Annotated in this window: 60 protein-coding genes and 2 tRNA genes (2 of these 62 running past the window's edge); 28 read left to right on the top strand and 34 right to left on the bottom strand. The window is 42.2% G+C overall.

Going from position 1 to position 56057, the window contains the following annotated elements; translation table 11 throughout:
* From A11Q_RS05975 to A11Q_RS05960, 4 genes are all read right to left on the bottom strand, one after another.
* A protein-coding gene (locus A11Q_RS05975) for an RsmB/NOP family class I SAM-dependent RNA methyltransferase (protein WP_015469894.1) crosses the window boundary here: on the bottom strand, positions 1-207 show its beginning. It extends 990 nt beyond the left edge of the window; only the first 207 of its 1197 coding nucleotides appear in the window; the start codon lies at positions 205-207; the stop codon falls past the left edge of the window.
* Positions 204-1742 (bottom strand): hypothetical protein, encoded by a 1539-nt coding sequence (locus A11Q_RS05970; protein ID WP_015469893.1) that lies wholly within the window; start codon positions 1740-1742, stop codon positions 204-206. Before A11Q_RS05970 ends, A11Q_RS05975 begins: the two co-directional genes overlap by 4 nt.
* A 375-nt stretch (positions 1743-2117) precedes the next feature.
* Complete coding sequence (locus A11Q_RS05965) at positions 2118-4076, bottom strand: methionine--tRNA ligase (RefSeq protein ID WP_015469892.1); 1959 nt, start codon at positions 4074-4076, stop codon at positions 2118-2120.
* A gap of 133 nt (positions 4077-4209) precedes the next feature.
* Positions 4210-6132 (bottom strand): hypothetical protein, encoded by a 1923-nt coding sequence (locus tag A11Q_RS05960; RefSeq protein WP_015469891.1) that lies wholly within the window; start codon positions 6130-6132, stop codon positions 4210-4212.
* A 361-nt stretch (positions 6133-6493) separates the two neighbouring features.
* On the opposite strand from A11Q_RS05960, the gene A11Q_RS13480 reads away from it, so the two are divergent.
* Positions 6494-7366: a BON domain-containing protein gene (locus tag A11Q_RS13480; RefSeq protein WP_015469890.1), complete on the top strand. Its 873-nt coding sequence runs from the start codon at positions 6494-6496 to the stop codon at positions 7364-7366.
* 78 nt (positions 7367-7444) lie between these two features.
* On the top strand, positions 7445-7693 hold the full coding sequence (locus A11Q_RS05950; protein ID WP_015469889.1) for a hypothetical protein: 249 nt from the start codon (positions 7445-7447) through the stop codon (positions 7691-7693).
* A 37-nt stretch (positions 7694-7730) separates the two neighbouring features.
* Here the strand turns inward: A11Q_RS05950 and A11Q_RS05945 are convergent, their stop codons facing one another.
* Positions 7731-8093: a hypothetical protein gene (locus A11Q_RS05945; RefSeq protein WP_015469888.1), complete on the bottom strand. Its 363-nt coding sequence runs from the start codon at positions 8091-8093 to the stop codon at positions 7731-7733.
* A 178-nt stretch (positions 8094-8271) separates the two neighbouring features.
* Between A11Q_RS05945 and A11Q_RS05940 the strand changes: the two genes are divergently transcribed.
* Both A11Q_RS05940 and A11Q_RS13475 read left to right on the top strand, forming a co-directional pair.
* A complete protein-coding gene (locus tag A11Q_RS05940) occupies positions 8272-8481 on the top strand; it encodes a hypothetical protein (protein WP_015469887.1) in 210 nt (69 codons plus the stop codon).
* A 147-nt stretch (positions 8482-8628) separates the two neighbouring features.
* Positions 8629-9915 (top strand): peptidoglycan DD-metalloendopeptidase family protein, encoded by a 1287-nt coding sequence (locus tag A11Q_RS13475; RefSeq protein WP_015469886.1) that lies wholly within the window; start codon positions 8629-8631, stop codon positions 9913-9915.
* Positions 9916-9958: 43 nt separating this feature from the next.
* On the opposite strand, the gene A11Q_RS05930 is transcribed toward A11Q_RS13475, so the two are convergent.
* Positions 9959-11155 carry an AGE family epimerase/isomerase gene (locus A11Q_RS05930; protein WP_015469885.1) on the bottom strand — a complete coding sequence of 399 codons (1197 nt, stop codon included), beginning with the start codon at positions 11153-11155 and terminating at the stop codon, positions 9959-9961.
* A 306-nt stretch (positions 11156-11461) separates the two neighbouring features.
* Here A11Q_RS05930 and A11Q_RS13470 point away from each other — a divergent pair, with 306 nt between their 5' ends.
* The 3 genes from A11Q_RS13470 (at position 11462) to A11Q_RS05915 (ending at position 14757) form a co-directional block, all read left to right on the top strand.
* Positions 11462-13336, top strand: a complete 1875-nt coding sequence (locus A11Q_RS13470) for an ATP-dependent nuclease (protein ID WP_015469884.1) — start codon at positions 11462-11464, stop codon at positions 13334-13336.
* A 20-nt stretch (positions 13337-13356) separates the two neighbouring features.
* Positions 13357-13647: a hypothetical protein gene (locus A11Q_RS05920; RefSeq protein WP_015469883.1), complete on the top strand. Its 291-nt coding sequence runs from the start codon at positions 13357-13359 to the stop codon at positions 13645-13647.
* Positions 13648-13725: 78 nt separating this feature from the next.
* The gene (locus tag A11Q_RS05915; RefSeq protein ID WP_015469882.1) at positions 13726-14757 is read left to right on the top strand and encodes a hypothetical protein; all 1032 of its coding nucleotides are present in this window, start codon (positions 13726-13728) and stop codon (positions 14755-14757) included.
* Positions 14758-14765: 8 nt separating this feature from the next.
* Here A11Q_RS05915 and A11Q_RS05910 read toward each other — a convergent pair whose 3' ends face one another.
* From A11Q_RS05910 to A11Q_RS05880, 7 genes are all read right to left on the bottom strand, one after another.
* Positions 14766-14993, bottom strand: coding sequence for a hypothetical protein (locus tag A11Q_RS05910; RefSeq protein ID WP_015469881.1), 228 nt, complete (start codon positions 14991-14993; stop codon positions 14766-14768).
* Positions 14994-15163: 170 nt separating this feature from the next.
* Positions 15164-15991, bottom strand: a complete 828-nt coding sequence (locus A11Q_RS05905) for an IS3 family transposase (protein WP_015469880.1) — start codon at positions 15989-15991, stop codon at positions 15164-15166.
* Positions 15985-16248 (bottom strand): transposase, encoded by a 264-nt coding sequence (locus A11Q_RS05900; RefSeq protein ID WP_015469879.1) that lies wholly within the window; start codon positions 16246-16248, stop codon positions 15985-15987. The genes A11Q_RS05905 and A11Q_RS05900 overlap by 7 nt, the downstream gene beginning before the upstream one ends.
* Positions 16249-16512: 264 nt before the next feature.
* Positions 16513-16935: a hypothetical protein gene (locus A11Q_RS05895; RefSeq protein WP_015469878.1), complete on the bottom strand. Its 423-nt coding sequence runs from the start codon at positions 16933-16935 to the stop codon at positions 16513-16515.
* Positions 16928-17893, bottom strand: a complete 966-nt coding sequence (locus A11Q_RS05890; RefSeq protein WP_015469877.1) for a hypothetical protein — start codon at positions 17891-17893, stop codon at positions 16928-16930. Before A11Q_RS05890 ends, A11Q_RS05895 begins: the two co-directional genes overlap by 8 nt.
* Positions 17890-18651 (bottom strand): hypothetical protein, encoded by a 762-nt coding sequence (locus tag A11Q_RS05885; protein ID WP_015469876.1) that lies wholly within the window; start codon positions 18649-18651, stop codon positions 17890-17892. Before A11Q_RS05885 ends, A11Q_RS05890 begins: the two co-directional genes overlap by 4 nt.
* A gap of 56 nt (positions 18652-18707) precedes the next feature.
* Positions 18708-19592 (bottom strand): tyrosine-type recombinase/integrase, encoded by an 885-nt coding sequence (locus tag A11Q_RS05880; protein WP_015469875.1) that lies wholly within the window; start codon positions 19590-19592, stop codon positions 18708-18710.
* Positions 19593-19671: 79 nt separating this feature from the next.
* Here A11Q_RS05880 and A11Q_RS05875 point away from each other — a divergent pair, with 79 nt between their 5' ends.
* The 3 genes from A11Q_RS05875 to A11Q_RS05860 all read left to right on the top strand — a co-directional run bounded on the left by A11Q_RS05875 (position 19672) and on the right by A11Q_RS05860 (position 22575).
* Positions 19672-20562 (top strand): AAA family ATPase, encoded by an 891-nt coding sequence (locus A11Q_RS05875; protein WP_015469874.1) that lies wholly within the window; start codon positions 19672-19674, stop codon positions 20560-20562.
* A gap of 78 nt (positions 20563-20640) precedes the next feature.
* A complete protein-coding gene (locus A11Q_RS05870; RefSeq protein WP_015469873.1) occupies positions 20641-21054 on the top strand; it encodes a hypothetical protein in 414 nt (137 codons plus the stop codon).
* Positions 21055-21594: 540 nt separating this feature from the next.
* Complete coding sequence (locus A11Q_RS05860; protein WP_148284947.1) at positions 21595-22575, top strand: ISL3 family transposase; 981 nt, start codon at positions 21595-21597, stop codon at positions 22573-22575.
* Positions 22576-22621: 46 nt separating this feature from the next.
* On the opposite strand, the gene A11Q_RS05855 is transcribed toward A11Q_RS05860, so the two are convergent.
* Positions 22622-22698: transfer RNA gene (locus A11Q_RS05855), tRNA-Met, on the bottom strand.
* A 272-nt stretch (positions 22699-22970) separates the two neighbouring features.
* Positions 22971-23312, bottom strand: coding sequence for a hypothetical protein (locus A11Q_RS05850; RefSeq protein WP_015469871.1), 342 nt, complete (start codon positions 23310-23312; stop codon positions 22971-22973).
* Between the two features lie 174 nt (positions 23313-23486).
* On the opposite strand from A11Q_RS05850, the gene A11Q_RS05845 reads away from it, so the two are divergent.
* On the top strand, positions 23487-24305 hold the full coding sequence (locus A11Q_RS05845; RefSeq protein WP_015469870.1) for a MipA/OmpV family protein: 819 nt from the start codon (positions 23487-23489) through the stop codon (positions 24303-24305).
* Positions 24306-24312: 7 nt separating this feature from the next.
* Here A11Q_RS05845 and A11Q_RS05840 read toward each other — a convergent pair whose 3' ends face one another.
* Positions 24313-25791: an acyl-CoA dehydrogenase family protein gene (locus A11Q_RS05840; RefSeq protein ID WP_015469869.1), complete on the bottom strand. Its 1479-nt coding sequence runs from the start codon at positions 25789-25791 to the stop codon at positions 24313-24315.
* A 101-nt stretch (positions 25792-25892) separates the two neighbouring features.
* Here A11Q_RS05840 and A11Q_RS05835 point away from each other — a divergent pair, with 101 nt between their 5' ends.
* Entirely contained in the window at positions 25893-26240 is a 348-nt protein-coding gene (locus A11Q_RS05835) for a Crp/Fnr family transcriptional regulator (RefSeq protein ID WP_015469868.1), read from the top strand.
* A 21-nt stretch (positions 26241-26261) separates the two neighbouring features.
* On the opposite strand, the gene A11Q_RS05830 is transcribed toward A11Q_RS05835, so the two are convergent.
* On the bottom strand, positions 26262-26654 hold the full coding sequence (locus tag A11Q_RS05830) for a response regulator (protein WP_015469867.1): 393 nt from the start codon (positions 26652-26654) through the stop codon (positions 26262-26264).
* 288 nt (positions 26655-26942) lie between these two features.
* Entirely contained in the window at positions 26943-29939 is a 2997-nt protein-coding gene (locus tag A11Q_RS05825; RefSeq protein ID WP_015469866.1) for a serine-rich family protein, read from the bottom strand.
* 141 nt (positions 29940-30080) lie between these two features.
* Here A11Q_RS05825 and A11Q_RS05820 point away from each other — a divergent pair, with 141 nt between their 5' ends.
* Positions 30081-30449, top strand: a complete 369-nt coding sequence (locus A11Q_RS05820; RefSeq protein WP_015469865.1) for a YkvA family protein — start codon at positions 30081-30083, stop codon at positions 30447-30449.
* 2 nt (positions 30450-30451) lie between these two features.
* Here A11Q_RS05820 and A11Q_RS13465 read toward each other — a convergent pair whose 3' ends face one another.
* Positions 30452-31450: an endonuclease/exonuclease/phosphatase family protein gene (locus A11Q_RS13465; protein WP_015469864.1), complete on the bottom strand. Its 999-nt coding sequence runs from the start codon at positions 31448-31450 to the stop codon at positions 30452-30454.
* A gap of 329 nt (positions 31451-31779) precedes the next feature.
* On the opposite strand from A11Q_RS13465, the gene A11Q_RS05810 reads away from it, so the two are divergent.
* The 6 genes from A11Q_RS05810 to A11Q_RS05785 all read left to right on the top strand — a co-directional run bounded on the left by A11Q_RS05810 (position 31780) and on the right by A11Q_RS05785 (position 37563).
* Complete coding sequence (locus A11Q_RS05810) at positions 31780-32880, top strand: hypothetical protein (protein WP_148284946.1); 1101 nt, start codon at positions 31780-31782, stop codon at positions 32878-32880.
* Positions 32861-33760 (top strand): hypothetical protein, encoded by a 900-nt coding sequence (locus tag A11Q_RS05805; RefSeq protein ID WP_015469862.1) that lies wholly within the window; start codon positions 32861-32863, stop codon positions 33758-33760. Before A11Q_RS05810 ends, A11Q_RS05805 begins: the two co-directional genes overlap by 20 nt.
* A 163-nt stretch (positions 33761-33923) precedes the next feature.
* Positions 33924-34166, top strand: a complete 243-nt coding sequence (locus A11Q_RS05800) for a hypothetical protein (RefSeq protein ID WP_015469861.1) — start codon at positions 33924-33926, stop codon at positions 34164-34166.
* 106 nt (positions 34167-34272) lie between these two features.
* A complete protein-coding gene (locus A11Q_RS05795; RefSeq protein WP_015469860.1) occupies positions 34273-35277 on the top strand; it encodes an extracellular solute-binding protein in 1005 nt (334 codons plus the stop codon).
* A complete protein-coding gene (locus A11Q_RS05790) occupies positions 35277-36863 on the top strand; it encodes an ABC transporter permease (RefSeq protein ID WP_015469859.1) in 1587 nt (528 codons plus the stop codon). The genes A11Q_RS05795 and A11Q_RS05790 overlap by 1 nt, the downstream gene beginning before the upstream one ends.
* Complete coding sequence (locus tag A11Q_RS05785) at positions 36850-37563, top strand: ABC transporter ATP-binding protein (protein ID WP_015469858.1); 714 nt, start codon at positions 36850-36852, stop codon at positions 37561-37563. The genes A11Q_RS05790 and A11Q_RS05785 overlap by 14 nt, the downstream gene beginning before the upstream one ends.
* Here the strand turns inward: A11Q_RS05785 and A11Q_RS05780 are convergent.
* On the bottom strand, positions 37560-39299 hold the full coding sequence (locus tag A11Q_RS05780; RefSeq protein ID WP_148284945.1) for a phospholipase D-like domain-containing protein: 1740 nt from the start codon (positions 39297-39299) through the stop codon (positions 37560-37562). The genes A11Q_RS05785 and A11Q_RS05780 overlap by 4 nt on opposite strands.
* 219 nt (positions 39300-39518) lie before the next feature.
* Between A11Q_RS05780 and A11Q_RS05775 the strand changes: the two genes are divergently transcribed.
* Complete coding sequence (locus A11Q_RS05775; RefSeq protein WP_015469856.1) at positions 39519-40691, top strand: putative porin; 1173 nt, start codon at positions 39519-39521, stop codon at positions 40689-40691.
* A 4-nt stretch (positions 40692-40695) separates the two neighbouring features.
* Positions 40696-41367 (top strand): M24 family metallopeptidase, encoded by a 672-nt coding sequence (locus A11Q_RS05770; protein ID WP_015469855.1) that lies wholly within the window; start codon positions 40696-40698, stop codon positions 41365-41367.
* Positions 41368-41389: 22 nt separating this feature from the next.
* Here A11Q_RS05770 and A11Q_RS05765 read toward each other — a convergent pair whose 3' ends face one another.
* The 3 genes from A11Q_RS05765 to A11Q_RS05755 are packed head-to-tail and all read right to left on the bottom strand — an operon-like array spanning position 41390 to position 43374.
* Positions 41390-41803 (bottom strand): GNAT family N-acetyltransferase, encoded by a 414-nt coding sequence (locus A11Q_RS05765; RefSeq protein WP_015469854.1) that lies wholly within the window; start codon positions 41801-41803, stop codon positions 41390-41392.
* A 40-nt stretch (positions 41804-41843) separates the two neighbouring features.
* Entirely contained in the window at positions 41844-42242 is a 399-nt protein-coding gene (locus A11Q_RS05760; protein ID WP_015469853.1) for an RrF2 family transcriptional regulator, read from the bottom strand.
* A gap of 10 nt (positions 42243-42252) precedes the next feature.
* Positions 42253-43374, bottom strand: a complete 1122-nt coding sequence (locus A11Q_RS05755; RefSeq protein ID WP_015469852.1) for an NnrS family protein — start codon at positions 43372-43374, stop codon at positions 42253-42255.
* A gap of 167 nt (positions 43375-43541) precedes the next feature.
* Here A11Q_RS05755 and A11Q_RS05750 point away from each other — a divergent pair, with 167 nt between their 5' ends.
* Positions 43542-43970: a group III truncated hemoglobin gene (locus A11Q_RS05750; RefSeq protein ID WP_015469851.1), complete on the top strand. Its 429-nt coding sequence runs from the start codon at positions 43542-43544 to the stop codon at positions 43968-43970.
* 15 nt (positions 43971-43985) lie between these two features.
* Here A11Q_RS05750 and infA read toward each other — a convergent pair whose 3' ends face one another.
* The 4 genes from infA to A11Q_RS05730 all read right to left on the bottom strand — a co-directional run bounded on the left by infA (position 43986) and on the right by A11Q_RS05730 (position 45627).
* On the bottom strand, positions 43986-44228 hold the full coding sequence (gene infA, locus A11Q_RS05745) for a translation initiation factor IF-1 (protein WP_015469850.1): 243 nt from the start codon (positions 44226-44228) through the stop codon (positions 43986-43988).
* Between the two features lie 14 nt (positions 44229-44242).
* The gene (locus A11Q_RS05740) at positions 44243-44545 is read right to left on the bottom strand and encodes an RNA recognition motif domain-containing protein (RefSeq protein ID WP_015469849.1); all 303 of its coding nucleotides are present in this window, start codon (positions 44543-44545) and stop codon (positions 44243-44245) included.
* Between the two features lie 259 nt (positions 44546-44804).
* On the bottom strand, positions 44805-45275 hold the full coding sequence (locus A11Q_RS05735; RefSeq protein WP_015469848.1) for an FKBP-type peptidyl-prolyl cis-trans isomerase: 471 nt from the start codon (positions 45273-45275) through the stop codon (positions 44805-44807).
* Between the two features lie 73 nt (positions 45276-45348).
* Entirely contained in the window at positions 45349-45627 is a 279-nt protein-coding gene (locus A11Q_RS05730; RefSeq protein WP_015469847.1) for an RNA recognition motif domain-containing protein, read from the bottom strand.
* Positions 45628-45910: 283 nt separating this feature from the next.
* Here A11Q_RS05730 and A11Q_RS05725 point away from each other — a divergent pair, with 283 nt between their 5' ends.
* Together A11Q_RS05725 and A11Q_RS05720 are read left to right on the top strand one after the other, a co-directional pair.
* Positions 45911-46138, top strand: coding sequence for a hypothetical protein (locus A11Q_RS05725; protein WP_015469846.1), 228 nt, complete (start codon positions 45911-45913; stop codon positions 46136-46138).
* Entirely contained in the window at positions 46131-47030 is a 900-nt protein-coding gene (locus tag A11Q_RS05720; RefSeq protein ID WP_015469845.1) for an SDR family NAD(P)-dependent oxidoreductase, read from the top strand. The genes A11Q_RS05725 and A11Q_RS05720 overlap by 8 nt, the downstream gene beginning before the upstream one ends.
* A gap of 17 nt (positions 47031-47047) precedes the next feature.
* Here A11Q_RS05720 and A11Q_RS05715 read toward each other — a convergent pair whose 3' ends face one another.
* The 6 genes from A11Q_RS05715 to A11Q_RS05690 form a co-directional block, all read right to left on the bottom strand.
* The gene (locus A11Q_RS05715) at positions 47048-47791 is read right to left on the bottom strand and encodes a haloacid dehalogenase type II (protein WP_015469844.1); all 744 of its coding nucleotides are present in this window, start codon (positions 47789-47791) and stop codon (positions 47048-47050) included.
* Positions 47792-47821: 30 nt separating this feature from the next.
* Complete coding sequence (locus A11Q_RS05710; protein ID WP_015469843.1) at positions 47822-48517, bottom strand: class I SAM-dependent methyltransferase; 696 nt, start codon at positions 48515-48517, stop codon at positions 47822-47824.
* A gap of 59 nt (positions 48518-48576) precedes the next feature.
* Positions 48577-49326, bottom strand: coding sequence for a type I methionyl aminopeptidase (gene map / locus A11Q_RS05705; protein ID WP_015469842.1), 750 nt, complete (start codon positions 49324-49326; stop codon positions 48577-48579).
* A 138-nt stretch (positions 49327-49464) separates the two neighbouring features.
* Positions 49465-49743, bottom strand: a complete 279-nt coding sequence (locus A11Q_RS05700) for a GNAT family N-acetyltransferase (protein ID WP_015469841.1) — start codon at positions 49741-49743, stop codon at positions 49465-49467.
* A gap of 71 nt (positions 49744-49814) precedes the next feature.
* Positions 49815-50534 (bottom strand): Rossmann-fold NAD(P)-binding domain-containing protein, encoded by a 720-nt coding sequence (locus A11Q_RS05695; protein WP_015469840.1) that lies wholly within the window; start codon positions 50532-50534, stop codon positions 49815-49817.
* Positions 50535-50589: 55 nt separating this feature from the next.
* Positions 50590-50681: transfer RNA gene (locus A11Q_RS05690), tRNA-Leu, on the bottom strand.
* A 196-nt stretch (positions 50682-50877) separates the two neighbouring features.
* Between A11Q_RS05690 and A11Q_RS05685 the strand changes: the two genes are divergently transcribed.
* The 4 genes from A11Q_RS05685 to A11Q_RS05670 all read left to right on the top strand — a co-directional run bounded on the left by A11Q_RS05685 (position 50878) and on the right by A11Q_RS05670 (position 55209).
* Positions 50878-51486: a hypothetical protein gene (locus A11Q_RS05685; protein ID WP_148284944.1), complete on the top strand. Its 609-nt coding sequence runs from the start codon at positions 50878-50880 to the stop codon at positions 51484-51486.
* Complete coding sequence (locus A11Q_RS05680) at positions 51479-52519, top strand: guanosine monophosphate reductase (RefSeq protein WP_041575110.1); 1041 nt, start codon at positions 51479-51481, stop codon at positions 52517-52519. Before A11Q_RS05685 ends, A11Q_RS05680 begins: the two co-directional genes overlap by 8 nt.
* A gap of 26 nt (positions 52520-52545) precedes the next feature.
* Positions 52546-53376 carry a glutamate racemase gene (gene murI, locus A11Q_RS05675; RefSeq protein WP_015469837.1) on the top strand — a complete coding sequence of 277 codons (831 nt, stop codon included), beginning with the start codon at positions 52546-52548 and terminating at the stop codon, positions 53374-53376.
* A 99-nt stretch (positions 53377-53475) separates the two neighbouring features.
* Complete coding sequence (locus A11Q_RS05670; protein ID WP_015469836.1) at positions 53476-55209, top strand: penicillin-insensitive murein endopeptidase; 1734 nt, start codon at positions 53476-53478, stop codon at positions 55207-55209.
* Between the two features lie 16 nt (positions 55210-55225).
* Here A11Q_RS05670 and lysA read toward each other — a convergent pair whose 3' ends face one another.
* A protein-coding gene (lysA, locus tag A11Q_RS05665) for a diaminopimelate decarboxylase (RefSeq protein ID WP_015469835.1) crosses the window boundary here: on the bottom strand, positions 55226-56057 show its 3' portion. It continues 368 nt past the right edge of the window; the window shows 832 of its 1200 coding nt (coding positions 369-1200); its start codon lies off the right edge, out of view; it ends in the stop codon at positions 55226-55228.

The raw sequence follows: 56057 nt of genomic DNA, 5'->3' as shown, positions 1-56057 counted from the left end.
TTCACTGCCAGCAAGGAATTCTAAAAGTCGCTTATGTCTTAAGATATAATAAATTGAATCCGCAAAGAGCTGTCTTTCCTCGCGCGACCACTTATTAGCACGCACATATTTATCAATCATGCGGTCCGCATGATAACCTTTTTGCAAAACTTCATCCAAAGTCTGCTTTAAGGTATTAATAAAATGAAATTGGATATTTTTTTTCAATCCTCACCATATTTCATAATGTAATTGAATTTACCTGAGTGATCGTTGTTGCGCACATAGCGGCTATAAATACCTACGGCACTGACGATAGAAGCATCACTTTCAGCTCTTTGTGGCTGTGGTGCTGATCGTGGGTCATGAAATTGTATTCCCACAGTGTTTTCGATGGACGTCACTGGAACTTTTAGTTCTACATGTCGAGCGTCTGCGGCTGTTGTCGCAATCATTTGATTTTGGCGTATGGTCTCAACAGGAGTTTTCAGTGAACTACTCGCATACATATTACCCATGTAGACGCCCTGATCCCGATCAATCGTCGTTTGGAAACCACTTTTCGACTCGAAAGCTGTACGGTGATAAGCCGTAGCTCCTTCAATCGCTAGGAAATCAGGATTACCTTCAATACCCGCTTTCAGCACATTAAACACAGCCTCGGTTCTGGCTTGACCGTCTGGATTCTTCGCATTGATTTCCGACTGCAAAGAATCAATTCGTGTCAGCGCCTCTACACGCCGAGCAGCAGCACTGCTTTCCGTCAAAGGAGCAAATAGTCTTGCTACCTGTGCAGGCGATAAACTCACATCTAGCTTTTGCACCATGTGATTACCACCAAGGATGGGGAATCGTTCATAGGAAATTTGATCGTCTAAAGCGGTCTTCACTTCCATTTTAAATGACTTTCCATGGGGAGCAAAAAAGCGTGCAGATGCACCATATAACTGTTGCACCTCTGATAGATTAAGCTCACGCACGACTTTTCCTGTGGCCTCAATTCCAGTCTCAACTCGATAACTTTGATTCGCTAGCTTCGTGATCACAACGGAAGAACCATTGGCCTCAAATCCCTGTACAGATTGCCCTTCTGGAATTTGTTCATAGGACACTTCACGTAAATAGGTCCGAACACGGATTTGATGTTTTCCTTCACCATGAGTGTTCACGATTGGTTTTGTATAATAGGTAAAAGTTGTGTCTTTTGCGCCCACCGGAGGCGGCATATCTCGCACTAATAAAGCGTCCGCTTCTTTGAGGCGTCCCGCTTCCTGTAGGCGATAAATTCGTTCATGCACTTGACGAACAAGTCCTTCACTGTGAACTTCTAATCCTGCTAAAACAACTTCGCGCGTTTCTGGAGTCAGGAACTCACGAGCCATGTCGACTACATATTGATTAGATTCCGAGACCTCAAGTTTCGTTTTCCATTCGCTACGCCAAACTGTGGCTAACTTTCCCGATAGCGTGTCACGTAGCTCTCGTGTGTGTCCATCAAAACGTCTTTCCGGCAGTTCCACTCGTTCAATGCGTGGGCGCGGAGCCTCTGTTTGAGCGCGCGGAGCAGGAGTAACTGGCCGCACACTCGGCTGAACTGGTCTGACCGCCACAGGTGCTTGCAACCGAGAAAATAAAGCTTCGCAGCGATTCGCAGCCAAAACAGATGACGACGATAGCCCTATGAATCCCACCACCACAGGTAGAATCACACGGCCGACAGCTCGCAAAGATATATTAAGAAAATTTAGACGCAATTGTCCCATACCCAAGGAATAGCAATTTCTGTGACAGAATTTTAAAGGTGTCTCAGTTTGAAACAACCATCTAACTACTGAATGAGACTCACTTTTTACAAAAAGCCTTACTGACCTCACCAATCAACACCGCATGAGTCCTGAACAGCTAACAAAGCTTGTCACCACTTTGGGCGGCTCGCTGTTCATGTGAAGAGTCGAATTTTAATCTTTTTTATCAAACTTTTTAAAAGAATCGAAAGCGAACCAGAACGCCGCGATGAACACGGCGAAGAAAAGAACAAATACTAGAAAGAAAATAACCATCCACGGCTCAATATCCATGATTTAACAAATTCACCTCTCTGGGTATTACATTGATTACGACTCTGCTTACGGCGCTGATTACGGCGCCGAAGATTCAGACACTTCTTCGGCTACCGCAGGGAAGTACGCTCGCTGAGGCGCAATGACATGACCTGCTGACAAACCTGTTCCCAACTCTTCCGCTCGCAACACTGTTTCTGGCAGATTAAGTGTCTGACGTAACTCATTTACCGTCTGAGGAGCAAATGGTGCCAACATGATCATCAGATTTTTTAGAACATAGAAACATGTGTACAGAGCATTTTTTCTATCTTCTTCAGGCGCACGATCATCATGGGGTTTAAACTGCGAAAACAAAGAGTTGATCTGTCTTGCATAGTTTTCTACTTGTCCTAATAAAGTTGAGTAGTCCCCTTTTTGCATTGAGCGTAAATACATCTGAACTAGCTTCACGGTTTCAGCTTCTGCTTTACCTATCAACTTTCCTTCAGGTACCCGTCCGCCGAATTTGGAATGACATGCCGATATTGGCTTTTCAAACGCCGCATTCAACGGACCAGCTAAAAACCTATTACGTTCTGCAAAGTGCACAAAATCAAAATTGGAAGCTTTCACTGGCAAACTCAACATCGCTAAGAAATAACGGACTTGGTCCGCAGAATAACCCATCTCTAGCAGTTGATCGCCCGTATAGAAATTGCCCGTGGATTTACTCATTTTTTCACCATTCACCATCAAGTGATAGCAACTCAGAACTTCTGTCATTTGCAATTCACCTTTAGGTGGATGTGTTTGGGTATTAGCTTGATGCCCCAGCCACATCGAGCCCTGCATGATCACATAGAAAAAGACATTGTCTTGCCCTAAAAACTGAACAACAGTGGCTTCAGGATCACACCAGAAGTCTTTGTATTGCTCGGCAGATCTTCCCGATTTTTCCAAAGCCACTTGCGTAAAAACAATCGGCGCAATCAAAGAGTCAGGCCAAACATACAATGTTTTACCTTTCATTTCAGGATCAATTTCCGGTGGCACCGGAATACCCCAAGAGACATCACGTGTAATCGGACGATAAGCCCACTTGTCGGTAACAACGGATGGAATCCCGGCCGCTTCTAAAATGGCCTGTGCCGTCGCTAAATCCACTTTCGTGTCAAAAAGACATTCTACTTTTTTTCCTGGGACGTAACGAGATTTGTGTTTCGGCAAGGTCTCTTTAATTTCTTTATATTTAGATTCGAATTGATTTTCAAAACGACAACCAATCAAGACTGTATTAATCACCTCTTGTACAATTGCAGAACGCCATGCTTTTTGTTTCGACTCAATCCATGCTTTCAATGGATCAGCCACGTTCCACATATTCAGCCACCAGTGGGCTGTGTCTTTAAGCTCTGGCTTAGCATCACTGAGCTGACTGCGAGGATCTTTTAATGTACTGGGATCAAATTGCGTTCCACAGGCATCACACTCATCTGAATAAGCCTCGTGGTTATCGCAACTAGGACAGGTCCCACGAACAAAGCGATCCTGTAAGAAGCGCTCCATCTTCGGATCATACCATTGTTTCGTGACCCGTTTTTCTAACATGTCATTTTTAAAAAGTAGACGTAGGAAATCCTGCGAATACTTTTCATGTAAAGGATAGGTTTCAGGGCGCGAAGTTCCTGTGAAAATATCGGTCTGAATCGAGTAGCGTTTTAATGTTTCTTTTTGCTGTTCATGAATCGTATCAATAAATTCACGGGTTGATTTTCCAGCTTTAACCGCGGCCACTTCACTTGTAGAACCATGATCATCATTGCCATTCACAAACAAAACATTCTCGGCACCAATTAACATGCGCATCCAACGTGCGTAGATATCTGCAGGAACATGGGCTCCCGCTAAATGCCCTAAATGCAACGGACCATTCGCATAGGGCATCCCCGCCGTGATCACTGCTTTTTTTGGCTTCTTGAAGTTCTGTAGGACCGACTTCACATCTGTTGGTGGAATAAATTTAGCTTTTGAATCTGTTGGTGAACCTTGTTGCATACAAACCTCTGAAAACCCTAATTTAGCTAAAATTCAGAGATGATGCACGAGTTTTGCCGCACGGAGCACCACATCGCTTAGATATTAAGCACAGCAGAATGAAATTAAGCTCAATTATAAGAGCGAATGCGATCTAGTGATTGTCATCGACCAAGTCAAAACTAAGATGACCAGCAACCGCACCCTGATAGTAAAACATCAGCTTTCGTTGACCATACGTCGAATTGCCATCTGTTTTTATATAGAGTTTATAAAATGGTGATCCCACTACCGGACTTGAAATATCTGTCCCTGCCGCCAGTGCCGTTGAGCCAACAGGATAAATCGGTGTACCAGAGCAACTGGAGTTACTATATAACGTATAACCATTAGTATTTGGCCCACTTGGATCGGAAACCTGAACTTTCATATTCGCCATAGTAGACGTCGCACTAGAACCCAGCACAAACGTATCTTTATTCTTTAAACCAAACGAAACAAAAAGTGGTCTGCAGTTAATTGTACCGACAGGCTGACTACCATAATTTGGAATTCTTGTTTGCCCATGTGTATTTAAAGATATCAGAGTATCACGATCCGTATTGGAAACCTCTGTGTTACCAACTGTATTAAATAGAGGTTCTACATTCACTGCAGTCATTGAAGTTAATGTCAGTGAATAATCAAATTTGCTATACTGTGGGCCCGCTTTCACCCAATAGGATAAGGAATTCAATCCATACGGAAAAGTCAGTTGTGGATTTATATTAATACCATCTTCACAATCCCCTAAAGACGAAAATATCTGAGCACTGGCGACAGTGGGAATCGTGTCATTGTCTAAATAGAAATCGTTAGGACTTGTAATGACATTACCATTAAAGTCTCGTAACCAACTGGTCACCATATAACATTTATCCAACTCTAATTGTGTCGGCAAAATAGTATCAAAGAAAACTGATGTAGTTCTATTTTCTTGCCCCAGCGTATCAGTAAAAATCGTGCTGCCATCTTCACGTTTTACCTCAAGAGCAAGAGTTGCGTTTGTGTATCTCTGCTGACGGAACCACACCCGCTGTGAAATTTGATTGCGGACAAACTTCAATTTACTATTGGCATCCACATTATTAACACAGTCCCGTTCGCTTTCGTAAGTCGTCAAATCGGCGTATGCCAACTTAATCTGGAAGTACGTATCCTGAGCAACAGTTCCACTGACAAGTCGCTGCGTATAGGGATCATTGGTTTTCAAATTGATCTCTAGCGCTTCACACATAAAATTTGTGTAGGGATTAGTCGAAAATGAGCGTATTTTTTTTCGATAGTCTGTTGTCGTGACCTCAGCTCGAGTATAGAGAGGATAAATTGTTTCGGGATCAGGGATCGTACAATCAGAAAAGTAATCTGAACTATTCACCTCTGAAAGAAGACGGATAGGAACTTCGATCACGCTGCCACCAACTAATTTTTGCGGTGTTGAAGCCCCAATGCGATAAGCCTTGCTGAGCTTCGACTTGTCACGCAGAGCCGAGTAGATTTCTGAACAGGACTCTTTGGCATGAAACCCTAACAACGTAAAGACACGACCCTCACCGGGTTTTAGCTCCATCTCGATAGTATTGTTGTAATTAAAAGCATCAACAAGACCGACATAAGGTCCGAACTCTAAACGCGGGCTGGAAATGTCATTTTTTGATGATACGGCAGGGTTTGTTTTCTTCACACAGTGGTTTTTTGAAAAATCAGGTTCTGTTTCCGGACCAGAAACCACAACCAGAATACAGTTCATGGGGTTCTGTGCATTAGTAGCCAGACTCGGCACCACAGAGTTAAAGATATTTTTTGAATTAATTGATTTTGAATCTAGCAAAGGAACTATACTTTGTGAGGCAAAGGGATCTAACATCGAGTTGAAAGACTCCCCCATCTGCGATGACATCACTTTTGCAGGAAGTTGAAGTTGAATTTTAACAAAGTCTGTATCCGCTTTTCTTTCGCAAGCCAATACAAAGAACAGACCTATTAAAAGCAAAGACTTAAAGGCCAAATTAGAATTCTTTTTTAGACTTTTCCCCATACAAACTCATCGGAACAAAAGTCTAGATACGAAAGCGCTTAAGTGTCTCATTATTAGATTTCTTTAAAAGATTGCTATGATTTCGATTAGATTATTCTTGCACAAGAACCAAGTTGATCCGTTCTTGCGTCAGATCTACACCCTCTCCAACATAAAGCGTTAGGGGAAATATTCTGGGACGATGGTTTTTTATGACCCAATTTTTTGTGCTTACTATTTAAATACAAATTTCTATCCCCTCGAAAATACATACATTTTTATTTTGGGAAAATACTTTCATTAAAGGCCTCATATTTGCTCTGTCTTCATTACTATTCGGGGACAAATCCCATTTTAAAAACCATGCATGAAAGGAATCATTATGCAAAATAGAAATAGACACAATAGACATCAATCCCACCAACCCACTCGCCGTGAGGAATTTTCTCAAGGTTATCGCAGCCGTTTGAATAACGACTATGCTAACAACGAAGGTTATCGCAGCTTTCAAGATATGTCGGATTCTGGTTTAAGAAGTGACTTCAATTCCGATCGTTCAGACGATGGAGGATACTTCTACGGCCCTGAGCGTTCACCATCACAAATGGACTGGCAACGTGGCCAACGGAATTTGCCGAGCAGCCACCGAGGTTACAATGACTACAGTAATATCGAGCACGATCGTAGCTATGGCGCTGGATATCCACGCGCTGGCGAGTTCGAACAAGGTCGCAACGCCACCTCTTCACAATACCATGGCACTCGTCATGACATGAACCATGCAGATCAAGGAAGATTTTCTTCTGAAGTTTACGGACGCGGTTCACAATGGGGCCAAGCTTCAGAGCATGGTCAAACTTCACAAAGAGGTCAATTCTCAGGTAAAGGTCCGAAAGGGTTCCGTCGTTCAGATGACAGAATTAAAGAAGAAGTGTGTGAAGCCCTTGAATATGATTCTGATGTTGATGCATCTGAAATAGATGTATCCGTAAAAGAAGGCATTTGTACGCTGACCGGCTCCATCAGTTCACGTCAAATGAAACGTCAAGCGGAAGCCTGCGCAGAAAATGTTCGTGGTGTTCAGGATGTTAGAAATGATTTGCGTGTTGATACGACTTTAGCCAGTCAAGGCATGACTAACGAAATGTCTTCCACTGAAGCTGGTAGCCGTTCTACCTTGAATGGAAATCGTAATAATTTAGGACGTAATGCATCTAGCACCACTAGTTCTACATCTTCTAGTACAAAACAATAATTTAGAACCAACGGTGGCCCGCTTTTTTATAAAGGGGCCACCATTCTATCTTGATATTAATTTTGAAATGAGGTTTTTATGCGGGAATGTGCAAATTGCGGAAATAAATACGATAAAGCATTTAGTATAAAAATGAATGGTCAAGAGCAATTCTTTGATAGCTTCGAATGCGCTATCAATACGCTGGCTCCACGTTGTGAACACTGTGAAACTCGAATTATTGGTCATGGTGTTGAAGCAGAAGGATCTATTTATTGCTGCGCTCACTGTGCCAAACACAAGGGGCACTTTCTAGTGGACCGCCCTCCCCAAGAAAAGTTGGATTAGGCCTGTATATTAGCACAGTAAGAACAATTAACTCAGACTATTTGTAATCAATAACGTAATCTTTGCCACTTTCAATGTAGGCTTTCGTAGACCCTTGATGGCTGACTCCGTCTCCCATAGAAACGTCCCAGCAACCCGGAGACATTTCGAATGTTTTTTGTTTTCCGTAGTTAATCCACTCGCGATTTTCTAGACGATTAAATCCCATTGTGTATCCACAACAACGTGACATCAATACAGCTGTGATATCATCACCTTTTCTATTATTTTTGATGATCAAACGACCTGGATCTCCACCCTCACCATCGATCAATGGTCCGCCGCTCATGCTGGCACAGCCGACAAAAGCGATCGTGGCTACAGCAATACCCATTACTTTTAAAACACTTCTTAAAGACATTCTAAACTCCTCATATTGATTTGTTATTTTGTTATAAAGATCGCATAACTCAATTTCGAACTATAAATCGATCACAGGAACATCTGCGGTCATTTATGTTGTTCTTCATAGTATTTGGAGCCGCCACAACTATATTGAGCTTTTTGGAAAAACCATTCAGTACAATGCACAACAGTGGATGCGCGTCACTGTCTGTGAAAGTAGCTCTCGCTGCCTGACTTCTTATGTGCCTCAGGACAATGGAAGATTCTCGATGTGGGTGCCTGTACCCTTTTATCATAACGGCAGACCTGATGCGCGCATTCCTGGAAGTGAGTACGCTATTGATCTTTACACCAATAGCATTTCAGAAGTGATCGAAGCCGCAGTATTAGAACTGATCCAATAAAACCTAACACGTTATAAATCCGAATACGGCCAAACAGTTGTCAAAAATATCAACAGCTGTTTTGACCACTGAAAGCCTGTACGGGATTTTACAGCTACCACAGCAAGATGTTTACTGCTGGCTCGCCTCTTGCTTTGTAATCTCGCTATGAGCCAATTTACAAACCAACTTCTGCGCACAATGTCTCTTGCATTACTCCTTATCGGAACTTGCGCTGATTTTGCTATGGCTCAACAGCGCTCGCCGGCCCCTGATATCGAACAAGGGGATCCACTTACAGTGAGCGCGCGCAATGGCTTGAATATCCGCATGCAACCCAACGCCGCACGTATCGGTGCGATTCCACACGGGCGACAAGTCTATGCTGTGGGTGGACCTCGTCTTCACCCCACAGGTTCCGATGGAATGCAGTACTGGTTACCCGTACGCTATCAAAATGAATCTAACGAATGGATGACGGGTTGGGTTTATTTACGACATGTTTCACCAACAGAAACTCCAGAAGAGTCTGAAAGTTTAGCTGCTAAAAATAGACAGACTTTGATCACTGCGGATGACGATGGTGTGAAGAACACACTTTCCCAAGCTGCTCTAACACGGGCACAGGTCGATTCGATTGATCGGACGAAGCCAATGCAACTGACAATCAACGTGCGTACGCGTGCGCGCTTTCGTGCTGATCCTTCCTTAAGCGGAACGATCTTAGGTCGCTTAACGAATAATACAAATGTTGAAATTATCGGTCGCCCGCAGGGCGAGTGGATTCCTATCCGCGTTTCAGGAACAAATAAAGTCGGATGGGTGCATGTCAGCTTACTTGAAGCGGCCACAGCTCCTCTGAATCCCCTCGAGCTAGCAGAACAACATACGGACTCTTCCGAACATGCTGACGAACTTATTGAAGAGTACGCTCGCCGCGTGCGCGCACAAGACACGGAAGCTGGCGTTGCAGGTCAGTGTAGCTCTTGCCAAGGTAGCCCCGCCGCTTTAGAACCGATTGCTGTCGATGAACCTTATATCTTGCCTCTAACTCGCAATACCTATCGCGTTTCTTCTGGCTATGGTAATCGTCGCCACCCGCGCACAGGCCGCTGGCGCATGCACCATGGTATCGACTACGCAGCTCCGCGCGGAACAAACGTGATGGCTGTACGCAGTGGCCGCGTGGTTAGCATTCAAAACACATGTCGCGTGGGCCGCTCAAGCTGTGGCCGCGGTTACGGGAATCATGTTCTTATCGATCATGGAAATGGTATGACCAGTTTGTATGCCCACTTAAGCGAAGTCAGTGTGGCTGCGGGGACTCCTATCCGCCAAGGACAGGTCATCGGGAAAGTCGGCAGCACCGGTATTTCCACCGGCAACCACTTGCATCTTGAAATCCGTCAAAATGGTAGATCAGTGAATCCGACGCGGTACTTGCCGAGTCGGTGATTTATCTTAAGTTTATCCTAGCTAGCGATTTGTCGCTGGTAACTTATCCCAGCTGCGGGCGCTTTAAAATATATTCAGATAAAGCATTAATAATATGATAAAGCGAACTCGCTTTTGCAGGTTGATTTTGGAATTTTCCGTCCTCTTGCAGAGTGTCCTGCCATAGACCTGCTTGTAACCCTTCAAAGTAACGGAATAAAGTTACAAAAGCTGTATCCGCCACCTGTGCATAGGCTGTTTGGTTTTCAGAGCTTTGAGTCAGTCCCAAATCCACTGCCGCTTTGATTCTTTCAGTCTGCGGCCAAAAACGAGAGCTCTTTTTGTGAACTTCGGTATTACTTAAAACCTCGTCCACTGCAAATTTCTTATCTGGCGTCAGCCCGTACTTTTCAGCACTTTCATATAAAGGCTGACTGTACTGAGCTGTTGGAACACCCGTTAACTGCTGATACTGACTGAGCAACCACGCCCACTCGAAGTGATGGCCCGGTTCAAAAATAAAATGCCCGTCTATTCTTTGCGGAGTCCATGGTTCCAAATAATGCTCAGCTAAAAAACCTGTTTCCGCATCAATAAACTTTGTCGTGCACAAGTCAAACAAGTCATCTGCCAGTTGCCGCCAGCAGTTTTCACGACTGACCGCCACCCATGCCAGTGCCGCTTCGAACAGATGCATGTGAGGATTACTTTGGTAAAGCGTTTTACCCGCTTTGATCTCGGTATGGCCACCATTTCCCGTGCTGCGACTTTCTTGCAGGTAATTTAATAATTTCTTTGCTTCAATCACCAACTGCTCGTCTTGCAATAACTCGTAGGCACGCGCCAGTCCGAAAAGCACAAAGGCCTGCGTATATAAGTCCACATCGGAATTAGAAACCTGAAGTGCTGAATTAATCGAATGGGCATAACCACCCGATGGCAAGCGATACTGCTGAATTAACATTTGGATATTTTTTCGGATAATCGGCGTAGCCTTGTCACGAGCAAATAAATTCAGACGAACAGCTTCGGTCATGGCATATATCTGGCGAGCCTGCACCATTGCTCGTCTATCAAGATTCGATAGAGGTTCACCCGTTAACGCAATCGATTCAACGAAACATCCAGTTGAGGATTCATAACCCCGCTCAAACCAAATAGGAAATACGTTTTGTGTAAGCCACTGCTTGGCTTGTTGAATATTTTGTTGAACATTTGGCGGGATATTTTGCTGAATATTATTATTTGCGATTGAGTTCATGGGAATATGGTAACGAAGAAATGCATGGGAGTGAACGAGCAAATGTGGGTTAATTGCAAATTATGTGAGCTTATTGCACAAATTTAATTGCACAGACTGAAGGACATCACTTTTTAGCTAAGTATGTCCTTGGTCATACAGATATCGCCACTACAGAGAACTACCTGTACTTGTGGGCTGTAATTCAGCAGAAGATAGTTCAGGAGCAGCAGATTGAGGATAGGATTGAGATATGAGATTAACCTCTTGAAACTAAATAAATAATTGGTTATAAGCTCGCTATATATGAGTAGCATAAGGATGTAAATGAGCAATTCAACAATTAAAAGACTTGTTATTTCTAACATTGGCCCTTTTGGAAGAAACCCAACATCCATAGAAATTTCAGATTTAGTTTGTCTTGTCGGACAAAACAATTGCGGCAAAAGCACGGTCCTCGACTGTTATGAGCTTGCCATAAAAAGTTCTTCTATCCCCGCAGATAAAATTCACAAAGGCGCAGAAGATGATCCCTATGTCGAATTATGGATAGAAGTAGCAGAAAAGACTCCTAATATTGCAGATAAATGGCTCATAAATGATTATGCAGAATATCCAGGCACTCCCATAATAAGGTCAAGGTGGACATGGTCACGAAAAACCCTATCCTGTGAAAGAACGACTTATGATAAGGAAACCAATAGTTTTCCTACAGAAGAAAAAGCATCTGGATTAGATTCTGTTTTTTCCAGCAGACTACCCAAACCTTTAAGAATAGGCGCTCTCGACCAACCAGACAAAGAAAAAAGTTCTCTAATTAAACTTATTCTAGAGCCAATCATAAAAGATCTAAAAAATAAAATTGCTGATGACACTTCGAATTTAAGCAAAGCTCTTTCTGCTTTTAAAGACACAATGGATCAAGAACTAATAGGTTATGCAGACACCCTAAAAGAAATTCAAAACGAAATAGATGGACAATTCACAAATGTTTTTAACGACTCCAACGTATCTGTAACGATTACACCTAATAAAGATTTTTTCGATTTGGACTCATACTTAACTAGAATTAGCGATATTCTAATAAAAGAAGAGGACCGATTTTTTAAAATTAATAGTCAAGGCACTGGCGCTCAGCGAACCCTTTTTTGGTCATTACTTAAAGTTCGTTCTGCCCTTCAATCGAAATTAGATACAAACAACCAAAAAGAGAAAAGATCCCACGATCTATCTGAAGCCAAGAGACAATTAAGTGTCTTGCAGAACAAGGAAAATCTTACTTCAACAGATAAAAAGAAAATTACAGCCCTTACATCAAAAGTTTCAGTTCTGGAAAACACAACAGATGAGACCTTCAATAGAGGATATGTCCTCATGATAGATGAACCGGAGATAGCTCTACACCCTTCCGCTGTAAGAGCTGCCAAAGATCAGCTATACAAGCTATCACAAGATTCAGGATGGCAAGTTATGATGACAACGCACCACCCCGCCTTCATTGATCCAACAAAAGACCATACTACCATTGTGCGCGTAGAAAAGCGTTCCTCAACTTCTCACACATTTAGATCTACAGCTGCTAACTTTAATGAATCAGAAAAAAATCAACTTAGTGCATTACTAAAATTTGACTCGAACTTCAGTGAAATTTTTTTTGCCAATACTGTTTTTGTAGTTGAAGGGGATACTGAATATGCTCTCTTCCAAGAACTTATAGACACAACAGTCTTATCAACAACACCTAAAAAAGGGAGAACGGTCATTCGAGCCGGAGGCAAAAGCACTATTCCACTCATTCTAAGAATACTTAGACAATTCAAAATACCACACTCTATTTTACACGATACGGATTCGCCGAAAACGAAGTCTGGAAAAAAGAAAAACCCCGCATATGTAATCAATAAACAAATAGCAGAGGAAACAAAATTAACTACTAATGAAAATATAAAAGTAATTCACCGAGTTTCAGTTCCTAATTTTGAAGTAGAAAATGATATTCCATCAAGTGGCGAAGGAAAACCTCTCGATGCTGTCTTAATGCTCTCGAATACTCCTTTTAAAAATGCAATTGAAACATTAATAAAAGAGTTATCCGGAGAAATACAAAATACAAAGTGTGGTGATAAATATGAAGATCATTTAAAGTCTTGGATTGAAAAAAATAATTTAGAAAAAGACCCTAGATTTATCTTTACCCCATAAACAATATTAAAAGGAAACTTATGAATCAAATAATCGTAGATGCTATAAATAATAAAAAAATGATCGAGTTTAAATATAATGGAGGAGTCCGTATCGTCGAACCTCACTGTTATGGCATCTCAACCGCTGGAAATGAATCTCTTAGAGCCTACCAAGTGGACGGCTACTCATCTTCTGACCCAAAGGATATGAAACTTTTTACTCTTTCTAAGGCTTCAGATATAAGCTTACTAGAAAAACACTTTGATGGACCTCGACCGGAGTATGTTCGCGGAGATAGTGCGATGTCGCATATTTACTGTGAACTCTGACAACGAATTTACTAACACTCGTTGTCACGCAGTAAATAATCAGCTAAGTTACTCCTTTTTACAAGCATTGGGAGATATATGAATACTATCAAGCTGAATCAAAAACTTAAACGAGTTGAAATTCAAGAATTCGAAATAGAGAATGATGTAGTATTTAATTATTTCGATGCTCTTCCGTCTGAGGAAAGAAGTGAAAAACTTCTTCGAGCACTTTATATTGGCGTACTCGCAATGATGGAGGATCGCCTTTCTAGTTTCTTGTCCAAAACAGCCAATCACCTTGGAACAGAACTAGAAAGCTTGAAAATGATCTTCGATATGAAAAAAGAGATTTTTTACAAAACAACTGTAAAAGGGACTCTAGCAGAAGATGAAATAGCCGATTTCCTTAAAGATCACTTTAAAGAAAGAAACTTAAAGGACTCTGTTTTTTTAACTGGAAACTCAGCAGGTATTATCGCTAAAAATAAAACGGGAGATATTGTTTGCGAAATAGATGGAAAGCCAGACCAGAAGATTGTAATTGAATGCAAATTTGACAAAAGTGTTCGACTCGGAGAAATTGGTACCCGCGACCCTTTTGCTCGAAGAGCCGATACAGCTTGGAGTCAGCTTCTGGAAGCTCAAGCCAATAGAGACTCCCAAGTTGCGATTATTGTATTCGACGCCTCATTGGTTGATAGTAGTATATTAAAGGTTTGTGAAAATGTTGGATTTATACCAAATGTGGGTTTTATTGCGATAATTGACTCTCAAAAGGGTAACTATACCAATCTTGCAATCGCCTATTCCTTAGCTAGGGATATAGCTTTAAATGCCAGAAGCACAGATATAGATGCATCTATATTGTCACTCTTGATATCCAAAATCATTAAAGACCTAAACGAAATTACTAGTATTAGAAACTTAGTTCTCACAAATATAGAAAACAACAAAGCTATATTAAAGCAAATTGAGAAAAGTATTTTACTTATGAACTTTAATCAGGAGTATTTTTCAAAATTTTTGAAAGATGGAAAGCTAAACAAACAAGATCTTTTAGATTTTTACATGGGGGAATCTACTAAAGAACGTTATCAGCTAATCGAGAAGGATCTTAACGCCCTTTAGTAAGCATACTATCGAATTTTTCTAGCAAATCTTTTGCGTACAGCTCTGCTAATAAAGCTATTCAGACCAGATCCACTCAAAGCCAGTTGCTTCATGTGTTCAACATCAGCAACTCCGGTATGAGTATAGTCATATAAATATACTGCCCCATCTCTAAACTTAACTACGATAGAGTCCGTTCCAATTTCATACCCCACAATTCCTGAGTCCCCGCCAGTATTTCTGTAAAGTTCCACTTTCCCTCCTTACTGCTTAATGCAGATTTCGATGAAATGTGGTGATGATATGTCAGATAGCAAGCTCAATACTAAAATATATATGAGACTTTATGAACCTACGGAACCAAGGTTCCAGAAAGGCGGTTCTCCCAAGATTCTGTGAGTCAGAGGCTTTGAGTCAGGTGGCGTTAACTTGCTAACATAGTTTCTCTTTCCATTGCAAACTCTATCGGTGATTTCATTCCCAGTGCTGAGTGTGGATTGAAGTTATTATATCTCCAGTGCCAATCGTCGATCTTGTCCCTGGCGTCACTAAGGGAGAAAAAGACGTTCTCGTTAAGACACTCGTCTCGCACCCTTGAGTTGAATGCCTCAATAACTTGATTTGGTTTTCTGACCCGAGTGAACTCCAATCTGATATTGTGACGGTAAGCCCAGTCTAGCATCGCTCGCGAAGTAAACTCTGTTCCTTGATCTGTTCGGATAATCTTTGGGTAGACTCCGGCGGCCAAATGATCCAAAAACTGCGTCACATCAACTCCGCGGATTGAATGCTCCACTAAAATTCCAGGAGATATTTTCGAATACTCGTCAATGATGGTCAGCGTTTTGAGTTTTCGACCACTCTCCAGATAGTCGAACATAAAATCAACGGCCCAGACTTGGCCAGCCTCGCTGGCTCTGGTTGGTGGCATTCGCGGATGGGTGCCAAGTTTTTTGCGTTTTCTTCTCTGAAGTTGTAAATCGGATTGCTTGTAAATACGGTGAGACCGCTTGTGATTTACTTCCGGCATCTCTTTCTTTAGAAGAACAAACAGTCTTGGATGGCCAAAACGCTTATTCTCTCCCGCGAGTGCAATGAGTTTATCACGAACTGGAGCATCCCCATTCGGCGCTGGTTCGTAGGATAGTGTCGAGATACTAAGGCCCAAAAGGCGACAGCATCGGGCCTTTGTGGTCTTGTACTTATCGACCAGATAAAGAGCCTCCGTTCGTCGGTCTTTGGGCCTTACCACTTTTTTGAATTCACATCCTTGAGCATGACGATGTCCAGAGCTTGATCGGCTACGAGTCGTTTTAAGCGAGCATTTTCAGCTTCTAGCTCCTTAAGGCGCTTGGCATCCACGACGTCCATACCTTTAAATCTCTTTTTCCAGTGGTAAAGCGTCTGCTGGGTAACTCCCATCTCGCGGGCAAGTTCTTTTGGGGCTGCCCCATTTTCAAGTTTTTTGACGGCTCCAATGATCTGGTCGTCGGTGAATCTTTTCTTCATTTGGTGTTCCTTCTCCGGCTCTCTGGCCGGTGTTTTGGCACACCGTGACTTCAATATGCAGGGCCTACAGATTTAGGGGAGAACCGCCGGAGTTACAACGGAAAAACGTATTGATGACTTATTAAAAAGCCATAATCCATCTGCTGCCTTGAGCGAACCATTTAGTGGAGTAGTAACAAATGAAATCAACCTTCAAATTTTTAACTTAATTCAACTGATCCGATGGTCAAATCAAAATAAACTAAAAAAAGGAACATAGCCTTACTATCGCTTATTCGAAAATTTTGATTCTATTTTTTTTACTTGCTCTTTGGTAAGATCAAGGCTCTTTATTGTTCGTGGGGTGAGTAAAATGCGCTTATATGAGCCGTAATCTAGTTGTACACCATCTTTTTTTATCTTTTGCCGATACACGTCGTAATTTTCTCCTGTGACGCTACAAATGTCTTTAAGGTTGTAACCGCTGCGTTTTTTTAATTCTCGGACCTGCTTTGGGAGGACTTTTATAAACTGCACATCTTGGGCTTTAATTTCAACCGATGCGCCGTCATTTAGTTCAACAGTGACCCAAGGAGATTTTTGGTCTTTGAGTTTTTTTGTCAGTTCAGTGTAATCGTGAATCGGTAGATCAAGCATTAAGCGATTTCCGACAAAGCCAATTTCAATTTTTACTGCCTTATTACTCATTTTTGGCTCCAATCGTTGTTATTGATGCAATAATACCGATACCATCGCCTAAGATATTTTCATCACTGCTGTTTTCGTTTGGAACCCCTCCAAATCCAGATTTTTGGAGAACGGTCTTTAGTTCTTTTAGTCCTTTAGATTTATCTATTATAAGTCTAATTATTTTTGCATCTGGCACTGTATGTTCAATTTCCTGTCCTAGTCTATGATTTATTAAATAATTAAAAAAATCCCTTGATGAGGAGAGTGCTAGCTCACATGAGTCTTTCAACTGATCTTTATAAAGTTCAATATCAAATTGATTCTTCAAATGACGAGCCGTTGTTAAATTATATCTTGCCCAGTATGGATGCCAGAAGAAAGACTGAAGAGAGTTTGCGAAATACGGATTAAGTGCCGAGGCTTTAAGGTTTTTTGATGAACTCATTTGTAAACTTATAATTTTTGCTGTTGTCCAAATAAACTCTAGTGTTGGCGTGAATAATAAATAACTTCCGAGAGTGTGTGAGCTGTTCTGAAATTTAATTGGAATCGTTCCTAAATTCGCCCTGCCAACTGGAGTTATCTCTGGAAAATCTTTAAGTAGATATAATTGTACTGGGTCAATTTTGTAAGAGCGAGTTTTTTTATCACCTTTTTTTGCTTGAACAAATGATGCTTTTAAACTCAAAAGTTTATCATTTTCAACTAAACATGAGACAACCATTAAATCACAAAGTTCTTTTTGTCTAATTTTACCCTCAGGCCAGTAGTGAAACTTACATTGCGATCTGTGACCATGCAAGTAGTCACCTGCCACAGAAACCGATACGTTATTGGATTCCGATTTAAATGTTTTATTTTTACTTGCTTCAATTTTATTTATAATTTTTTCAATGATTTTTGGTTCATTTTCTGTCCGATTTTCAGCGATACAAGAATCAACTTCTTCAGCTAAGTTAAATGTATTTTCAATCACTTTTCATCCTTTTTGGAAGTAGGAACTGGGTTGTCACTTTTGGGGGAAGTTGTCATGCCACGTTCATTGATAATTGCATCTGCTGATTGCTTATGTCCCGCTATAAACCCATAATTAAAGCCAAAGTTGAAAGATCCCCAAAGGATGGCTGCCGTAACAACAAGGGCAAATAAATAAAAGAGCCCACTCTTCAATATCATTTCTGTCGCAGATAACTCTGCATTTGCTGTTATTTTTGAAATTTCTTTTTTTATCTTTTTAATGTCGTCATAGGCATCAGCAAGAGATTTTCTAATTTTCTCACTTGATTTGTCCCAGTCCTCTTGTGTAGAGCAATTCTTCTCAAAATGGTCTTTATTGAGCCTCCAAGCATCAGGTGTTGGAGTCCAAAAGGGAACTCTTACATTTTCTCTAAATTTTTTATAAGTCGAATAAATATCTTCTTGTGCTTGTTTGAAATTGAAATGTATTGGGACATTTTTAAGCCTTACTAAGTTTGACTCTTCTTCTAAGAGCCACATATATCGTTTTAATTTCGTTTCAAGATCATTCGGTACTGATGAAGTCATACTTATCCTATGCATGATTTCTTGAAGGTCTTTTTCATTTAGAATTTCGTTCATGGATTTAATTTTTTCAGCATTATATTTTTCAAGATGCTCATACATTTTAACACAAAATAAAAATGTTGCCGACGGCACACTTAAGATTGCAATTATATATGTTACTATCTCGAGAATTTCTTTTGTTGATTCCATTTCCTACTTCCCCTCTAAGTGTTGATTGAGTGCTGACTTCATTAAACACCACCCAATTACTTGTACGCTGTGTTTATTTTTTTAGGATTTCGCAAACTCGGCACATCACTATAATAACTAAATGTACTTGATAAAAACCTGTGACGCAATTTTCTACTGACCTCGGTCAAGGGGACTCCGTTTTCAAGTAGGGTCACTGCTGTTTGGTGACGAAGTGAGTGACACGACAATCCTTTTCGCCATCCAGCTTGTTTGAATAGTTGATTGCAGCGTTTTCGTATGGATCTTGAATCAAGCCTTTTTCCAAGTTGATAGGCTGGAATAAAAAATGGCCCTTGTCGTTCATCAGCAGGAATATATTTTTTGTAATGATTTATGAGTTTACATGATTGAGGATAAAGCCACATTTCAGTTTGATAGCCGCCCTTACCATTGATTTTTAGTTCAATGCCGTCACGATGATATTTGATGTCCTCATGGTTAAGTCCTGAAACTTCATGGACTCGTAACGCCTCAAACCGCATGAGTCCAATCATGCAATTATCCCTTGCGCCCAAAAATCCAGATTGGGCATTAAGCACTTGATCCAAATTATTCAGCTCAGTTTTGGTTGGACATTTCGGCTTTGTATCGACTTTGACCTTTGGAACCCAACTTCGTTCAACTGGATTGTCACCGCGAACGCTTGATTTTTTTGCAAACTCAACAATGTTATTCAAAACGCTTAAACGTTGCTTGGCTGTTTGAGGACTGATGCCCTTGCCCTGCTCGGATCGAACAAAACGAATAAGCTGTAGGGCTGTTTCCGAGCCTTTGAATGGTCGAAAGTATTCCTCAAGTGAATCAAGGACTGATTGGTAGTTTCGGCGAGTGTTTTGATTCCCGATGCCCTCGATCAGTTCCGACTTCCAAATAGGTTTAGTGCTTTTTCGACGCTTCATGACAAAAAAGTAGCATTTCGGTCGTTACTTTGCAAGCGAATATTTGTAGCGAGCGAAATACTCGTTTATACAGCTTTACATGAACAAAAACATGAAAAAATTGCCTCGTTGGGGTGATTACTATTTAAGTTATTCACATAAGCTAGGGACTGAAATACTAGGAAATCAGGAAGCGACTGATGCTGTAGCTGCAATACTTGCAAGCCACGCCGAACGTCACAAGGTGAAAAATCCACCGCTTGCTCCGAGGGTTTTGATCGTCGCACCACCATCGAGTGGTAAGTCGTATTTGGTTGAGCAAGCTGCCAAGCTATTACAAATGCCTACGGCTTTTGCCAATGCTGCGATTCTATCAGGGCCAGGTTACAAGGGGACCGACATAACTGTCGCGCTCAAGGCTCTCATTGCAGATGCTGGACTTGGCGGAATTAGGAGAGCAGAGTCGTCATCAATTATTGCCCTTGATGAAATTGATAAAATAGTTCGTCGCAAAGATAAAGAGTATAGTGAATTGATTCAATACTCACTACTTCCAATTTTATCAGCCGAAAAAATTGTTATCGAAGCCTTAGTGTACGATGAAACGAATGAACAATTTTCAACATTTAACTCGTTAGTTTTTGCTATGGGGGTTTTTCCTAGTACTCAAAAAAGAGATTGGAAAGACCCTGAAACTTCAAGGCGAACACTCGTTAAAGTCGGCTTTTGCGAGGAGTTCGCTGGTCGCTTTACACATTTTATTTACTTAAACCAACTACGAAAGGAGCAAATTAAGGACTTAGTTTTGCGAGAGGAGACTAGCATCGCAAGGCTTTATCAAACTGGAGCTAAAACGCCGAACCTCGATCCCTCCGAGGTGAATACTGTCGTGAATAAGGCAATTAGCTCCAGGTTTGGGTTTCGTTCAACTAGGAGTCAGCTTCATCAAATACTTACTAACAAAGCGAATAATACAATTTGCAGATTTTAAATTTTCGATAAGACGTAATTACGTACGACAAGACGTATTTATCAAACAGAGTAAAACATACTGTGTCATCAATAAGGAATGGCAAAAACAAATGATATAAATAAAAAAAAGCGATCACAGCCAAAGAATCCTGATTCTGCGTTCGTAAGGAATCTCACTAAACTGATGAGAGGTCGCGATAATAAATTTACCTTAAAGGAAATTTCGAGACTTTGCGGTGGAACGCCAATTTCAACTATTCAAGGCTGGCTTGAGGGACATAATCCAAAAATTGATGCCATCCACAGGTTGCTTAAAAATTTAAAATCTGAACATGGTTTGGAATTTGATTTCAAAGAATTTTTAACGGGAGAACCGCCTTTAGTAGCACCACCACAACTTCGCCCTGAAGACCTTTTTGAAGAAGGAACCATTACAAAGACAGGGATCTTCAAAGTCACTCTCGTAGAGCTTGTGCCCAAAGGTAGTAAATTACCCAAAGGCAGAAAGTAGGCGTTTGAGTGAAGCTAAGCACACAAATAGATTTAATCGCCAAAGAAATACAAAAAAAACAAATCCTTTTCTAACTTAATTGAAGAGCTTGAGGAGGCCGCGCTTTCGCTTGAGAGTAGGAAAACAAACCCACTTGCTGCAACCATCTGCGAGTTCAACCGAGAACTTATTGAGTCAGGTGTTTTTCCACTTAAATTTGCAGCGACTTATTAGGTTCACCCCACCCCCCGTTATAAGGCAATGAGTCAAAGAAGATAAGCACAGCCCTGTTCTTTCGGTAAGATTTTGTTTGCGACAACAACATTTTATCAATGGAGACAAGGTGTGCTTATTAACCAGCATCTAAATACATTTCTCGTCGGAAATCATCTAAAACTTTTATCCCAAAAACCCATCCCTGAAGGATTTTTATGGGAAGTTGAAAAAATACGCTCTGAACAAGCCTGCTTACGCTGTGGTTCCCTTAACACCGTACGCGCTGGCAAGTGTATCTCTACTGTTCGTGAAGAACCAGTACGTCAAATAAGCCTTTGACTTAAAATCCATAAACACCGCTATTACTGCAAAGACTGTAAAAGCACCTTCCGAGAACCCGTACCCGGCATCTGGCCTGGCCGCAGATCCACACAACGCTTTAGAAAAGCCGTTGGCCAAGCTGGCGGACGCATGACTGACCTTGCCACTGTCAGTAGGTTCTATAATGTCTCGCATGGCTTTACCTATCAAGCCTACTATGAACAAGTGGGGATTAAACTTCGTGAACATAAAAGCCGAAATCATTGGCCTGAGGTTTTAGGTATCGATGAGCACTTCTTCCGTCGTAAAAACCGCATCACTGAGTTCTGTACAGTCTTCACAGACTTAAAGAAACGAAAGATGTTTGAAATGGCTCATGGTAAGGATTTTAAATCATTAACCGAGCAAATCAGTGAACTCAAAGGACGTGAACACGTTAAAGTTGTGGTTATTGATATGTCTTCTACTTACAAGAGTTTTGCAAAGAAGTTCTTTCCAAATACTGTGATCGTAGCTGACAAGTTCCATGTGCTAAGACTCCTCACTCCATCTATTATGAAAGCTGGAAAAGATATCCACGGACATAGACAAGAACTCTCAACTAGAAGAAAGCTTTTATGTAATCGAACTAATTTGGATTACTTCCTACGGGTTGAGATAGATCGCTATCTTAAAAACCATCCAAAGCTTAATGAACTCTATCGCTGGAAAGAAAAGCTTTTTGAGTTCTATCGGATAAAAGGTTTTAGCAGGGCTTACAGAGCTTTCGAGAAACTCACCTATGAAATGAGTCACTCCAATTTAGAAGAAGTTCAAAGGCTTTTAAGAACGCTGAAAAGGTGGAAACACGAGGTCTTAAGATACTTTGAGAAAGGATACACAAATGCCTTCACCGAACGAATGAACGGAACCGCAAAGCTTGTACAGAGGAGGGCTTTCGGGTATAAGAGCTTTAAAAATTACCGACTGAGAACGCTAAGTGCTTGTTTATTTAAGACTTTTTGAATCTATCTAACGTGAAGTGAAGAGAACCAATTTATTGCTTAAAAATTGGTTGCGGGGGCAGGATTTGAACCTACGACCTTCGGGTTATGAGCCCGACGAGCTACCGGGCTGCTCCACCCCGCGACAGATGTTGTTCAGGTACATTAAGGACTTCCGCAGGGAATGTCACGCACTAATCCAAAAAAAATGGGCGCTTACGATGAAGCGCCCAGTATCTATGCATATAGGTATATTTTAGCTCTCAGAAAGCTCTGATTGCAGCCAAAGCCCCCAAAGCTTCAGATATCAGCCTGACCAACAGATCCACCCAACCTCAGCTGGGCTGTGGGCTGAGTCAGATCAGATCTGACCAGCTCGATTCAATTCAGCTCCATCTCTGATCGAAGCCTTCCGCCTTAATTCAAAGGCTGAAAGTCGTCTTCTTGTAGTTCTTCTAGGTGGGCAAATTCGATTTCGCCGACTTCAGAAACAACAATCAGTGTTTTTTTCAATTGGTGCTTTTTTTCGATACCCGCACAAGCCAAAGTAATCACATTCACCAATTGTTTTGCTGTTAAGTCCGTTTCGAACTCGTACATATCCAAAGGTAATGCGTAGATTTTTTCATTCGCAGCTGTGATGTAAGGATAGCCATCTTCGTTGATGATCGCGCGATCCAATTCGTCGTAAGCCTCATCATGAATAGCCGCTTCGTTAGTTCCTTCTTGCAATGTAATTGTAGCCAAAAAACGTGTCATATAACTTCTTCCTTTATTTTAGGTACGTTATACACGTATTACCCGTAGACTTAATCCAAAAAATCAATTCGCTCAACATCTGGGCAAATTTCTGTGCGCAAACTTTCAAGCGATGACAACAGAAGACGACAAAAGAAGATTCCCTTTAACAGCTCGCTTTATTAGGATGATTCCATGTTTTTTATATTTGGCTTTATGTTGATTTTAAACCCCACTTACGCCAACACGCGCCCCGAAAAAGCCTTGCTAGAAGCCGGGATTGTCGCCGCAGCAGGAAGCACATCCGACTATCCAGCTTCCGATCAAATTCGTCCGCGATTTTTACCTGCACCTTACATTGTCTATCGCGGACAAGTGCTCAAGTCAGACGACCAACAGGGCACGCGGTTACACATGCTGGATCATCAGCACTTCAGTGCGGATATGAGCTTTGGTGGATCTTTTCCCGCCGAAGGAAATCATGCACGCCAAGGAATGCCCGATCTGGATTGGACTTTTGAAATCGGCCCCCGCCTTCTTTATTACTTTGCCAAAGATGAACGAAAAACTGTGCGCCTAGGTCTTCCCCTACGTGCGGCCTTCACCACGGACTTCAATACCACACGACATATCGGCTACACTTTGGCTCCGACCTTTCAAGTTGATTGGTATGATCTGCCGATTCCAGATCTCAGCTTGTATTTTATTTCCACCGCTACGTTTCTAACCCGCGGGCAAGCGGGTTACTTCTATGATGTAGACGCTCGCTACGCAACACCCGAACGGCCCACCTATCACGCACGCGAAGGTTATTTAGGATACGACTTGTCCTTAGCTTTTAAATTCAGCTCTGCCACCAGTCGCTTTTTATTAGTTGGCGGAACTCGCTATGCAGACTATGGCGGCTCTGTAAATGTCAGCGGCCCTTTACATCGTAAAAGCAATGAATGGATTTATTTTGCAGCGATAGGCTTCATGCTTTTCGAAAGTGAAGCCCGCGAAATTATCTACTAATTTATCCCTACACTTGATTTAGTCCCGCAATCACAGATTCAGCCACAGCAAAGGCCAATTCACGCGCGTGAGTCATCTGCTCTTCTGGTGAATACTTTTGGAATCGTGCTAAGCCAGTCATATCAAAGTGAGCACTTAAGGCTTCCAGCGCTCGCTCTTTTTCGCAGGCACGCAAGAAATCTAAAGCCAATACATTCGTCGTTCCTTCCCAAATAGAAAAGACCTGCGCATCACGCAGTAATCTAGGGATGTAGGTGTTTTCAATGTAACCAGCTCCGCCAAAAGACTCTAATACCTCACTGGTGACCGCAATACATTTTTTAGCTGTGTAAAGTTTCACAATCGGAGTCAGTGCACGCAGCAGAATACGCTCGCTTTCACTGGCTTTGCCCACTTCTTCTTTACCCAGTAAAGAGGCTACATAAAAAGTTAACTGGAAGCACTTACGAAACTCCACTTCAAGCTCTTCCAACGTTTTACGATGCAACGGATGATCGACAAGAAGTTTCCCAAAAGCGCGGCGTTTAGTCGCATAGCTTTTTGCCAAATCAAGACCACGCCTCATGTGCGAAACCGCACAGATAGAATTATAAATACGGGTAATATTTAAAACGCTGGCGATACGCTTCACCCCTTCGCCCTCATTCCCCATCAAGACCGCAGGAGTTTCATGCAACGTTAACTCGGCCGTCGGTAAGGCATCCGTTCCTAATTTATTTTTAAGACGATGCACTTCAATATTGTTGAGAGTCCCTTGAGCGTCACGTAACTCAATATAGTATAAAGATAATCCACGGCTACCTTCAGCTCCACCTTCGGGACGCGCTAACGTCAGTGCCATTTGTGAAGTTGTGGCTGAAGTGAACCACTTCGTTCCACTTAGTAAATAATTTCGTCCTTCCACTTTTTTTGCCACTGTGCTGGTACCACTGACATCAGAACCTCCAGTTCTTTCTGTCATCCATTGGCCGGATGTCCAAAATTTTGCAGGATCACGGGATGTTAAATTTTTAAAAGCATGAGCTTTTAGCTTTTCATCACCATGCAGCTCGATCGCACGGGCCGCCCCATCCGTCATGGCTAAAGGGCACGCAAAAAAAGCACTGGATGGCGCATACAAATACAACAAGGCCATCTGATAGACCCTCGAAAACTCGTCTTGCCGACGCTCGTATGCTGTCGCCACAATTCCTTCCGTGGCCGCTGCTTTTTCTAACTGTTGCCACTCGCGCGAAATCGCAATGTGATCAATTCGTTTTCCGCGGGAATCAAACTGCGTCAACACTGGCTTCTGTTCTTCCGCCACACGCGATAACTGCAGCCACTCGCCCGCCGCTTTTTCGCCCACAGTATTTAAGTGATTTACTATTTCTTTTTTGTAAGCTTCGGGAATTACTGCGTTAATGTGGGTCTTTAAAACTTCGTCCGCTTGAAAAGTGTTACTGAGTTCAGCCTCATCTTGAAAGAATTCATTACTTTTTTGCATGCCTCATCATAAGCAGTCGTTTAGTTAATGACAACTTAGACTAAAGACTAAGTTACTAAACCAATCGTGATTTTTTCACACGACTTCCAGATAATGGCTACATGGCTGAATTTGTATCGATCAAAAAAGATGAGGTCCTCTTTGAAGATGGTGACGTGGCGGATGCGATGTACATCGTCAAATCAGGCGTGATCAGCATTATTATCTCGGACGAAAAAGTTCAAAAAGAAGTCTCACGTGTGTCTACAGGTCAGTTGATTGGCGAGATGTCCCTTTTCGACAAACGATTCCGTAGCGCCACAGCTAAAGCTATTACCAATGCGGAACTCGTTAAGCTTCCCTACACCAAGCTTGAATCCGAACTGGCCACTATGCCCGAATGGGTCCAAGTAACACTTAAAACTTTGGTGCAAAAAATTCGCGACGCCAACAAAAGAATCCTAGGCTAGTCGCTAACTCGATAGACATTATTAATGTGTGGATTTAGAGTTTGTGTTGAAGAAATCAAAAACCTCTTTGATCAGATCTTCCAAATCAAATGGTTTGTTAAAGACTTTTAAGATGTTCAAGTCCTGCATCTTTTTTTCCGTCATGTCATTATAGGCCGAACAAATAAAAACTTTGATATCCGTCTTATTCAAAGACTTGAGTTTAGAGACTAAAGTAAGTCCATCCCCATCTGGCATACGCACATCAGAAATTAAAACGTCATAATCTTTTTCTTGTAGCTTCGCTAAGGCTTCATTTCCGCCCTTAGCTGAATCCACAGCGGCTCCATGCATAGAAAAAGTTTCTACCAAAATCTCGCGTAGTAACTCTTCATCATCGACCACTAAAATTTTAACGTTTTCAAAACTATACATCTAACCACCTGCAACTTAACGTCATCAAATCATCTTCAGATTAATATTGTTTTTTTACAAATTACAGTCAAAAACAACAAAGTCGTTTAAAGATATATCTTCATAGCAGAAAGTTTGTGTATTTTGTCAAAAAAACCACTCAACGTTGTTAATTTATTTTAACAGAATAGAAAAACAGAATGTTCAGTTAGTAAAAAACAAAGAGCGGGTTCTTTTGAAACCCGCTCTTCACTTAACAAATTATTCGGCCATTTACTCGGCCTTTTATTTTTTAATCAATCTTGAAATCTATGGTTCATAACCAGAGCGACAATACGAACTGATCACAACCATTGCGCGGTTCACACATTTATATGTCATCTCTCCATGACAAGCGCCATTTCCACTACCACAGTATCCTGCACGCGTTGTTACAGTTTGACCATTCATCATAATAGTCGTTGTGATGCGTGGATTAGCTGCTGGCGAGTAGAACTCCGCACAGTGCATAGTTCCATTGCGTGTTTGCTCACCCCACCATCCGATCGGATGACGAATTTCACAAGAGCCTTCTGGCGGACCACTGACCGTACAGCTGCTATGTCCATAACTTCCGTTTAACGAGCCATTATTACAAGTACGGCTTTCAGAAGTACAGCTTCCACCATAAGCCACTGTGGCCGCAGCATAGGCTGTCACGCTTGCACCATGAGCTACTGCTTGACCATTAAAGTTACAAGAAGCTGGAGGACTTACAGAACAACTAGCGGCTCCGTAATTTCCACTCAAAGATCCATTATTACATGTACGTGTTTGCGCTGAACAACTTGAACCATAAGGCACACTGCCTGAAGCGTAAGCCGTCACTGATCCACCATGGGCGATAGACTGGCCATTAAAGCTACAAGATGCAGCCGGAGCCACAGAACATGAAGCATGCGCGTTTGTTCCACTTAAAGTTCCATTACTACAAGTACGCGTTTGCGCTGAACAACTTGAACCAAATGGAACGCTAGCTGCCGCATAGGCTGTAACCGTTCCACCGTGAGCAATAGATTGTCCGTTAAAACTACAAGTAGCCGCAGGATTCACAACACATGAACTGTAAGCCGCTGAACCACTTAAAGTCCCATTGCTGCATGTACGTGTTTGCGCTGAACATGTCGAACCATAAGGTACTGACGATGTCGTGTATCCTGTAACACTGGCTCCGTGGGCCACTGCGCGCCCATTGAAAGTACAAGACGCTGCAGGAGTCACAGAGCACGAGCTGTAAGCAGACGTACCACTTAAAGTTCCGTTATTACATGTGCGCGTTTGCGCCGAACATGTTGAACCATAAGGTACTGATGATGTTGCATAGCCCGTAACGCTCGCACCGTGAGCCACTGTCTGACCATTAAAACTACAAGACGCAGCCACATTCACCACGCAACTGGCGTGAGTGTAATTACCGGATAATGTTCCATCACTACAAGTACGCTCTTGCGATGTACATGTAGAACCATAAGCTACGCTTGCACTTTGATACGCAATAATTTTTTGATTATGAGTCACGGTTTGACCATTAAAAGTACATGATCTCGGCGCACCCACCACACATGAACCAAATGTGTATTGGCCACTTAAAGTTCCGTTGTTACAAGTACGCGCCTGAGACGTACACGTCGATCCGTAAGCCACACTCGACGCCAAGAATGCCGTTACATTTTGATTGTGAGCAATTGTCTGACCATTGAAAGTACATGAGTTCGGCTGATTGACTGTACAACTACCCGCTGTGTAATTACCAGAAAGACTTCCATTCGTACAAACACGCTCTTGCGAGTTACAAGTAGCTCCATAGGCCACGTTTGCACTTTGGAAAGCCGTTACTCGTTGTCCGTGAGCAATGGTCTGGCCATTGAAAAGACAGCTTGCCGCCGCGCCAACCTCACATGTCCCGTAGTTATAGTTTCCAGATAAAACTCCATTGGAACATGTTCTCTGATGTGAAACACACGTTCCACCATAAGCCACCGTTGAATTTTGGAAAGCTGTTACGCTTGCTCCGTGGGCCACCGTTTGACCGTTAAATTGACAACTCGCTGCTGCACCTACCTGACATGAAGCCACATTGTACGAACCAGATAATGATCCGTTATTACAAGCTCTCTGTTCAGATACACACGTAGATCCGAATGCCACTGTTGAGTTTTGGAATGCCGTTACGATCTGCCCGTGAGCAATGGTCTGACCATTGAACTGACACGAATTAGGCTGACTGGCCTGACAACTTGAGAACGTGTAGCTACCACTTAACGTTCCGTTGTTACACTGACGGGATTGAGGCTGACAGCTAGAACCATACGCCACTGTTGAGTTTTGAAAAGCTACGATGGTTTCGTTATGTGCGACAGTTTGACCATTGAAAAGACAACTAGCAGCCGCGCCCGGAGTACAGGAAGCATATCCATAAGAACCTGATAAAGCCCCATTATTACAAGTACGAGTTTGTGACGTACAAGAAGCACCATAAGCTACAGACGACTGCTGAAAGGCCACGACAGATTCACCATGGGCAACCGCGCGTCCGTTAAATTGACAACTCGCCGCTGCGCCAACATTACAACTGGGTTGATTGTAAGTGCCGGACAAGGCTCCATTGTAACACGTACGAGTTTGCGAAACACAACTTGCACCATAAGCTACAGACGAGTTTTGAAATGCCGTTACAGTTCCACCATGAGGTACAGTTTGGCCATTGAAAAGACAGCTGGACGCCGCACCAACTAAACAGCTAGCGTAGTTATAAGAACCTGACAAAACACCATTATTACAAACACGATTTTCAGTCACACAGTCACTGCCAAATCCAACAGAGGAATTTTGGTAAGCACTGACACCTTGGCCATGCGCAATTGTTTGACCATTAAAAAGACAACTGGCCGCTTCGCCAACAGAGCAACTCGCGAAGTTGTAAGATCCAGTCCACGCCCCATCTTTACATTGACGACGTTCACTTTCACAACTGTGACCATAGGGAACTGACGATTGGCGATAGCCTTCAACCCACTCACCATCTTCAACCATCACGCCATTAAAGTAACAGGCTTTATTAAATACAGTTTTATCACGCCCAATACAGGTAGGGTCCATTGGGTTCTCTTCACAAAAACTTTCACCCACAGCCATAGAGGAAAACTCACTCACATTGGGAGTCGCGAAATTCATTTTGTTACTGCAGTTTTGAAAGGATATAAGAAGACCTAAAGAGAAACCCGAAGCCAAAAAAAATGACAAGTTCTTCTTGAAAAATAAACCCATAATCGTTTCCCCTGTCCGATATAACCTTATCGGTTATCAGAGTGCAGGACTTTAGAAGTGACTCAGAGTGAAACAAAGTCGGAATCGACAAAAAATAAAGATATTCAAACTGATCTGCCCAGTTAGGAGTATAATCAAACTATGAAGACAAACGACTCTGATTTTTCTTCACATTACTCTAAACCACGTCTGTGGCACAAACTACAGAAGCAGGCCTCAAAAATTGGTTCTGGTATGGCCATGACTATTTTAAAGCTCTACTACACAGCACGTGATCCACGCACGCCTAAATGGGCTCGTATCCGCATTTACGGAGCCTTAGGATATTTTATATTACCGATTGATGCTATTCCCGACTTCATACCCTTAACAGGCTACTCAGATGACGCCGCTTTATTGACTTTAGCCGTTGCCACTTTGGCCTTTTATATTAGCGACGAATCGAAAAAGAAAGCCGCTGATAAAATAACACAACTGAATTCGATTCTGAGCAAATCACCGCAAAGCTAATCTTAGTGAGTTACTAAAATCTCTGCATAAATAGGAAGATGATCCGAAATTCCCTCGTAAGTGCTGTTGTTAAAACGACGAGGAGTTCCATCGGAATTGATTTGTGTCGGCGCCGATTTAGGAAGAACTACAGATTCACCAACAAGATTCGCTTCACGGCTAATAATCACATCAAAGAAACTCCACACGCCACGATAACTGTAAGTCCCTTTGCAGCTATTGCAGCCGACAAGATGAGACACTTGAAAATCCTTAAGGACATCACTGAAAAATCTTTCGCGGTTTTCTTCGCTGGCATTCACATTCGAATCCCCTGCCGCAACAGCATATTCACTAACTGGAACTTGCAACATAAGCTCTTTTAAATAGTGAATGGCCTCTAATCGTTGATCCACAGGGTTGGCTTGTGATGGAAAATGGAAAGCAAAAGCTCGCACTACTTTGCCATTTAAAGCACGCAATGGAACTTCTAAAATACCACGCGTTTTGTTGATATGCTCAAATGGCATACGATGCAAAACAGTTTCACCCGCTAAAGGTAAGCGCGAGATCACCCCCACATCAATTCCACGTTCGTCATCGGCATCTAGCAATTCAATAGTTCCATAACCAGCCGCTTGCAAATGCTGATTGAGCATGTGAAGCACATTTAGATTTTCAACTTCTTGCACTAACAAGATATCAGGTCCACGTCCCGAATTAACTTGCAAGATCCCTTGGGCAATACGAGCTAACTTAGCCTGTAACACTGCCGTGGGAATCACTGCTTCATCTGTATCTTGAACATCATCAAACAGATTGTATAAATTATAACTCATCACCGACACACGCTCTTGGCTGACGGGCAAAAATTCACGATCTTGTGATCCGGTATCCGGTACAGTAATCGAGGGAATGACCTGTGGTTTAGCTGAAGCCGCAATGGCCGCTTGTGTTGTTGGCGGTCTTTGACATGCAGACAAAGAAAGAACGATCACACCTAAAAGCATCGTGAATTTCATGAGATCCCCCTCATTCAGACGATGTTTTTATTCTTCACAAGCTTTTAAAGGCTGGCTAGCACTTTTGTGTTAATTTTACGTCAATGCCCATTAGATAACCTGTAGTAACGCACGGAAATTACTCAGTTTTAATCTATTCGTTTTCAGAGCCTGAAAGCGCGGAAAATATTCACAGTAAGGCCCTTATCTTGACTGATATTGCAGCACATCATATGACTGGCAGAAGACAGTTTAAAGAACGTAAAGCAAAAGATGATGGTTGAGGTTTATTAGTTGAGGTTTAATTGAGGCTTAAATACTTTGCACTCTCATTTCTAATTATCGCAGGGATGACGTATTTCTCCGTCACTCAGCGCACCGCTGTCCCTTGGTTCGAGTCTTCCTCTTCCGCATTTTGGTCCCCGTCTTCATTCAGTCGATCTGTGAGCCAACCTGCTTTCGATGCGATTTCTGAGACCTTAACGGCAGCCCGCTCGGAATCCGAAAACCAGAAAAATTCAGCATTAAAAGCCATTGAGGAAACAGAAGCTCCGCTCCACTTTGCTCCTGCCGCCGCAACTCATACATGGAACTTCTCTGGTACAGGACTGAAAGAAAGTGAAGTGAGTTCTTATCTACAAAACACTCCCCCGAAAGCTATCTATTTCTTTCGCGGTAATGAACTGGTCCCGATTTCAGCTCCACTGGGCTATGACGGCGACCTGACACAGTATCTTTTCGTCAGCGATTTAAATACGATCCAAGATATTCAGCAGCAACGTGAAGCTCAGGCCGAGCAAGAACAAGCAGCGGGACAAGACGCGCAAGCCGCAGATAGAGACTCCACAGACAAAGACTCGCTTGAAAAACCTCTACCAGAAAATGCATTTGAAGTGGTCTCGTTCACAGCGGGAAAACGTGATGATGGCAGCGTGCTCGTTCCTGTTAATCCTAACATTTTACAAGCCCTACAAGGACCTGACTACTCACTTGAGCCTTTTAATTGGCGTGATGACGGCGAGATGCGCGCCCATTTGTCTACGATACTTTCTTTCGGTCACGGCGGAGAACTCGTGCTCAAAGTCAGCGGACAGGGTTACCTCAAAAACAAAGCCGGTTTTGATTTTGCCCTTTATGAAAATGCTTTTCGCACAGGATCTGGATTGAACGTCGTACAAGAATTTGCACGTGTCGGCGTCAGCAACAGTTTAGAGGAAGATTTTCACTGGTTCCCCTGTGACCCACTACAAAATATCTTATCTGGCTGCTTAGGCGCAGTGCCCACGGCTGAAGGCGGAGACCAATTTGATCTGACAGTTGTAGGTCTAACTGAAGCTCGCTATATCAAAATTCAAGACTTAGGAATCAACAAAAACAATACCAGTCGATGGCCCACAGAGGGCTGCGATTTAGATGCGGTGAGGCTGTTTCATGCGTACACACAAGAATAATTTTTTGATCATCAGTTTATTATTTCTAGCTTCTGTTACACAAGCACAGGAAGTTTTGCAGTTTAATGCACCTGTAACAGGTTTCATTGATTATACGGCTCCACAAAACTCTAGATTAGTTTTCATCACTGAAAATGGAGTAACAAGCTTTATTCAAGAAGAGCGCATTCAAACTCAGCGCCGCTTCCGTATCGCCCACAATGATTGTAAACCCACATCGCAAAGCACAGTTTCTATGGATCAAGCTGGAGGCCTCACTTTAGCCTACCCTTTCTTAGCTGGAACTAATCGCCTGTGTTATTTCGATGAAAAAGCGGGTGCGATTCGACTGCTTTCGAATTTCACCTCTATGCTTCCAAGTAATACGTTTTCAGCGGTTTATGCTGGTGCTCAAAATGATGATGTCTACTTTTTGATAAATGGACGAGTTTTCCCACAAGCCAAAGCCGGCTACATTTTACTTTTAACAGTGAACAAACAGACTTTACAAATCTCGGTGCGCGAGCTGATCACAGAGGTTCCCGACTACTCGGGAGGAATGCTTTTTGAGCAAAATAAAATTTGGATCAACACCTATCCCAATCGTATTTTCCGCGTTCTACTTACGGATCTGCACCAGTTGATTCGACAGAAAAAAAGCATCCCTTTTTCACAAATTGCTATTGAGAACTTTCGTAGTACGGATGCCGGACTTAACTCATTCGTTCTTAATAATAAAAATTCATTCTTATATTTTAACGATGAGTACGAAAGTTATATCATCAATAGAAAAACAGGTTTCAAAACAACGGTTCAACCCACGTGCCTTCCTGTTGCAGGGCGTTCAGAAAATTGGTTAGTCCTCTGCAATGGAAACTCGCTGCAAATTTGGACGCCATAAATATCCGAATCAGTCCCAAATAATCTCGGAACTCCGAATCAAGATCACTTCTTTGCTCGTTATAGAAGCGTATCTGTATGGAATGCATTTTGAATAAACTTCTTTCTGTGAAATTCATCTTAGTTTGTGCATCACAAGACATCATTCACAGAAAGGTTGTTCTATGGCTCTTGAAAGTGCCGCACAAATTATGGAAAATCTCGGGTTCAACACGGAAGCTTCACCCTCTGCAAAGACAGCATTTTTACGTCATCTAATGAAATGCAGTTATGGCATTGAAGTGCGTCCGCCACTCAAGTTAGAAAAATCCACACCTCCGTCTGCGTCATCCTCAAAAGTCTCCGCCTGCATGCACACAATGAAACAATTGAGTTTTGACTTTAGTTTTGATTTGCAAACTGGTTAGTCTTTCATTTTCAATACGTTTTCAATGAACTGTTTTTTAAGACTAGTTCTGCTCTGAAAGATGAATCTTTGTTAAAACTTTCTTCACATTAAAAAGGAGTTTTAAAATGAAGATTCCCTCGTTTGTAATCTATGCGTTAGCATTAGTTATGTCCGCTCCGGCAATGGCTGCCGAAACATTAACTGTCTACTCAACTCGTCGTGAACAGTTATTACAACCGATCATCCAAGCTTACACAGCAAAAACAGGTAACACCGTAAAAGTCGTCTATGACTCAGAAGGTCCACTACTTGAAAAGTTAAAACAAGAAGGCGCAAAAAGCCCTGCTGACGTTTTATTAGTTGTTGATGCTGGAAACCTATGGAGAGCTGCTGATTTAGGTTTATTACAACCTACGAAAAGCTCTGCTTTAGAAAAAACTGTACCTGCTGCTTTACGCGATCCACAAGGCCAGTGGTATGCCATCACACGCCGTGTACGTGGAATCGTTTACAATCCTAACAAAGTAAAAGCGTCTGATCTTTCAACCTACGAAGATCTAGCTAATGAAAAATGGAAAGGTAAACTTTGCTTACGCTCTTCTAATAAAGTTTATAACCAATCATTAGTGGCTATGATGATCGAACGCTTAGGTGCCGATGAAACTAAAAAAGTAGTTCAAGGTTGGGTTGGCAATTTAGGAGCTAAAGTTTTCTCTGATGATACATCATTAATTAAAGCTTTAGAAAATGGACCTTGCCAAGTTGGTATCGTGAATAGCTACTACTTAGGAAATTTATTAAAAAACAATCCTGAGTTCCCTGCCAAAATTTTCTGGCCAAACCAAAGCTCTTCTGGCGCTCACGTGAATATTTCAGGTGCTGGCGTGACAAAGTCGTCTCAGAAGAAAAAAGTAGCGCAAGAGTTCATCGAGTGGATGGTAAGCGACGAAGCTCAAAAACTATTATCTGATATGAACTTAGAGTTCCCTGTGAAAGACACTTTGACAAAAGATCTTAATCCGATCTTACAAGGTTTCGGCAGCTTTAAAGCTGATAGCATCAATCTGACTACAGCTGGAAAACGCCAAAAAGAAGCTGTTATGCTGATGGATTCTGTCGGCTATCAATAATGCTCAAAATCGCACGCTGGGGGTTACTGCTTGTTGCCCTCAGCATTTTCTTAGGACCACTTTTCCAACTGAGCCTCGAAGCCGGCGATATTGAGCCCGAGGTCTGGCAACACCTGCGTTCATTTCAACTTTTTCAAGGTCTTTACGAAACACTTTTCTTTTCCCTCGGCAGTGCCTTTGTCGCATTTTTGATCGGCACCGCATGGGCCATCATTTCTTTATTTCTGCCGCGCTATTCATTTTGGTTTTCATTTTCAATGGCTCTGTTATTAGCGCTACCCACCTACGTGATGGGTTTCGTCGCTCTTTCTTACTTAGATTACTCGGGTCCCGTACAAAAATTTCTAGTGCAACTTTTCGGGGATATCGCATTTTTTGAACCACGCACTCGCTATTGGGCCGCCTTACTTTTTGGAATAACCACAGCCCCTTATGTCTATTTCTCGGTGGTGGCTGGTCTACAAACGCAAATCAAAACATTTATTGAAGCCAGCTCTAGTCTTGGCTCTGGATTTTGGAGAAGCTTCCGACGTATTTTAATGCCCAGCCTTTTTTCATGGGCCCTTGGTGGCTCAACGTTGGTTGCCCTTGAAGCCTGCGCTGATTTTGGTTTTATCGACCTGTTTGGTGTTAACACGCTTTCACGTGTGCTCTACAAATCGTGGGGCGCTTTGTTTTCCTTCGGCGGCGCCGCCCGCATCAGCCTTGTACTGTTACTGATTTGTATTTTAATTTTGGGGCTTTCTAAATTTTTGAGCCGACCTGCACTACAAAGAACATGGTCCAGACAACAGAACCTACATCTTCTTTTTTCTATTCCTAAATCTGTACATTATTTATTATTAGCTCTTTTTGCCTTAGGACTTTTAGTATTTAATATCCTTCCCATCGCAGCCCTATTCTTTCACTCGGCAGACTTGTCCCTTTGGAAAGAGCTTCCTTGGATGTCGGCCCTTCAAAGCACCCTTGTGATTGGCATCATCAGCAGTCTATTCGTTGGCCTGTTAATGGGAGCCTTATTCATGCTTCTAAAAAAAGCTCCGCGTCCTATGCGCTCTATCTTAAATTTATTTTCATTGGGCTATGGACTTCCGGGAACTTTGCTGGCTGTGGCTTTTTATTTTTTCGCAGTTCGCACGCTGAAGCTTGAAGTCTTATCCACGGGCGGACTACTTCCAATGGCTTTGCTAGTACTTTTGTATTTTACTAAATTCAGTGGCTTGATGTTAAAAGGTCTTAAAAGTCAGGAGCTGCAAATCAATGCCGAATTGAGTGAAGCGGCTTCTTTACTGGGTCCCCCTGCCCGCACATGGTGGAAAATTGAATTACCTCTGTATTCTCCGGCTTTGCTTTTGGGATTCTTTTTACTTTTTCTAGAGATCGTCAAAGAACTACCTGCCGCTCTGATGTTAAAACCACTGAGTGATCCCAGCTTAGCACTAAGAATTCATCAATATGCCGCAGAAAGCGACTGGGCACGGGCTTCGGTGTTTTCCCTTGTTCTATCCGCTCTGATTTGTTTTTTATTATTGATTCAAAAAATAGTCGACCTCTATCGCAAAAGGAGACTCCATGAACTTTCTTAACGTGAGCCACCTTAATTTTTCTTACACTGCCAATAAACCGCTTTTGAAAGATATTAACTTTCAACTCAAAAAAGGAACTGTGGGAGCCTTACTCGGAGCCAGTGGTTCAGGTAAGACGTCACTTCTTCGCTGTCTGGCTGGTTTTGAAAAACCGGACTCCGGCACAATTCAAATGAATGGCGATACACTGTCTTCTGCTGATCACTTTGTAGCACCCCATCAACGCCAAGTGGGTTATCTTTTCCAAAGCCTTGCTTTATTTCCTCATATGACTGTTGAAGAGAATGTGCGCTATGGACTCAATACATGGACGAAAGAGGCCCAAGAGGCTCGCTTAACTGAACTTTTTAAATTGATTGATTTAGAAAAGCACCGCCATCGCTACCCGCAACACCTTTCTGGCGGCGAAAGACAGCGTGTCGCTTTAGCACGAGCATTAGCCCCTAATCCGGCTTTGCTTCTGATGGATGAGCCTTTTTCCAGTTTAGATCCTGATCTGCGCATTCATTTACGAAGTGAGATTAAAAATATCCTGCAAAAACTGGAAATGACTTGCTTGATTGTCACCCATGATTACGAAGACGCGTTTCAACTGGCTGATTATGTCGGACAAATAAAAGAGGGAACTCTTCTGAGCTGGAAACCGGTCCAAGATGTTTTTGAACTCAGCTCCAGACCAATGCCTGTTTTTAAAAGCTAATCAGACAATTCCACTTCAGGATCGAATGCATCTTCAATCAGATTCAGCTCTTCATCTGTAGAGCCTAAACCTGCATTTCTTCTTTGAGCTTCTTCCATAACCGAACGCGCACTGGTTTCCACAAAGTATCTGGCCACTCCGTTCACCATATCTACCATATTAGGATCACGGAAAACCAAGATCTGTTCGTTATTCGTTTCAGCACCTTTACTGAAATTAAACGATGTCCCCACCACTGCAAAATCACCCGTACTCATCAATTTGTGATGTATTTTGGAAGAGACCAAATAACTTTGCCCCGCTACACGAACGCGGCGATTCCCGTAAAGCTCTGGCGCCACACGCACGCGGCGACGAACCTGCTCTAATTGCGATGCACTTAGGTTTTTCGACCAGATAGACTCAGAGTCTTCATAGAAACGGGCGCGACCCACTTCTGTCTGCTCACGTTTAAGCCCTGACATTTTTAAAAACTGACTCCACCCCTGCATAGCGAATGGTGTGTCACCTACAGAGTAAAAATCAAACTTGGAGTTTTCTTGAAACTCACGCTGCGCTCTTTGCAATAAAGCTTCCGCTACTAGCTCTGACGAATAGGCAAACTGTACCATGCGCACAGGACCGCTGGTCATACTGATCATGTGACCTAGTATGTTTTTATTGATCGCACGATAGCCACCACCTGGAGTGAATGTGATGATCACACTTTTTTCAGGATAAGCTTCCAGAGTTTGTGGATTAACTCCTGGGCCTGTGACTTGATACGCCCCTGTCAGTGGGTATTGCGCCCCACGTAGATAAAGCTCAGGTCCTAGAGTTTTTGCCAACTCATGGGCGACTAGATTCGATAAGATGTAACTCTTCATCGTCAACACATGATTGGCATTTGGAATAGATTCGCGCGGGCGTGGACGGACGTTTTTTAAATCTCCCTCTGGCCCCAAGCAACTTTGCGTTAGATTTCCTGAAGAAAATAATACAGCTGCTTTATCAAAACTTTCCCAATCTCGCGCCGCTACCTTTTGATGATTTAATGCCACAGGATTAACACGCACTAAAGCCACACCACCAGCTTCTAAAATAGAGGCTACTTTTTGCACTTCCGGACGATGTGTAATGACATTGCGGTCGATTCCGACACGCACTTTTACTCCACGACGAGCTAATTGTACGAGATCTTGTGCTACATCTTCGAGATCAAAATCATAGACATTCAAAACCAAACTTTTTTCAGTCTTTTGAATAAAGTCACGCCATACTTTTAGAATATTCCCAGCGCGCTGAAGTTTACCATTTTTATAGTACGGATGATTCACATAGTACTTCAGCTCGGAATAACCCCATTGCCCTTTTGGTGGAATCAGTCGAACGTGCTTTGTGATATCACGCTGTTGCGCTTCAGACTCTAGCGCACTGATTAAGGCAGCGTCTGTTTCATTTACTCTGCGGGGATTGCTTTGAAAAATACTGATCAGTTCACTTTCCGCTACTTTTTTATGAACTAATTTGCCGCCCTCTTTCGGAGCGATCACTTCACGTACACGACGAAACATATCGGTCAACGTGATGCTATCACTGGCCTGCGCCGTTTGACGAACAGCTGAGGGCGAAGATTCAGTTAAAGACGATTCCGTCGCGGCTGATTTATGGGGAAGAGTCGTGCAAGACTGAAGCGCAAAAAGAAATAAAATACCAAAAATGAAAAAACGTCTTACAAGGTTTTTATAACCCATCATTTGGCTCCGACTTCCTTCGCTTTCAGGCTTCTAAACAGAATACCCTATATTAACAAGAATTATGTTACACCTCTAAGAAATTAGATTTGCGTCCTTCACTCCTAGACCTTCGTTGGATGCCATATTACCTCTTTAATTGCCTCGTTTTATAAAAGTCCTCTAAAGTTGAAATTCAATTGAATAAGGACTCTCTGCGCCAAAGTAACCCAAAGGACTTTTATGAAAAATTCCGTATCTTTGTTACGCCCTTTACTTCTGATCTGTTCTTTATCCATGACTTCTTTAGCGCAGGCACAAGAGTCTATCGAACCCGAGGAAAACAAACCGAACTACTTACAAATCCCCGTTCCGTTTAATGGAAAGTTTTACGGAGACTTCCGCTTCCGTACAGAAAAAATACAAGAGCAACAATTAGCTCCCCTAAAAGATTCAGATCTTCTACGTCAGCGCATGCGACTTCGCATCGGTGGCTCGGCTGAAGTCAACTCGCAGACAGAAGTGGGCGTTCGTCTTTCTACGGATTCTGCTTTGGGAAATGAACCCAACACCACCAACCAAGATCTTTCAGGATATTATTCTAAAAAAAGTATCGTATTAGATTTGGCTTACTTTAACTGGAAAGCCACAGAAAACATCCGCATTCTGGGTGGTAAGACACCACTCCCTTTTGAATTCGTCGCAGACAATGATTTGATTTTTGATAACGATGTCACTCCGGAAGGTCTATCGGTTAAGTACAATCAAACTGTAGACCTTGCGCATGATTTAATGGCTGTGGCCTCAGCGACATGGCTGAATGAAAGATATTCTGCCGATGGCTCCGCAGAAAATACAGATGTGGGATTATTAGCTCTGCAACTGGGTTATGCGTTTAAAGGTGCTGATTTCGGCATACGTGCTGTGGGCAGCTATCTGAACTTTGCAAACATCAAAGGCGACAAAGCCCCAGCCGCAAAAGGAAATACAGTGGATGGCGGTGGGAATTACGTTCACAATTACGAACTCAGCTCTTTGGGACTCGAGTTATTTTCAGAAGTTGCCGGACAACCCATTTCTTTCTTTGCAGAATATGTAAAAAACTCGCGCGATGACGATTACAATACAGCGCAGATTTATGGTATTCAGTTTGGCGAGCTAAAAGACGTTTCATCATGGGCTGTGACTTTAGATTACCGTCAGGTCGAAAAGGATGCTGTGGTAGGTCTTCTTACAGATTCTGACTCTGCTGGAGGCGGTACCGATATTCGTAGTTGGAAAACATCTCTGGCCTATCAAGTAGGTCGCAATGCCAATGTGGCTTTGACCTACTTTAATGGAAAAGAAGCCATTTCATCCCCTGTTTTTTCACCTGATTATCAGCGCACGATGCTGGACTTTAACTTTTCATTTTAATTATATGCACCCTACAGAAAAAACCGGAGACAAGTTTAATTTAGCTACCTATCTGGAGGCCCGCAGGGTTTGCCACGAAGTCACTCATAGAATCGCCTCCCTTTCCTCTGCTGGAATGAACGAGCTGGATGGACAAGCTTTAGTGAAAGAAGAGTTTAAAAAAGTGGGAGTTTCTAAATTCTGGCATCCCACAAAATTCAGAATCGGAAGTGATACAACCAAAAGTTTTCGCGATTTGGCCGACACGAGTTTAACCTTAAATGACGGCGACATATTTTTTATAGATGTCGGACCTATTTTTGAAGATCACGAAGCCGACTTTGGACGTACATTTAGTTTTTCATCTTCAGACTCAAACACAGCACACAATCCGCATCAGCCGATCATCGGCTCTTGCGAACAGATCTGGAAAGATGTCGCTACAAAATGGAAGACAGAACAACTCAGTGGACAAGAACTCTATCAATTCGCCAGCACCTGTGCCGAAGAACATCACTGTCAATTAAATCCGAAAATGGCGGGGCACCGCTTAGGAGACTTCCCCCACGCTCTATTTTCCAAAGAAGGACTTTCATCTATGAATATCTGCCCCACAGAAAATCTTTGGGTGCTAGAAATTCACATTATTCACCCGCAGTCACAGCGCGGAGCTTTTTATGAAGATATTTTGTCGTGACTTTATTTTTAATGGCGAGCTCTCAAGATTGAGAAACCCGATTCCAATCTAAGTACATGCCTTTAGATTTAACAGAATCTACGAACCCAAATTTCTGATACAAATAATCCACATCAGCAAACAAGTTGACGAACGCACAGCGGTGGCACTCTTTTGTTACGAAATCCATAATGTTTTCCATGATAACTCGAGACAACTTCAGCCCTTGATAATCAGGGTGAACCGCAATATCGACAATTTGCACATGACACCCTAAATCGCCTATGACCCGTCCCATCGCTATCAACTGATCGCCATTTCGTAAAGTAACGGCATGTAAGGAACGTGGTAATGAAACCTGTGCGGCTGCAATCGTCTTCGGTGATAAACCTGTGATTTGACGTAAATGGCAGTATTCCTCAGGTGCAGGCAATTCGTTTTTCAAGGTGTATTTCATGCTCTTATTGTACGTTGAAACAACAAAATCCAAAAGTGTTTTATCTTACAGTCACATCGTTCAAAGTTTTCTCTGATAACGCCTCAAGAAAAGCCGACAGGGCTTCGTTTAGACTTTTTTTCAAGAGGCAGTTACGCAAAAATGTACAATGGCACTTCTTATTAGAAAAACATTCAGCCATATTAAATGTCTCTTCCGTTTTCAGCACAATTTCTTTTAGACTCATGCTTCCCGTTTCCGCTTTAATAACAAGACCGCCTGTGCGTCCTCTGGATGTGTCAATCCATCCCGCTTTAGCTAACTGATTAGAGACTTTGATCAAGTTATTTTTAGAAATACCTAATTTCTCAGCCAACTCATTTAAAGTAATAAGGCTTTTTTTCTGATTCAGATACATCAACACGCGCAAAGAGTAATCTGTATGATCCGTTAATCGCATGAATATCCCTTTAACAACTCGGTTTAGATTGAGGGCCCAGTTTGAAGATTTTTTTAAAGTAAGAATAACACCAAACGCCAACAGCTAAAAACCAAAATGTGCCCGCCAAATGCAGAAAACTTGTTTTCCATAATCCAGATGAAAAGCCATAAAACACTCTGGATACCATCGCCAGAACGATAAAAGCCACCATCCATCCCAACGCTTTCGATTTTAACTCCATATCCGTTGGATAGGCCCCGTGCGCCAATGTCACACGCGTAGCGACAGAGAAAGTAATTAAACCGAAGCATCCCACAAAAAGTATGTGCATCCAAGAAAGATAATAAACGGGATAAATCCAGCTTAAAATAAAGCTGAGTGGTATCATCACAGCCACAATTCTAACCGCCCATTTCAACGCTGAAGGACGACTCGAAGAGCGCTGCACTTGCCATATACAAAATAGATAACCCAATGTGAGTAAAGCTAATCCTAAAAATCCCCATGATAGCCTCATACCCACAACGCTTAGCAAGACCACAATTGCCAATCCCATCATATGAAAAGCAGCTTTCTTCCATTTTTCTTCCGTACCTTCAAATACAGAGGGAAGGCCTGATAAAAACGCAAAGAATCGTGTGCCTATTCCTAAAACTAATAACAAAATAGTTCCAACATGATAAAAATAAAATCCTAAAATAGATTGCCCTCTATAATAAAAATAAGAGCCAACTAAAGACATGAACATCGCCAAACCCACATGAGAGAAAAACACAGGCACTGGCCTTGTACTCACAACCAATCTTCGCCCTGCATAAATCATAATGAATACTGTCAGAGCAAAACTTATAAAATAAAAAGGTTTGGCATCTAGGGCCCATGAAAAAACAATCAGTGCCAATATCAATAAAAATGAAATGGCGTATTCTACCTTGTGCGCATTAAATGTTCCCGTCATGCGCGGCACGGCCGTCATCAAAAATCCAACTATAAAACTCCACAAAAACCCACCTGCGATTAGCTTTCCGTGAACCCACATCACCGGAGTGTCAAACCACCCCAAGTTCTGGGTAAACCAAACACCGACCGCTAATAAGGCACACAAGATACCAATAGGAAAAAATATCTGATAAGGAGCTAGAGTTTTCATATCTTAATCCATCTCGTTTTTGCTGTTCTGTATTTATTCTGCATTTACTTTATCTTTTATACCGCCCGTCCAAATTGACAGTCGACTTTATATATTGTATATTACATACAACATATAAAGTCGACTCTTAATAAACGAGACGATAAATAACAAGGTCAGTTGTTCCTATGAATAAAAAAAGCCCTTTAGAACCAGAACTGAATACAGTTGCAGTCAATGGCGTTACATTCCGTCATCAGGATATTTATAATGTTATTGATGATTTTTATAATCGCATACAGCAGGACTCTATCCTGTCAGTTTCTTTTCGTTCTGTGCACGACTGGCCTGAACATATAGAGCGACTCACCCACTTCTGGTGGATCCGCTTTGGTGGACACCCTTACCTATCGACAGAGTATAACCCTGTGACAAAGCATTTTTTCGCTGGATTTAATCACAATTTATTAGAAAGATGGCTCGGCCTCTTTCATCAGACTTTAGACGATCGCCTCACCTTACAGCAAAGCCATCTTTGGAAGCTCATTTCCGAACGTATCGGAAATAGCTTATCCATTAAAAATGAAATGTATTTAAGACAATATAGTAAAAAATAAATTCCGCTGACTGAACTAATTGACCGATGATGGTCTATGATTTTTATGACGATGAGTAATCAGGCCATGTGATGGATCATACGGGGAAAGTCCCACATCGACCATGTCGCCTACGACAACTTTAATATTGAATTTTTTCATTTTCCCGCACAGGCGCGCAGATACAGCAACTCCGTTATCAAGGGTGATGTGATAAACACCACCCCCGGACAAGTCACGTACCTTACCTGTAAAGGTAACTAGGTCTTCTTTAGCCATGACGAGCTTTAAACCTAGTAACGATTTCTAGAAAAACCGCCGCCACCGCCTCTAGAACCACCACGTGATTCCATAGGTTTAGCAACACTTACGTTCATTGAACGTTCGAACTGTTGAGTGCCATTCAAGTTTTCGATAGCTTTTAAGCCATCTGCTTCTTCTGTCATTTCAACGAATGCAAAACCTTTGCTACGACCTGTGTCGCGGTCAGTGATGATACGAACAGACTCAACTGCTCCGTATTGAGAGAACAACGCGTTTAAAGCGCCTTCGTCTACGTTATAAGATAAATTTCCAATGTATAATTTTTTACTCATATTTCCTCCTTAGGATATGATGGTACTAAAGAAGAAAGAGCCCTACGCAATTTAATCGAAAGAAACCGTTGGAAAGGCCACTTTACAGGAAACTGACCCACTTACCAAATTAATAATTTTTTATTTTTTAAAATCAAGACTCTTTCATCAGTATAATAACTCTAACCCATTAAGATTGTTCTGCTATTCTTAATTATATGAACCCTACTTAATTTACATGGTTTATATAGAGTTCCAAATACAACAGAGGATAATCACGCTAGTGCAGAATTTGCACCCCTACCATATTGTATGACTCATTGATCTCGGTCTGTGTAGCTGGCCTTACTGATAAGGCCTCAATTTCAAAGACTAAGTCCTGTCCCGCTAAAGGATGATTTTCATCTAAGGTCACCATGTGGTGATACAACTCAATCACTTTATAAATTCTTGAACGCCCACTTTTACCCACAATTGTAACGGATGTGCCTACTCGAATATCCTGCGGAAGATACTTCCTTGGGTAAAGGATAACTTTTTTAGGGTCATAGAAACCATAGGCATCCTGTGCAGATAACGAAATCCTTCTTTTTTCACCTTTCGTTAAATTTTGTAGGCCTTTTGCTAGCCCTAGCAACATGACGTTTTCATCATCAACAACGTTTAAGACTTCTCTATTATACGTAGAACTTAAAACTTTTCCGGCAATATTTTTTAAAAGACAGTTAAATGAAATAATTTGTGGTTGCATTTTCTACCTATCTAACAAAAAAACCGACCTACAAAGGCCGGTTTTTTATAATTCTTAAGATTAAATAAAAGAACTAGTATGAACGACCCGAATCATTTCGGGGAACCATTGGCTTAGCCTCTGATATATTGATAGCACGACCATCCACATCCGTCCCATTGAAACGACTGATAATGGTATCTGCTTCAGAGTCATTTGACATCTCGACAAAGCCAAAACCCTTGCTGCGACCTGAATTACGATCGATGATAACTTTTACTGAGCTGACAGTGCCACACTCAGAAAATTTTTCTGTTAAAGATTCATCCGTTGCTGAATACGGCAAATTACCGACGTATAGTTTTTTACTCATTTATACCTCCTAAAGGCTGAGTGCTATTAAGAGGTATTGAACAGAATGCGCAAAGTCTCGAAGGTCGCTTTATAACTTAATAGGCACACTATCATGGATTTCAAATATCACCTAAGGATATCTTTTCAAGAAGAGGATATAAACCGCCACCATTCCAAAAACAATTACATTTTAACACCATATACACCACCAACGATTTGAGCAGCAATGTAGACGATCAATTATATATTATCTGATAATTATATTATAATTATTTAATAAATAATGTATATTACACAGATCTATGAGATCTAAGAAAAAAAGCGATGATATTAACAAACACTATCCCCTTTTAGGCTTCAGGGTTACCAAAGCAGATAAAGCTGCATTCAGCAAAAATTTTACAGAGCTGATTGATAAACTGCAGAGTCAACCAGAATACAAATTTGTAAATCTCAAGAAAAATGCCGTCTTTCTAAGAGCGCTTGAATTAGGTATCGAACAAATCAAAAGAAAGAAATCCCTTGGATAATAAACAATCTAAAAAACCTGTCGTACTTGTTACGGGTTGCGGCTCCGGAATTGGATTAGCCCTAGCAGAAGAACTCTACAAAAGAACTGAGTACAGAGTTGTCATTACAGCTCGCGCCTCCTCATTAAAAATGCTCCACACTAAATTTATTGAAAGTGATCGCTTTTTAATACGGCTGTTAGATGTCATTGAGGAAGGAAACCGCACTTCGCTTATTAAAGAAATAGTTACACTTTGGGGAGGCGTTAATATCCTCATCAATAACGCTGGAGTCAGCTATCGCGCTGTCGTCGAGCACATGAGCGCCTCTGAAGAGCAGCACCAGTTTGCAACCAACTATTTTGGTCCTGTTGGTCTTATTAAATCCGTTCTTCCGCATATGCGCCAGATGGGCTGGGGAAAAATTATTAATGTCTCATCAGTCAGCGGCATGTTAGCTATGCCAACTATGGGAGCATATAGCGCTTCAAAATACGCTTTTGAAGGACTCAGCGAAGCTCTTTGGTATGAAGTCAAACCCTTAGGCATCAACGTTAGTCTTATACAACCGGGCTTTGTTCATTCACAGTCCTTTTTAAAAGTGAAGTACTCTATACAATCCGAACCTAATGACGACACCGAAGCTCTCTATGCAGACTACTATAAAAATATGACCCCTTTTATAGAAAGACTGATGAAACTGAGCCTAACGTCGCCCCAAGATGTCGCTCTCCGAATTTTGAAAGTTATGAAAAGAAAGAATCCACCGCTTTGGATCCCAGCCACTTTAGACGCGATGTTTTTTTATTATGTACGACGATTCGTGCCGCGCTTTATACTTTTACCCTTATTATTTTCAATTTTACCTAATACGAGGAAGTGGGCGAAGAAGTACACCCGTTATAAAAAATAGAACCAGTCTGATAAAAGTTACTTTTCAGAGGTTGTTTCCATATAACGAACGAGGTCCTCCAAGTTTTTACCCATGCCGTCGACTTCGGCTCCTAACTCTTCCGGAGGAAAGCTTGAACGATTCACCCAAAATGTGGGATAACCGAACCATTTTGCTCCTGCAGCATCCCAAGGGGCGAAAGCTACAAATAGCACCTCTTTCTTTTTCACACCAAAATGTTCGATGGCCAGATTATAGGCCTTCGGAGATGGCTTAAAAGCCTTAGCCAAATCTGTACTTAATAATAGTGGACTAAAAAGTTTTTCCAGCTTTGAAGACTTTAGATTGGACTTCAACATCTCTTCAGTAAAGTTTGATAAAAACGTAATCTTATATTTTTTATCTTTCAATTTTTGCAAAGCGTCCATCGCATCTGGCCAAGGCTTCAACTTCAGATATTCGCCCATAATTTGTTGCTTTTGCTTTTCTGTCAGATCTACCTTCACATTTTTGGCTGCGTAAACTAAGGCATCTTCTGTCACTTGATAAAAGTCTTTATACTGCTCACCAGAAGTTCTTAACCACGTATACGAAAACTGCTTCGCCTGCCAGACCTCTACCAGCTTATCTGCTTTTTCTGGGAACAATTCTTGAACCGTTTTGAAAATTGGCCTTGGATCAAAAACAGGAAAGGCATCAAACGCTATGACTTTGATATCATTTTTAGCTTCCACATAAGAAGATCCAAACAGCGCCAAGAAAACTACCATTAAAAACTTCATACGAACCCCTCTTTACTTATAAGTACAAGCCTATTTCTTACCGTACCACGCACTGATCATAAACGATTGAAAAAACTTAGTGGGCGATAGGATGCCACTTTGACGAAGAATGTCTTCGGTTTCGCTGTTTGGCAAAATATTTAAAACAGTGCGCAACTGCTGAGGTAGTCCCGCTAAGGATTCAGGTGTTGCTCCCATTAAAGTTTGCACTTGTTCCCATCCTTTTAACATCAATGGAAACTCTGGAGCATTAAGGTCACAACTGATTTCAGCATTAACTAAATACCCGCCTGACTTCAGTCGACTGACCATATTCTGAAAAAAATCGAGTCTTTCTTCACGCCTCACAAAATGAGCCACTAAAACGCTCAGGACAGCATCAAACTTTTCACCTTTTGGAACGTCTTGCACATATCCACACACCAACTGGCAGCGTTCGGATACACCGGCAATTTGCAGACGTTCCGCGCAGACTTCTAACATCGAAGCTGATGGATCGACTCCCAAAAAAGTCCATTCCGGAAATGCCTTCGCTAACGATAGAATTTCTGCACCTGTACCCACACCGATACACAAAATATGGGATTTAGTCGGCAGATCTTGGATCGCCAGACGAATGAGGAAATGTAAATTCTCCGAAATAGGCGACAACTTGCTGTTACGCTCGTCATAAGCTAACGACAACTCTTTGGTAAAAAAATCTGGAGGAGTGGTGGGTTTATTCATAATGTGGGTCTATACTTTCAATCGATTTTTTTCTATTTTTTCTCTGTGCTGGTTCTGCTCTATGCTGGCAATGTCATAATCAGCGGTTTATCTTTTGTTATGACAATTGTATGTTCATATTGAGCAGTAAAATGATGGGGATTGATCAGTGTCCAACCATCCCCACTATCGACAACATTATGAGCCCCCGTGGACACAAATGGCTCAACTGTAATCACCATGCCCTCTTCTAAAACGCGACGATCTTTTCTGTCGTAATATCCAGGAATTTGATCTGGCTCTTCATGAAGCCAGCGGCCAACACCATGACTGCATAAATTGCGAATCACTGTTAAATTATTTTTTCGAGCTTCATTTTCCATAGCTCTGCCAATTTCATTTAAATTTTGGCCGTGAACTGCCGCCGCAATTCCCTTCCACATGGTAGACATCGCCACATCACAGACCTTTTTTTTGATCGCCGTGATCGGAGGGATAATAAACGATCCTCCTGTGTCAGCAAAATATCCATTCAATTCCGCTGAAACATCGATATTCACTAAGTCCCCTGCTTTTAGTTTTTTTGACTTACTGGGAATACCATGGGCGGCTTCATGATTAACACTGATGCACGTAATTCCGGGGAAATTATAAACCAACTTAGGCGCTGACTTGGCCCCATGAAATTCAAGGAAAACTCGTCCGATTTCATCTAACTCGTAAGTGGTCATCCCCGGCTCTAGCTTTTTAGACATATGATCCAAACAGCGAGCCACGATAGAACCGATCTTCTTCAAATTTTCTAAATCTTCCATAGAATTAATAGACATAAGGATTTCCTTTTTTAAAACTAAGTAGCTTCTATTTTAAATGCTTCCACGCCGTTTTGAAACTCATAATAATTTCAATTCACGCAGGACCTCTTTAAGAGCAAAAGATCCTGTTTATCTCGACTAAGGCTTAGCTTTTTACGATTGTAGAAGCATTTCAGATTCTTCGGGATGACGTGTAAACCATGTGGATACATAGGAGCATGTGGCAATGACTTTGACCTTTTCATCTTTCGCCTGCTGCAAAGCTTTGCGCACCAGTTGATCAGCTATATTTTGCCCCCGCGCTTCCGGTGGCACAAAAACAAAGTGAAGATCATAGGAATTTTGAGAGCCGCGACGATAGCTGATAAAGGCTTCGCCACCTATCGTAGATGTAGAAAATTTTTGTTCGGCTTTATTATTGATGATGTCCATACAGCCTCCTTCAATATTTTATCTAAAAAGGAAAAATTTAGAAAGAGGCAAATAAGAACGGAGCTTATTCACTAAAGGAAGTCCAACTTAGGACATATCCAATGAGGATAAAGCAGAGGTAGAATTTCGGAATCAATCTGACGATTTGACTCGGTTCCGCCTGTATAGATCGGTTTTGGAACGTTCAATTGAGTCGCCCATTGATTGTAGTACTCTTCTTTTTTCGGATGAAATGGAGCAACGGCATTTACCAGAGGAATATTACTCGCTTTGCTTGCAGACAAACAAATGCCGATCAAATCAGAGCGATGGATCAGGTTCACCAAATGTTTCCCTGTCGTAACCTCTTTTTTACGGCTCAGATGAAATACCGGATGGCGCTCGCCACCAATTAAGCCACCAGCTCGAACGATGGTCAGATCTTCGTTAAATTTTTGCCTCAGTAGGAGTTCGACATCCACTAGCCAGCGGGCGGATTCCGTCTGCGGCGCCACCATTGAGGATTCAGTTATTAGTCCTTCACTAGCTCCATAAACAGATGTTGAGCTGATAAATATAATTTTCGCACGCGCCGCTTTGTAAATTTTCTGAACATAAACTTCTGGCGACATCTGAGGAAGTGGCGGAGTATTTAAAAACAAGACATCGCAGAAAGTTTCAGGAAATTGATCGGTCTGAAAATTAAATACGTTGGAACGAGTTCCCCAACTGTTATCCCCCAACTTTTTCAATTTGGTTGCGAGTTCAGAACCTAACCAGCCTAAACCGACAATCCCCCATGTTTTGTTCATTGAAGTGTTCGTATCCATTTGTTGTACAAAGTGATTTGGGATGGAGTGTTTGAAGTGGTGCCCCGGGCCGGACTTGAACCGGCACGCCCGTGTTAACGTAGCCCAGGATTTTAAGTCCTGTGCGTCTACCAGTTTCGCCACCGGGGCACTGCGCGTGAAAAACGAAGTTAGAAGTTAACCTTACCAATATAGGTTTGTCATCATTTTATTTGTTCTGCATAGCCACTATGATTGACAGTCAGGTCTTAAGCATGAATCCTGTTTCACTGTGCTACAAGTGAACAAATTTGATCTTAAGACCATTTTGCAGCCTTCGTTTTTGTTGATTTTTTCAGCAATAACTTTGTCGACCCTTTCGGAACAACTGATCCAACATCAAATTGAATCCATCGTGCGTTCACCTGCTGGTTTAAGTAACACAATTTGGATTTGGGGCGGACTGGCTCTTTTGACAGCTCTATTATTTCCATTACTGATTTCATTGTTCTGTGCCTACACATTAATCCGCCCAGAAAAAAGTATCGGCCAATTTTTGAAAGAAAATCTAGAGCTCACCGCCGTTGAAAGTTTGCGCGCATGGGGAAAGACCTTCCTGTGGAGCTTCGTCTTCTTAATTCCCGGTGTAATTAAATACATCAACTACCTTATGACTCCGTTTGTGGTGATGTTTTCTCAGAAATACAAACAAGGACAAGTGGATGCTCTTGAGTACTCCACTAAAATTTCACGTAATTTTTGGTGGAGCTTAAAGCTTTGGCTCGGGCTTTTTTATTTTATACTTCCCGTTCTGTTTTATGCTGTTTTCAATGAGTACCGCAACTTTTCCCAACATCCGGTTGCGGCTACCCTCGTTACTTTCATTGAGTCCTTGGTAGAATTACTTTTTCATTTTATTATCTTAAAGCTTTTTATTAAATACTTAAACGAGGTGGAAAATGGCGCTCATGTTTAATTGGAGAGATATTAAAAACCGTGATCATGGATTAACATTCGATGACGTCTTGATTACACCAAAAAAATCTGAAGTTAAATCAAGACGTGACCCGTCTTTAAAGTCAAAACTGACTAAGACAAAAACTTTAGAAATGCCAGTTCTGTCTGCCAATATGGACACTATCACTGAAGCCGAAATGGCCATAGCGATGCACCAAATGGGTGGTCTTGGAATTCTTCACCGCTTTATGAATATCGAACAACAAGTCAGTGAAGTAGAACAAGTGAAAGCCGCTGGCGCACAAATTATTTCAGCCAGTATCGGTGTAAATGCAGACTACAAAGAGCGCGCCGCTGCCCTTGTAAAAGCTGGTGTGAATTTATTAACAATTGATATCGCTCATGGACACTCTGTCTTGATGATGGATACTTTAAAATGGTTGAAAGATAGTTTTTCGGGATTAGAAGTGATCGCGGGAAATCTAGCTACTCCAGATGCAGCTGTTGATTTGATCGAAGCTGGTGCCGATGCTATCAAAGTAGGAATTGGCCCGGGTTCTATGTGCACAACTCGTATTATCACGGGCGCAGGCGTTCCTCAGTTGACGGCCATCGCTCTTTGCGCAGAAGCAGCTGAACCTTACGGAGTTCCTGTTATCGCCGATGGAGGTATTCGTACTTCTGGTGATATGGTGAAAGCTTTTGCAGCGGGCGCGAATATCATCATGTTAGGAAGTATGCTTTCTGGAACTATTGAAACACCGGGCGACATCGTCAATGGTAAAAAACAATATCGTGGAATGGCTTCGAAAAAAGCGCAAATTTCTTGGCGCGGTGACATGCCTCAAGGCATGGCTCCAGAAGGAGAATCTACTTTCGTCAATGTTAAAGGTCATGTCACAGATGTGATCCATGAACTTGCTGGCGGTATTCGCTCAGGCATGAGCTATGTAAACGCCATCAGCATCGACGAAATTAAAGATAAAGCTACGTTTATGGAAATGTCTTCTAATGGTATTGCGGAATCGCGCGCACATGGTGTTCGCAACTAACAACTGAAAAGACTGACGAGGATAACTTGGCTCTGAGTTTTACAGAAGATCATGATAACAGACCCATTGGGGTTTTCGATTCGGGAATCGGCGGAATCACAGTTCTACGTGAACTGGTGAAAGCTTTTCCGAATGAAAGTTTTCTGTATCTCGGAGACACGGCTCGCCTACCTTACGGATCTAAATCAGGAGATACCGTTAAACAGTACTCACAACAGAATATGAAATTTCTGGCCTCACGTGACGTGAAGGCCATTGTCGTTGCCTGCAACACAGCTTCAACTCAGATTTCTGAATCTAGCTTTATGGGGCTACCGGTTTATAACGTGATTGACCCGGGCTCTGCTTTAGCTTGCGCGCGCACTGAAAATAAAAAAATTGCGGTGTTGGCAACTCGCGGAACAATCAGCACCGGAGCCTACACTAAAAAAATACAAGCGATTCTTCCCGATGCCGAAGTTCTAACTCAGGCCTGTCCACTTTTTGTTCCTTTAGCTGAAGAAGGTTGGTACGACGACCCACTGACGAACTTAGTGGCTTTCCGCTACTTACAACATCTGAAAGCAGCCGACGTGGACACTGTCGTGATGGGCTGTACACACTACCCACTTTTAAAAAACTCTATTCGTAAAGTTTTCGGTAACCACGTTCATCTTGTCGACTCTGGTGAAGCCATTTCATTATTATTAGCTGAAGACTTCAAAAGTAAAAAAATTGCACCTGCTGAAGAAAATCAGCACAGCACTTTAACCATTGCCCTGACGGATGCCAGTGATCACTTCGAAAACCTGTCGAATGAACTTCTCTGTGCGGTGATGAGCTCTGAAATCCATTTCGAAACAGTTTCCGTCATCTGACTAAAGATTTTACACCCTAATCCCATACTACTTTGAACTGAGCCTCATTTAGTCCGGCCCGTATTCTGCTATATCAGCCCTATAGAATAGAGGCGAACTATGTTTAAAACCTTCAAATCACGACTTGTTTTCTGTTGCAGCTCCGTTTTTTTGCTGTTCGCTTCGTGTGCCCCACAGGGAAATTCACAAAATAAATTTGGGCCAGATCCTATCGTTAACTTTAACGAAGAGGCTAAACCGACCAATATCATCCCACCACCGCAAAACGGAGTGGAATATCAACAACCTCCTGAAGTCCTGACCAATAGCAATGGTGATGAAATCCAATTGAATCGCACTCAATTGACGTCTCCACGTGTGCATTACACATCTAGTGATCGCAAACTTGTGGTGACCGCAAATGTGGCGATCCTTGATGAAAACCGCCAACCCGTTATTGAAAAAAGTATTTCTCTTTCTGGTGTACATTCAACCAATGAAATGTCTTTTCTTTTAAGCGATGAAATTCCATCCACAGATCCAAAATTAAAAATCAAAGGTTTAGCCCACTGTCTCAGCCAAACTCGTAGCCAACAAGTTTCCTGCGAACACGTGATCGTGGATATCGTCGTTTCTTATGACAACAAATTCTACTCAGAACAAATTGAAGTAGATCGCACAAAGCCATCGACTCCGCCTAGCGAGCTCACACCTCCGTCAAACTCTAGTCCTCAACAAAATGGCAATGGCAATACTGTGACTCCTGATGATGATTCCTCTGACACTGACGATAATACAGATGAAGATGAAGACGCAGACCAAAGCGGAATGCAAGATGAAGGTTCAGATGGAGCAGCTCCCGGCCGTTACGAAGGCGGTCTGAACACCACCAATTTACGAGAGATCTTCACCACTCCGGCTCCGTCAACACCAGCACCCTCAACTCCTGCCCCTCCTGCAGAGGCACCACCTCAAACAGCACCACCAAGCGCGCCTCAGGAGACTCCGCCGGCGCCAACTCCTACACCTGTACCACCGGCGACACCGGCACCACAACCAGCTCCGGCTCCTGTGGCACCTGCCCCAACGCCGGCACCTGCTGCTCCTGCAGAGCCACCTGCTCAGCCGAAGGATTCAACTCCAAATACAGGGAACAAACAGAATCGTCCTTTAACACCAGATACGACACAAACACCGCGCGGTGAAGTGCGTCCACGCAACCAAGCTGTGGGATTTCCCAACCGCGGTCGCTTACAAAATGCAACTTCAATGATGACTCGCTCTGAAGCTCTGGCTCGTCAGGCTTATTTCGAAGTAGCAGCACCTAACATGAATAAGCACTTTGCCACTTATGATATGGCCGAAATGATTGTTCGTGCTGGCGCCTTTATGAACTTGAACTACACAAAAAAGGTTTATTTATCACGTGTGTCGGCACGTAGTGGTGGACGCTTACCACCTTCGGCAAGTCATCAAATTGGGAATGATGTGGATTTAGGTTATCCAACCGATACAGCTAATAAGTTTCCTCTGACAGTGAATAATCGCGGGTCCCACCTTGATCGCAACTACTCTGTCGAAAAAACATATAACCTCTTCAAATATCTGTTTTCACAAACAGATATCAAAGTGGATAGAATTTTCATCGATCAAAAAGTTAAAAATGCTCTTTGTGCTCACGCTAAATCAAAAAATGAGCTGAATGGTTCGGATAAGGATTTAGTAAAACGCATGTTCGACAATCTTCAACATGTGCGTGGCCATCGCGACCACTTTCATTTAAGAATTAAATGTTCATCCCACGATCCTGGATGCCGCGGATTTAACTACCGCAAAATCGATAGCTGTAGCTAGTTACAGCTATCACATATTATAGATTATTAAGAATCACTTCTTTGGCCTCATCTCGCAAATTGTAGCGTGAGGCCATCACAGAACCATAGGCACCCACATCACAGATCGCAACAAAGTCCTCTTCATCAAGAGGTGTGAACTCACGGCCTTCTGCAAGGACATCTGTGGATTCACAGATAGGTCCGACAACATCATACGTCTGACTTTTTCCTTCTACTAACTTCAAAGGTAAGATTTCATGATAAGCGCCGTATAGAGCCGGACGCATCAGATGAGTCATGCCCACATCGACTATTAGAAATGTCTTGAGCGGTGTCTCTTTGATAATTTCTACTCGCGACAGCAAGACACCCGAACGGGCCACTAAAAAACGACCGATTTCAAGTAAGTAATGGGCTTCAAACCCTTGCAATTCACGATCAAATAAATCTGCTAATTGTTGCCAACGCTGACGATCCACTTCTGAATCCGCATCCTTATAATCAATACCGATTCCACCGCCCAGATCAAAGCGATCCAGTTCAGGGCACAGAGCTTTGGCCTCCAAATAGTACGGCTTCATCACCGCCAATGCTTTTTCAAAAACACTGACGTTCATAATTTGTGAGCCTAAATGAAAACTTAAAGCTCTTAACTGCAACAGCGGGTTCTGAGATATGAGTTTTACAGCTTCGCGTCCTGATTCAAAATCTAAACCGAACTTTGAATCTTTCAAAGCGGTTGAAATTGATTTATGAGTTTCAGCATCAATTTCGGGATTGATTCTTAATCCTAAACTTACTTTTTTATTTAACTTCTCAGCGATCTTCGCGATTTTTTTAAGTTCTGAGAAACTCTCGACATTGATT

Source organism: Pseudobdellovibrio exovorus JSS (assembly GCF_000348725.1).
GTDB classification, from domain to species: domain Bacteria; phylum Bdellovibrionota; class Bdellovibrionia; order Bdellovibrionales; family Bdellovibrionaceae; genus Pseudobdellovibrio; species Pseudobdellovibrio exovorus.
Note: the sequence above shows the minus strand (reverse complement) of the source record. Positions and strands in the feature narration are given on the sequence as shown.

What these genes read in the sequence shown, in the direction of transcription:
- A11Q_RS05915 (WP_015469882.1), top strand. Translation starts at nt 13,726, where the DNA reads ATGAATACTATCAAGCTGAATCAAAAACTTAAACGAGTTGAAATTCAA.
- A11Q_RS05940 (WP_015469887.1), top strand. Translation starts at nt 8,272, where the DNA reads ATGCGCGTCACTGTCTGTGAAAGTAGCTCTCGCTGCCTGACTTCTTAT.
- A11Q_RS05770 (WP_015469855.1), top strand. Translation starts at nt 40,696, where the DNA reads ATGCACCCTACAGAAAAAACCGGAGACAAGTTTAATTTAGCTACCTAT.
- A11Q_RS05800 (WP_015469861.1), top strand. Translation starts at nt 33,924, where the DNA reads ATGGCTCTTGAAAGTGCCGCACAAATTATGGAAAATCTCGGGTTCAAC.
- A11Q_RS05735 (WP_015469848.1), bottom strand. Translation starts at nt 45,275, where the DNA reads ATGCAACCACAAATTATTTCATTTAACTGTCTTTTAAAAAATATTGCC.
- A11Q_RS05825 (WP_015469866.1), bottom strand. Translation starts at nt 29,939, where the DNA reads ATGGGTTTATTTTTCAAGAAGAACTTGTCATTTTTTTTGGCTTCGGGT.
- A11Q_RS05885 (WP_015469876.1), bottom strand. Translation starts at nt 18,651, where the DNA reads ATGGAATCAACAAAAGAAATTCTCGAGATAGTAACATATATAATTGCA.
- A11Q_RS05880 (WP_015469875.1), bottom strand. Translation starts at nt 19,592, where the DNA reads ATGAAGCGTCGAAAAAGCACTAAACCTATTTGGAAGTCGGAACTGATC.
- A11Q_RS05870 (WP_015469873.1), top strand. Translation starts at nt 20,641, where the DNA reads ATGGCAAAAACAAATGATATAAATAAAAAAAAGCGATCACAGCCAAAG.
- A11Q_RS05730 (WP_015469847.1), bottom strand. Translation starts at nt 45,627, where the DNA reads ATGAGTAAAAAACTATACGTCGGTAATTTGCCGTATTCAGCAACGGAT.
- A11Q_RS05750 (WP_015469851.1), top strand. Translation starts at nt 43,542, where the DNA reads ATGAATAAAAAAAGCCCTTTAGAACCAGAACTGAATACAGTTGCAGTC.
- A11Q_RS05965 (WP_015469892.1), bottom strand. Translation starts at nt 4,076, where the DNA reads ATGCAACAAGGTTCACCAACAGATTCAAAAGCTAAATTTATTCCACCA.
- A11Q_RS05700 (WP_015469841.1), bottom strand. Translation starts at nt 49,743, where the DNA reads ATGGACATCATCAATAATAAAGCCGAACAAAAATTTTCTACATCTACG.
- A11Q_RS05920 (WP_015469883.1), top strand. Translation starts at nt 13,357, where the DNA reads ATGAATCAAATAATCGTAGATGCTATAAATAATAAAAAAATGATCGAG.
- infA (WP_015469850.1), bottom strand. Translation starts at nt 44,228, where the DNA reads ATGGCTAAAGAAGACCTAGTTACCTTTACAGGTAAGGTACGTGACTTG.
- A11Q_RS05740 (WP_015469849.1), bottom strand. Translation starts at nt 44,545, where the DNA reads ATGAGTAAAAAATTATACATTGGAAATTTATCTTATAACGTAGACGAA.
- A11Q_RS13465 (WP_015469864.1), bottom strand. Translation starts at nt 31,450, where the DNA reads ATGAAATTCACGATGCTTTTAGGTGTGATCGTTCTTTCTTTGTCTGCA.
- A11Q_RS05765 (WP_015469854.1), bottom strand. Translation starts at nt 41,803, where the DNA reads ATGAAATACACCTTGAAAAACGAATTGCCTGCACCTGAGGAATACTGC.
- A11Q_RS05670 (WP_015469836.1), top strand. Translation starts at nt 53,476, where the DNA reads ATGTTTAAAACCTTCAAATCACGACTTGTTTTCTGTTGCAGCTCCGTT.
- A11Q_RS05845 (WP_015469870.1), top strand. Translation starts at nt 23,487, where the DNA reads ATGTTTTTTATATTTGGCTTTATGTTGATTTTAAACCCCACTTACGCC.
- A11Q_RS05945 (WP_015469888.1), bottom strand. Translation starts at nt 8,093, where the DNA reads ATGTCTTTAAGAAGTGTTTTAAAAGTAATGGGTATTGCTGTAGCCACG.
- A11Q_RS05785 (WP_015469858.1), top strand. Translation starts at nt 36,850, where the DNA reads ATGAACTTTCTTAACGTGAGCCACCTTAATTTTTCTTACACTGCCAAT.
- A11Q_RS05840 (WP_015469869.1), bottom strand. Translation starts at nt 25,791, where the DNA reads ATGCAAAAAAGTAATGAATTCTTTCAAGATGAGGCTGAACTCAGTAAC.
- A11Q_RS05895 (WP_015469878.1), bottom strand. Translation starts at nt 16,935, where the DNA reads ATGAGTAATAAGGCAGTAAAAATTGAAATTGGCTTTGTCGGAAATCGC.
- A11Q_RS05900 (WP_015469879.1), bottom strand. Translation starts at nt 16,248, where the DNA reads ATGAAGAAAAGATTCACCGACGACCAGATCATTGGAGCCGTCAAAAAA.
- A11Q_RS05680 (WP_041575110.1), top strand. Translation starts at nt 51,479, where the DNA reads ATGTTTAATTGGAGAGATATTAAAAACCGTGATCATGGATTAACATTC.
- A11Q_RS05775 (WP_015469856.1), top strand. Translation starts at nt 39,519, where the DNA reads ATGAAAAATTCCGTATCTTTGTTACGCCCTTTACTTCTGATCTGTTCT.
- A11Q_RS05875 (WP_015469874.1), top strand. Translation starts at nt 19,672, where the DNA reads ATGAACAAAAACATGAAAAAATTGCCTCGTTGGGGTGATTACTATTTA.
- A11Q_RS05715 (WP_015469844.1), bottom strand. Translation starts at nt 47,791, where the DNA reads ATGAAGTTTTTAATGGTAGTTTTCTTGGCGCTGTTTGGATCTTCTTAT.
- A11Q_RS05850 (WP_015469871.1), bottom strand. Translation starts at nt 23,312, where the DNA reads ATGACACGTTTTTTGGCTACAATTACATTGCAAGAAGGAACTAACGAA.
- A11Q_RS05790 (WP_015469859.1), top strand. Translation starts at nt 35,277, where the DNA reads ATGCTCAAAATCGCACGCTGGGGGTTACTGCTTGTTGCCCTCAGCATT.
- A11Q_RS05835 (WP_015469868.1), top strand. Translation starts at nt 25,893, where the DNA reads ATGGCTGAATTTGTATCGATCAAAAAAGATGAGGTCCTCTTTGAAGAT.
- A11Q_RS05760 (WP_015469853.1), bottom strand. Translation starts at nt 42,242, where the DNA reads ATGCGATTAACGGATCATACAGATTACTCTTTGCGCGTGTTGATGTAT.
- A11Q_RS13480 (WP_015469890.1), top strand. Translation starts at nt 6,494, where the DNA reads ATGCAAAATAGAAATAGACACAATAGACATCAATCCCACCAACCCACT.
- A11Q_RS05755 (WP_015469852.1), bottom strand. Translation starts at nt 43,374, where the DNA reads ATGAAAACTCTAGCTCCTTATCAGATATTTTTTCCTATTGGTATCTTG.
- A11Q_RS05710 (WP_015469843.1), bottom strand. Translation starts at nt 48,517, where the DNA reads ATGAATAAACCCACCACTCCTCCAGATTTTTTTACCAAAGAGTTGTCG.
- A11Q_RS05970 (WP_015469893.1), bottom strand. Translation starts at nt 1,742, where the DNA reads ATGGGACAATTGCGTCTAAATTTTCTTAATATATCTTTGCGAGCTGTC.
- A11Q_RS05960 (WP_015469891.1), bottom strand. Translation starts at nt 6,132, where the DNA reads ATGGGGAAAAGTCTAAAAAAGAATTCTAATTTGGCCTTTAAGTCTTTG.
- A11Q_RS05795 (WP_015469860.1), top strand. Translation starts at nt 34,273, where the DNA reads ATGAAGATTCCCTCGTTTGTAATCTATGCGTTAGCATTAGTTATGTCC.
- A11Q_RS13470 (WP_015469884.1), top strand. Translation starts at nt 11,462, where the DNA reads ATGAGCAATTCAACAATTAAAAGACTTGTTATTTCTAACATTGGCCCT.
- A11Q_RS05820 (WP_015469865.1), top strand. Translation starts at nt 30,081, where the DNA reads ATGAAGACAAACGACTCTGATTTTTCTTCACATTACTCTAAACCACGT.
- A11Q_RS05805 (WP_015469862.1), top strand. Translation starts at nt 32,861, where the DNA reads ATGCGTACACACAAGAATAATTTTTTGATCATCAGTTTATTATTTCTA.
- A11Q_RS05695 (WP_015469840.1), bottom strand. Translation starts at nt 50,534, where the DNA reads ATGAACAAAACATGGGGGATTGTCGGTTTAGGCTGGTTAGGTTCTGAA.
- A11Q_RS05725 (WP_015469846.1), top strand. Translation starts at nt 45,911, where the DNA reads ATGAGATCTAAGAAAAAAAGCGATGATATTAACAAACACTATCCCCTT.
- A11Q_RS05810 (WP_148284946.1), top strand. Translation starts at nt 31,780, where the DNA reads ATGACGTATTTCTCCGTCACTCAGCGCACCGCTGTCCCTTGGTTCGAG.
- A11Q_RS05780 (WP_148284945.1), bottom strand. Translation starts at nt 39,299, where the DNA reads ATGATGGGTTATAAAAACCTTGTAAGACGTTTTTTCATTTTTGGTATT.
- A11Q_RS05930 (WP_015469885.1), bottom strand. Translation starts at nt 11,155, where the DNA reads ATGAACTCAATCGCAAATAATAATATTCAGCAAAATATCCCGCCAAAT.
- A11Q_RS05950 (WP_015469889.1), top strand. Translation starts at nt 7,445, where the DNA reads ATGCGGGAATGTGCAAATTGCGGAAATAAATACGATAAAGCATTTAGT.
- map (WP_015469842.1), bottom strand. Translation starts at nt 49,326, where the DNA reads ATGTCTATTAATTCTATGGAAGATTTAGAAAATTTGAAGAAGATCGGT.
- A11Q_RS13475 (WP_015469886.1), top strand. Translation starts at nt 8,629, where the DNA reads ATGAGCCAATTTACAAACCAACTTCTGCGCACAATGTCTCTTGCATTA.
- A11Q_RS05830 (WP_015469867.1), bottom strand. Translation starts at nt 26,654, where the DNA reads ATGTATAGTTTTGAAAACGTTAAAATTTTAGTGGTCGATGATGAAGAG.